General features: G+C 71.9%; 53 protein-coding genes, 1 tRNA gene, 1 pseudogene and 1 riboswitch (2 of these 56 cut by a window edge). Of the genes and pseudogenes, 26 read left to right on the top strand and 29 right to left on the bottom strand.

The genetic code is table 11. The features are described 5' to 3' along the window. Both B4915_RS01845 and B4915_RS01840 read left to right on the top strand, forming a co-directional pair. Positions 1–40, top strand: partial view of an AEC family transporter gene (locus B4915_RS01845; RefSeq protein WP_105804136.1) — the 3' end only. 983 nt of this gene lie to the left of the window's left edge; 40 of the gene's 1,023 nt are visible here — the last part of the coding sequence; its start codon lies off the left edge, out of view; the stop codon is at positions 38–40. Positions 41–139: 99 nt separating this feature from the next. Continuing rightward, complete coding sequence (locus B4915_RS01840) at positions 140–715, top strand: nitroreductase family protein (protein ID WP_105804135.1); 576 nt, start codon at positions 140–142, stop codon at positions 713–715. An 81-nt stretch (positions 716–796) separates the two neighbouring features. On the opposite strand, the gene B4915_RS01835 is transcribed toward B4915_RS01840, so the two are convergent. From B4915_RS01835 to B4915_RS01795, 8 genes are all read right to left on the bottom strand, one after another. Further along, positions 797–1,546 (bottom strand): uroporphyrinogen-III synthase, encoded by a 750-nt coding sequence (locus tag B4915_RS01835; RefSeq protein ID WP_245907294.1) that lies wholly within the window; start codon positions 1,544–1,546, stop codon positions 797–799. Positions 1,547–1,765: 219 nt separating this feature from the next. Then, positions 1,766–2,026 carry a hypothetical protein gene (locus tag B4915_RS01830; protein ID WP_105804133.1) on the bottom strand — a complete coding sequence of 87 codons (261 nt, stop codon included), beginning with the start codon at positions 2,024–2,026 and terminating at the stop codon, positions 1,766–1,768. Continuing rightward, positions 2,023–2,481, bottom strand: coding sequence for a phage holin family protein (locus tag B4915_RS01825; protein WP_105804132.1), 459 nt, complete (start codon positions 2,479–2,481; stop codon positions 2,023–2,025). The genes B4915_RS01830 and B4915_RS01825 overlap by 4 nt, the downstream gene beginning before the upstream one ends. Then, a complete protein-coding gene (locus tag B4915_RS14600) occupies positions 2,478–2,999 on the bottom strand; it encodes a YtxH domain-containing protein (protein ID WP_181158426.1) in 522 nt (173 codons plus the stop codon). The genes B4915_RS01825 and B4915_RS14600 overlap by 4 nt, the downstream gene beginning before the upstream one ends. A gap of 99 nt (positions 3,000–3,098) precedes the next feature. After that, on the bottom strand, positions 3,099–4,526 hold the full coding sequence (locus tag B4915_RS01810) for a hypothetical protein (protein WP_105804131.1): 1,428 nt from the start codon (positions 4,524–4,526) through the stop codon (positions 3,099–3,101). Continuing rightward, positions 4,519–5,868, bottom strand: a complete 1,350-nt coding sequence (locus B4915_RS01805) for a CPBP family intramembrane glutamic endopeptidase (protein WP_245907293.1) — start codon at positions 5,866–5,868, stop codon at positions 4,519–4,521. The genes B4915_RS01810 and B4915_RS01805 overlap by 8 nt, the downstream gene beginning before the upstream one ends. Positions 5,869–5,976: 108 nt before the next feature. Continuing rightward, the gene (locus B4915_RS01800) at positions 5,977–7,362 is read right to left on the bottom strand and encodes a glycine--tRNA ligase (RefSeq protein WP_105804130.1); all 1,386 of its coding nucleotides are present in this window, start codon (positions 7,360–7,362) and stop codon (positions 5,977–5,979) included. Positions 7,363–7,474: 112 nt separating this feature from the next. Beyond that, positions 7,475–8,410 (bottom strand): NAD(P)-dependent oxidoreductase, encoded by a 936-nt coding sequence (locus tag B4915_RS01795; protein ID WP_105804129.1) that lies wholly within the window; start codon positions 8,408–8,410, stop codon positions 7,475–7,477. Between the two features lie 85 nt (positions 8,411–8,495). Here B4915_RS01795 and B4915_RS01790 point away from each other — a divergent pair, with 85 nt between their 5' ends. Beyond that, a complete protein-coding gene (locus B4915_RS01790; RefSeq protein WP_105804128.1) occupies positions 8,496–8,696 on the top strand; it encodes a hypothetical protein in 201 nt (66 codons plus the stop codon). 221 nt (positions 8,697–8,917) lie between these two features. Here the strand turns inward: B4915_RS01790 and B4915_RS01785 are convergent, their stop codons facing one another. Next, a complete protein-coding gene (locus B4915_RS01785; protein ID WP_105804127.1) occupies positions 8,918–9,187 on the bottom strand; it encodes a hypothetical protein in 270 nt (89 codons plus the stop codon). A 242-nt stretch (positions 9,188–9,429) separates the two neighbouring features. Between B4915_RS01785 and B4915_RS01780 the strand changes: the two genes are divergently transcribed. Both B4915_RS01780 and B4915_RS01775 read left to right on the top strand, forming a co-directional pair. Next, positions 9,430–9,630 carry a hypothetical protein gene (locus B4915_RS01780; RefSeq protein WP_105804126.1) on the top strand — a complete coding sequence of 67 codons (201 nt, stop codon included), beginning with the start codon at positions 9,430–9,432 and terminating at the stop codon, positions 9,628–9,630. Positions 9,631–9,749: 119 nt separating this feature from the next. Beyond that, positions 9,750–11,345 carry an MFS transporter gene (locus tag B4915_RS01775; protein ID WP_105804125.1) on the top strand — a complete coding sequence of 532 codons (1,596 nt, stop codon included), beginning with the start codon at positions 9,750–9,752 and terminating at the stop codon, positions 11,343–11,345. Between the two features lie 47 nt (positions 11,346–11,392). On the opposite strand, the gene B4915_RS01770 is transcribed toward B4915_RS01775, so the two are convergent. Continuing rightward, a complete protein-coding gene (locus B4915_RS01770; RefSeq protein WP_105804124.1) occupies positions 11,393–11,785 on the bottom strand; it encodes a DoxX family protein in 393 nt (130 codons plus the stop codon). A gap of 156 nt (positions 11,786–11,941) precedes the next feature. On the opposite strand from B4915_RS01770, the gene bsh reads away from it, so the two are divergent. Beyond that, positions 11,942–12,907, top strand: coding sequence for a choloylglycine hydrolase (gene bsh, locus B4915_RS01765; protein WP_281258183.1), 966 nt, complete (start codon positions 11,942–11,944; stop codon positions 12,905–12,907). 150 nt (positions 12,908–13,057) lie between these two features. Here bsh and B4915_RS01760 read toward each other — a convergent pair. After that, positions 13,058–13,139, bottom strand: a tRNA-Tyr gene (locus B4915_RS01760). Positions 13,140–13,247: 108 nt separating this feature from the next. Here B4915_RS01760 and B4915_RS01755 point away from each other — a divergent pair. After that, on the top strand, positions 13,248–13,712 hold the full coding sequence (locus tag B4915_RS01755; protein WP_105804122.1) for a GNAT family N-acetyltransferase: 465 nt from the start codon (positions 13,248–13,250) through the stop codon (positions 13,710–13,712). A gap of 68 nt (positions 13,713–13,780) precedes the next feature. On the opposite strand, the gene B4915_RS01750 is transcribed toward B4915_RS01755, so the two are convergent. Next, positions 13,781–17,452, bottom strand: coding sequence for an aldehyde dehydrogenase family protein (locus tag B4915_RS01750; protein ID WP_105804121.1), 3,672 nt, complete (start codon positions 17,450–17,452; stop codon positions 13,781–13,783). A 185-nt stretch (positions 17,453–17,637) separates the two neighbouring features. Continuing rightward, positions 17,638–18,189 carry a YbhB/YbcL family Raf kinase inhibitor-like protein gene (locus B4915_RS01745; protein WP_105804120.1) on the bottom strand — a complete coding sequence of 184 codons (552 nt, stop codon included), beginning with the start codon at positions 18,187–18,189 and terminating at the stop codon, positions 17,638–17,640. Positions 18,190–18,351: 162 nt separating this feature from the next. Here B4915_RS01745 and B4915_RS01740 point away from each other — a divergent pair, with 162 nt between their 5' ends. From B4915_RS01740 to B4915_RS01725, 4 genes are all read left to right on the top strand, one after another. Beyond that, complete coding sequence (locus tag B4915_RS01740) at positions 18,352–19,185, top strand: FadR/GntR family transcriptional regulator (RefSeq protein WP_105804119.1); 834 nt, start codon at positions 18,352–18,354, stop codon at positions 19,183–19,185. A 53-nt stretch (positions 19,186–19,238) separates the two neighbouring features. Continuing rightward, the gene (locus tag B4915_RS01735) at positions 19,239–20,747 is read left to right on the top strand and encodes a carboxylesterase/lipase family protein (RefSeq protein WP_245907292.1); all 1,509 of its coding nucleotides are present in this window, start codon (positions 19,239–19,241) and stop codon (positions 20,745–20,747) included. Between the two features lie 9 nt (positions 20,748–20,756). Then, positions 20,757–21,707 (top strand): tRNA uridine(34) hydroxylase, encoded by a 951-nt coding sequence (locus tag B4915_RS01730; RefSeq protein WP_105804117.1) that lies wholly within the window; start codon positions 20,757–20,759, stop codon positions 21,705–21,707. A 204-nt stretch (positions 21,708–21,911) separates the two neighbouring features. Next, on the top strand, positions 21,912–22,697 hold the full coding sequence (locus tag B4915_RS01725; protein ID WP_105804116.1) for an RNA polymerase sigma factor: 786 nt from the start codon (positions 21,912–21,914) through the stop codon (positions 22,695–22,697). Between the two features lie 906 nt (positions 22,698–23,603). On the opposite strand, the gene B4915_RS01720 is transcribed toward B4915_RS01725, so the two are convergent. The 3 genes from B4915_RS01720 to B4915_RS01710 form a co-directional block, all read right to left on the bottom strand. After that, positions 23,604–27,122: a DUF7507 domain-containing protein gene (locus B4915_RS01720; RefSeq protein ID WP_181158425.1), complete on the bottom strand. Its 3,519-nt coding sequence runs from the start codon at positions 27,120–27,122 to the stop codon at positions 23,604–23,606. A 62-nt stretch (positions 27,123–27,184) separates the two neighbouring features. Next, positions 27,185–28,096 carry a class C sortase gene (locus tag B4915_RS01715; RefSeq protein ID WP_105804114.1) on the bottom strand — a complete coding sequence of 304 codons (912 nt, stop codon included), beginning with the start codon at positions 28,094–28,096 and terminating at the stop codon, positions 27,185–27,187. Next, the gene (locus tag B4915_RS01710) at positions 28,096–29,613 is read right to left on the bottom strand and encodes a SpaH/EbpB family LPXTG-anchored major pilin (protein ID WP_105804113.1); all 1,518 of its coding nucleotides are present in this window, start codon (positions 29,611–29,613) and stop codon (positions 28,096–28,098) included. The genes B4915_RS01715 and B4915_RS01710 overlap by 1 nt, the downstream gene beginning before the upstream one ends. Before the next feature lie 572 nt (positions 29,614–30,185). Here B4915_RS01710 and B4915_RS01705 point away from each other — a divergent pair. Continuing rightward, positions 30,186–32,042 carry a sigma-70 family RNA polymerase sigma factor gene (locus B4915_RS01705; protein ID WP_181158424.1) on the top strand — a complete coding sequence of 619 codons (1,857 nt, stop codon included), beginning with the start codon at positions 30,186–30,188 and terminating at the stop codon, positions 32,040–32,042. Here B4915_RS01705 and thiD read toward each other — a convergent pair. The 4 genes from thiD to B4915_RS01685 form a co-directional block, all read right to left on the bottom strand. Beyond that, a complete protein-coding gene (gene thiD / locus B4915_RS01700; RefSeq protein WP_105804111.1) occupies positions 31,967–32,956 on the bottom strand; it encodes a bifunctional hydroxymethylpyrimidine kinase/phosphomethylpyrimidine kinase in 990 nt (329 codons plus the stop codon). The two genes, B4915_RS01705 and thiD, sit on opposite strands and share 76 nt — an antisense overlap. Then, positions 32,953–33,624: a thiamine phosphate synthase gene (gene thiE / locus B4915_RS01695; RefSeq protein ID WP_245907291.1), complete on the bottom strand. Its 672-nt coding sequence runs from the start codon at positions 33,622–33,624 to the stop codon at positions 32,953–32,955. Before thiE ends, thiD begins: the two co-directional genes overlap by 4 nt. Beyond that, on the bottom strand, positions 33,621–34,538 hold the full coding sequence (thiM, locus tag B4915_RS01690) for a hydroxyethylthiazole kinase (protein WP_105804195.1): 918 nt from the start codon (positions 34,536–34,538) through the stop codon (positions 33,621–33,623). Before thiM ends, thiE begins: the two co-directional genes overlap by 4 nt. Then, positions 34,530–34,622: riboswitch (TPP riboswitch) on the bottom strand. Its footprint overlaps the gene before it by 9 nt. A 183-nt stretch (positions 34,623–34,805) precedes the next feature. Beyond that, positions 34,806–36,797, bottom strand: a complete 1,992-nt coding sequence (locus B4915_RS01685) for a M13 family metallopeptidase (protein WP_105804109.1) — start codon at positions 36,795–36,797, stop codon at positions 34,806–34,808. A gap of 69 nt (positions 36,798–36,866) precedes the next feature. On the opposite strand from B4915_RS01685, the gene B4915_RS01680 reads away from it, so the two are divergent. The 4 genes from B4915_RS01680 to B4915_RS01665 all read left to right on the top strand — a co-directional run bounded on the left by B4915_RS01680 (position 36,867) and on the right by B4915_RS01665 (position 41,055). Beyond that, positions 36,867–38,189 carry an MATE family efflux transporter gene (locus tag B4915_RS01680; protein ID WP_105804194.1) on the top strand — a complete coding sequence of 441 codons (1,323 nt, stop codon included), beginning with the start codon at positions 36,867–36,869 and terminating at the stop codon, positions 38,187–38,189. Between the two features lie 77 nt (positions 38,190–38,266). Further along, positions 38,267–39,601 carry an MFS transporter gene (locus B4915_RS15005; protein WP_281258180.1) on the top strand — a complete coding sequence of 445 codons (1,335 nt, stop codon included), beginning with the start codon at positions 38,267–38,269 and terminating at the stop codon, positions 39,599–39,601. A gap of 10 nt (positions 39,602–39,611) precedes the next feature. Continuing rightward, positions 39,612–40,304 carry an endonuclease NucS gene (gene nucS, locus B4915_RS01670; protein WP_105804107.1) on the top strand — a complete coding sequence of 231 codons (693 nt, stop codon included), beginning with the start codon at positions 39,612–39,614 and terminating at the stop codon, positions 40,302–40,304. 34 nt (positions 40,305–40,338) lie between these two features. Then, the gene (locus B4915_RS01665) at positions 40,339–41,055 is read left to right on the top strand and encodes a hypothetical protein (protein ID WP_105804106.1); all 717 of its coding nucleotides are present in this window, start codon (positions 40,339–40,341) and stop codon (positions 41,053–41,055) included. Between the two features lie 67 nt (positions 41,056–41,122). On the opposite strand, the gene B4915_RS01660 is transcribed toward B4915_RS01665, so the two are convergent. From B4915_RS01660 to B4915_RS14340, 4 genes are all read right to left on the bottom strand, one after another. Continuing rightward, positions 41,123–42,532, bottom strand: a complete 1,410-nt coding sequence (locus B4915_RS01660) for an SNIPE associated domain-containing protein (RefSeq protein WP_181158421.1) — start codon at positions 42,530–42,532, stop codon at positions 41,123–41,125. A 120-nt stretch (positions 42,533–42,652) separates the two neighbouring features. Next, positions 42,653–42,952 carry an SOS response-associated peptidase family protein gene (locus B4915_RS14835; protein WP_281258185.1) on the bottom strand — a complete coding sequence of 100 codons (300 nt, stop codon included), beginning with the start codon at positions 42,950–42,952 and terminating at the stop codon, positions 42,653–42,655. A gap of 69 nt (positions 42,953–43,021) precedes the next feature. Next, the gene (locus B4915_RS14830; protein ID WP_245907290.1) at positions 43,022–43,318 is read right to left on the bottom strand and encodes a hypothetical protein; all 297 of its coding nucleotides are present in this window, start codon (positions 43,316–43,318) and stop codon (positions 43,022–43,024) included. Positions 43,319–43,390: 72 nt separating this feature from the next. Next, positions 43,391–44,011 carry a hypothetical protein gene (locus B4915_RS14340; RefSeq protein ID WP_146119996.1) on the bottom strand — a complete coding sequence of 207 codons (621 nt, stop codon included), beginning with the start codon at positions 44,009–44,011 and terminating at the stop codon, positions 43,391–43,393. A gap of 54 nt (positions 44,012–44,065) precedes the next feature. On the opposite strand from B4915_RS14340, the gene B4915_RS01650 reads away from it, so the two are divergent. Further along, a complete protein-coding gene (locus tag B4915_RS01650; RefSeq protein ID WP_105804104.1) occupies positions 44,066–44,272 on the top strand; it encodes a hypothetical protein in 207 nt (68 codons plus the stop codon). Positions 44,273–44,466: 194 nt separating this feature from the next. Here the strand turns inward: B4915_RS01650 and B4915_RS01645 are convergent, their stop codons facing one another. The 3 genes from B4915_RS01645 to B4915_RS01635 all read right to left on the bottom strand — a co-directional run bounded on the left by B4915_RS01645 (position 44,467) and on the right by B4915_RS01635 (position 46,610). Next, a complete protein-coding gene (locus tag B4915_RS01645; protein WP_146119995.1) occupies positions 44,467–44,781 on the bottom strand; it encodes a helix-turn-helix domain-containing protein in 315 nt (104 codons plus the stop codon). Positions 44,782–45,156: 375 nt separating this feature from the next. Beyond that, a complete protein-coding gene (locus tag B4915_RS01640; RefSeq protein WP_105804102.1) occupies positions 45,157–45,963 on the bottom strand; it encodes a tyrosine-protein phosphatase in 807 nt (268 codons plus the stop codon). A gap of 74 nt (positions 45,964–46,037) precedes the next feature. Beyond that, a complete protein-coding gene (locus B4915_RS01635; RefSeq protein WP_105804101.1) occupies positions 46,038–46,610 on the bottom strand; it encodes a TetR family transcriptional regulator in 573 nt (190 codons plus the stop codon). A gap of 340 nt (positions 46,611–46,950) precedes the next feature. On the opposite strand from B4915_RS01635, the pseudogene B4915_RS14825 reads away from it, so the two are divergent. The 4 genes and pseudogenes from B4915_RS14825 to B4915_RS01615 form a co-directional block, all read left to right on the top strand. Continuing rightward, positions 46,951–47,295: pseudogene (locus B4915_RS14825) on the top strand (biotin transporter BioY); the annotation flags it as partial. Positions 47,296–47,440: 145 nt separating this feature from the next. Beyond that, positions 47,441–48,145: an energy-coupling factor ABC transporter ATP-binding protein gene (locus tag B4915_RS01625; RefSeq protein WP_245907289.1), complete on the top strand. Its 705-nt coding sequence runs from the start codon at positions 47,441–47,443 to the stop codon at positions 48,143–48,145. After that, positions 48,142–48,756, top strand: a complete 615-nt coding sequence (locus tag B4915_RS01620; protein WP_105804099.1) for an energy-coupling factor transporter transmembrane component T family protein — start codon at positions 48,142–48,144, stop codon at positions 48,754–48,756. The genes B4915_RS01625 and B4915_RS01620 overlap by 4 nt, the downstream gene beginning before the upstream one ends. A 65-nt stretch (positions 48,757–48,821) precedes the next feature. Beyond that, complete coding sequence (locus B4915_RS01615) at positions 48,822–49,349, top strand: SseB family protein (protein WP_105804098.1); 528 nt, start codon at positions 48,822–48,824, stop codon at positions 49,347–49,349. Positions 49,350–49,481: 132 nt separating this feature from the next. Here the strand turns inward: B4915_RS01615 and B4915_RS01610 are convergent, their stop codons facing one another. Beyond that, on the bottom strand, positions 49,482–50,051 hold the full coding sequence (locus tag B4915_RS01610; protein WP_105804097.1) for a DUF308 domain-containing protein: 570 nt from the start codon (positions 50,049–50,051) through the stop codon (positions 49,482–49,484). A 205-nt stretch (positions 50,052–50,256) separates the two neighbouring features. Further along, positions 50,257–50,661, bottom strand: a complete 405-nt coding sequence (locus tag B4915_RS01605; RefSeq protein WP_105804096.1) for an acyl-CoA thioesterase — start codon at positions 50,659–50,661, stop codon at positions 50,257–50,259. Positions 50,662–50,713: 52 nt separating this feature from the next. Between B4915_RS01605 and B4915_RS01600 the strand changes: the two genes are divergently transcribed. From B4915_RS01600 to B4915_RS01580, 5 genes are all read left to right on the top strand, one after another. Further along, positions 50,714–50,929 carry an SCO4848 family membrane protein gene (locus B4915_RS01600; RefSeq protein ID WP_105804095.1) on the top strand — a complete coding sequence of 72 codons (216 nt, stop codon included), beginning with the start codon at positions 50,714–50,716 and terminating at the stop codon, positions 50,927–50,929. Between the two features lie 7 nt (positions 50,930–50,936). Continuing rightward, positions 50,937–51,890, top strand: coding sequence for a LysR family transcriptional regulator (locus B4915_RS01595; protein WP_105804094.1), 954 nt, complete (start codon positions 50,937–50,939; stop codon positions 51,888–51,890). A 146-nt stretch (positions 51,891–52,036) separates the two neighbouring features. Beyond that, positions 52,037–53,425, top strand: coding sequence for an MFS transporter (locus B4915_RS01590; protein ID WP_105804093.1), 1,389 nt, complete (start codon positions 52,037–52,039; stop codon positions 53,423–53,425). Beyond that, positions 53,422–54,687, top strand: coding sequence for a M20 family metallo-hydrolase (locus B4915_RS01585; protein ID WP_105804092.1), 1,266 nt, complete (start codon positions 53,422–53,424; stop codon positions 54,685–54,687). The genes B4915_RS01590 and B4915_RS01585 overlap by 4 nt, the downstream gene beginning before the upstream one ends. Beyond that, positions 54,684–56,172, top strand: the 5' portion of a protein-coding gene (locus tag B4915_RS01580) for an amidase (protein ID WP_105804193.1). The gene runs 74 nt beyond the window's last position; 1,489 of the gene's 1,563 nt are visible here — the first part of the coding sequence; the start codon lies at positions 54,684–54,686; its stop codon lies beyond the right edge, outside the window. The genes B4915_RS01585 and B4915_RS01580 overlap by 4 nt, the downstream gene beginning before the upstream one ends.

The following is a 56,172-nucleotide window of genomic DNA, read 5'->3' as shown; positions in this document are numbered from 1 at the left end:
CCTCCCCGTCATCGCGGTGATCGCCTGGCTGCTCGGCTAGGGCAGCAGCGCGCCGTCATCTTCCGCGGAGCTGGAATAGCGCGAGGGCACGGTGCGTTCCACCGGGGCGACAGACACTTCCCCCGTCCCGAGGAGCACCGTGAGCACCCGAACCGCCCAGACCAGCGCCCCCGTACTCGACGCCCTCGCCGAGCGGTGGAGCCCGCGCGCCTTCGACACGGAGCATCGCTTCCCCGAGGGGGCGCTGCGCGGCATGCTGGAGGCGGCTCGCTGGGCGCCCAGCGCCAGCAACACGCAGCCCCGGCGCTTCATCGTGGGCCGGCGCGGCAGCGAGCACTTCGCCCGGATCGAGCGGGCGCTCGTCGGCTTCAACCGCCAGTGGGCGGGAGCGGCGGCCGCGCTGATCGTGAACGTCGCGGAGGTGGTCGACGCCGAGGGCCAGGAGCGCCCCTGGGCCGAGTACGATCTCGGGCAGGCGGTGGCTCATCTGACCGTGCAGGCGCAGGCTGAGGGCTACCACACGCACCAGATGGGCGGCTTCGATCGCGAGGCGATCAGGGAGGCCTTCGGCCTCGAGGAGCGTCTGCGTCCGGTGTCGGTCACCGCGATCGGTGCACTGGGCGCGCTCGATCAGCTGCCGGAGCCGCTGCGCGAGCGGGAGACGGCGCCGCGCGAGCGACGCGCCCTCGACGAGCTCATCCTCGCGCGGGACTGAGCCCGCGAGCCAGCCGGCAGCTGTCAGCCCGGCGAGCCGCAGCCGGTTGTGGACCCGGCGCGGAACGCCCTCCGGAGCGGCTCAGTCGAGCATGTCGCTCTGATCGATGACCGACTCCACGGTCTCGATCAGGGCGCGCTTCTGCGGGTGCAGGGGGTGCGAAGGCTCATCCGCCTCCACCGGAAGCCCCAGCACCGCCGCCGCCTCGACGGCGTTGTCCCCCACGCACGCGACGAGCGTGTCGGCGGGAAGCCGGGGAAACTGCTCCGCGACCTGCTCCGCGATCTTCGCTGAGGCCACGAGGAGCGCGTTGATCCGCCCCGAGTCGATGTCCTCCCGGATGTGCACCGATGCCGGCACGCCGACCGTGCGGAAGGCGAGCACCTGCGTCACGTCGTGCCCGCGGCCGATGAGGCCCTGAGTGAGCACCGGCACGGCGACGTCCGAGCGCAGGGTGAGCACCCGCAGGCGCTCGCCTCGGTCGATCTCCTCCCACTCCTCGAGGAGCGCGTGCGTGCTGTTCTCCCGCTCGGGGGTGCGGGTGACGTGGTAGCCGGCGTCCCGGAAGGCGACCGCCGTCGCCTCGCCGACGACCGCGACGCGGGTCTCGGGCGGGATGACCGCGTTGTGGTGGGTGAGCACATCGGCGACGGTCGAGCTGGTGGCGGTCATCCAGTCGAAATGGCCGGCTTCGAGTTGCTTCAGCGCTTCGACCAGCTTCTCTTCCTCGCTGGTGTGCGCGAAGTCGACGAGCGGTGCGATGACCGTGTGGGCTCCCTGCCGGCGGAGCGCCTTCGAGACCAGGTCGCCCCAGGTTCCTCCCCTGGGCACCAGGACACGCAGACCACTGAGTGGTTTCGCCTCAGCCGACATACACCCCACTCACTCGTCACCAACAGAAGAGGCCATACGATCAGTCATTCGCGGACCTGGTGCATGGCCGACAGCGGGAAACCGCTGGTCCCTATTCTGACCCCGCGGCACGCAGGAAGCAAAACGAGGACCACGGCCGCCGCGAACGCAATCGAAATGTGACCTCGCCATGCGCGCTCAGCGAAGCCGCCGCGCGATCAGGCTCGCAACGCCCCAGACGGCGAGCCCCGCGGCCGCCGCGACGCCGGTGACTCCGGCCGCGAAGGCGAGCGGATTCCGGCGCTTCTCCTCGGCGATGCGGAGCCTCGCCTCGGCGAGCGCGTCATCGACGCGCTGCGCATAGTTGAGCCGGTCCTTGAGCTGCCCCAGCGTGTCGTACAGTTCGGCCCTCGCGGATGCAGCGGCCGCCACACCCTGCCGTCGCTCTTCTGCGCTCATCGCCAGTTCCCCTCTTCGCCGACCCGCGGCATCCTGGCGGGACGCGGAGCCGGAGGCTCCGCGTTCACCCGCACCTCGCCCATCGCGCTGAGGTCGCCGCCCACTCGTTCCAGGGTCTCCTCGGGCACCGGATTGCCGCGCTTGATGAGCGCGATCCCCCCGAGGATCGACACCGCCGCGAGCAGCAGCAGAGCGGCGGCGACGACCAGGGCGGCAAGCCACCAGGGCCATACGAGCGCGAGGGCCGCGATTGCGGCGATGACGAGCGCTTCGAGCATGAAGAACAGGAAGAAGAGGGCGATGACGATCGCTCCGGCACCGATGCCGGCCCGCTTCGCCTTCGCGATGACCTCCCGCTTCGCATTCTCGTACTCGATCTTCGCGAGGGAGACGATCTGCTGCGGCAGACGCGCCAGCAGCTCGAATGTGCCGGCCTGGTCCTTCCGGCGGCTCACGAGTCACCGTCCGCGTCGGACGGCTTCCCGGACCCGGCGCGGTCGCCCTCGGCGGTGGAGCCGTTCGCGGTCCCAGTGGCCTGCTTCGCGCCGGAGGACGCCTGCTTCGAGCCGGAGGACGCCTGCTTCGAGCCGGAGGACGCCTGCTTCGAGCCTCCCGGCGTCTGATCCGAGCCGGACGACGCCTCCTCCGAGGCCGCCGCCGACGTGCCCCGCGCCCCGAAGTCGGAGGGCTTCGGCGCCGTCCGGGCGCCTGCGGCGCCGCGCGATCCCGAGCCGCTCGAGTCGCTGAACAGCGCGCTCATCGCACCCTTCCCGGCCCGGGCCAGCACCGCCTTGACCTCGTCGAGGCGGGTCTGCGCCACGCCCTGCACCAGTTCGACGCCCTTCTGGACGGGTTCCGTGCTCCAGAGCTTCTGGGCTCCCTGCTTGATCTGCTCATAGCGCTCGCGACCCGCGCGTGTGCCCAGCACGTATCCGACCGCCGCGCCGACAACGAATGCGACCTTGCCCTTCATGATTTGCCTCCCGCCGATGGCGTTCCGTGGTCTTCGCCTAGCCTACTCCGCTGGTCTCCACCCTCGCATTCCACTCCAGCCATATAGGGGGGCTTGCGACTAGCCGGAGATTCCGGTAAGCCTGCGGCGCAGCTGCACCGTCTCGGACCGCGCGGCGGCGAGCGCCTGCGCGAGATCGCCGCCGTGCAGCTCGGATCCGACGAGCACGACGCTCGGTTCCTCGGCGTGCAGCTCCCGCAGGGCGGAAAGCATGGCATCGCGCTGCCCGATCGACCCGTGCGCGGCGGTGCTGACCCCCTGCTGCGGCGCCCGCTCGCCGGCGGCGTCGGCGCCGCGGGGCTCACGCGCCCGGAGCCCCGCGGCGGCGAGGACGGCCTGGAGCCGCTCGCGGGCGGCCGCGGGGCTCGGCGCCGTCGCCTCGGCGGGCAGCACCGGGCCCGCGAGCCGGGCCGACCATCCTTCTGCGTCCCGCTCGAGGCGCAGCGACCAGCGCTCTCCCTCCGGGGACTCGATCGTCTCGACCGCGTCGAGGTCGCCGGGCTCCGCAGGCAGGGCCGGAGCCTCGATCGGGATCCTCCCGGACACGCGCAGCCTGCGCTGGGCGAGCACCGCGGGGAGCTGCGCGAGCCCGGGGACGGCGATCGACGCCGCGGAGGCCCCTATCACGAGCGCCCGCGCACGCATCGCCTCCGCCGGATGCGCGACGGCTTCCGGCGCGCTGCCTGCCGGGTACTCGGCTCCGGACGGCGTCTCCCCGGTGAGCTCCCACTCGCCCTGCTCCGAACGGTGCGCGACACCGGCCGTGCACGGCGCGAAGCCGACGTCGTAGAGCGCGAGACGCTGCAGCAGCGCCTCCCGCAGCTCCAGCCAGCCCCCGGCGGGCGCAACCCGGGTTTCACGTGCAACATCACGATCCGCGAGCGCGAGCACGGCGCCCGAGAGCGAGCCGACGCGGGTGAGGGCCTCATTCAGTCCCGGCGCGGCGATCGGCACCTCCACCGCGTCCGCGTCGGCGCCGAAGCGCTCACGCACGAGCGGCTCCACCAGCCGGTCGAGGGCGACCTTCCCCATCCTGCTGCGCACGAGCGCGCCGAGGGAGTGGGTCTTGCCGATCGTGAGCACCGGCTTGAGGCGATCCAGGTAGGCGCGCAGCGCCGCCCCGGCCCCCAGGAGCGCAATGGCGCGCGTCGAAACCGGCACGGCCGGGATACCGAGCACGGAGGGCTCCGACTGGGGCGCCCACTCACCGCGCGGCCCGCGCAGCAGCACGGGGCGGGGCACCCGCTCCACGGCTCGCACCGTCTCGTGAGCGACGGCGCCGGGCGCGAGGGGTGCGGCGAGATGGGTGAGCAGTTCACGCAGAGCGCCATCGGGATCGGGCACGCCGCGCGGGTCGAGCGCGGTCCACGCCGCCTCCGCCGCCTCGGGAGCCGATGTCAGCACCCGCACCGAGAGGCCCACCTCGGCGAGATCGAGCGCGGCGACGAGCTCGGGCAGCCCGTCGCCGAGCACGCAGACGTCAACCATGCCGCTGCTCCTCTTCGGGGCGCCCCGTGCCCGAGGGGCGCTCCGCAACGTCGGGAGAGTCCCCAGCATCGGGAGAGCCCGCCTCGGCGGGCACCTCCGCGCCTGGCTGGGCCGCCGGTGCACCGGGCTGGGGCGCCGGTGCCGGGTGCGAGCCGGGCATCGCCTGCGGAAGCTCCGCCATCGACGGGGGCTGCGTCGGAGCCGCCGCGGGGACCGGCACCTGCATCAAGTCGATCCGCGTTCGGCCGTAGCCGTGGCGCCGGAACGTCCGCAGCGTCAGCCAGATGAAGACCGCGTAGCCCGCGAGCGCGCCGAGCAGCGTGCCGGGCCCGCCGCTCTCCTCCACCTGCGCCGTCTCGCCCCCGAAGGCGAAGGTCATGAAGCCGAATGCGATGAGGTTGTTGATGACGTGAATCGCGATCGCCGCCTCGAGGCCGCCGGTGCGCCACGTCAGCCACGCTGCGACGACCCCGAGCAGGCCGACCGAGAGCAGTCCCCAGACGTCGTAGATGTGCAGCAGGGCGAAGCCGAGCGACGGGATCAGGATCCCGAACCACGGACTCCTCAGCCAGGAGCCGATGACCTGCATGAAGAGCCCGCGGAACACCACCTCCTCGGCGGTGGCCTGCAGCGGGACGAGCAGCACGACGATCACGAGCGAGGTCCACGCTGCGGCCCAGTCGAAGCCCTGATCCGGGGCCGGAGCCGTTTCCGAGAGCGACGCCGGGTCCCCGGCAAGGCTCAGCGCCATCCCGAACGCGATGCCCACCACGTTCATCACCACGACCGCGAGCAGCGCCGCCACGGAGAGCCGGCCCAGCAGACCCCAGCGGATGCGGGCCGCCACCGACCAGATGCGGCCGACCGGGCGCATGCCGAGCGACAGCATCGCGAGGATCACGGCGGGCATCATGATGATGATGGACACGAGGCTCAGCAGCACCGAGATCGGGACCTGGGTGTCGAGCATCTCGCCCGAGCCCGTCATGACCCCCTCGAGGTAGTCCGGGCTGAGCGCGAGCAACGGAATGAATGCGAGGCTCACGATCACCGTGAAGACGCCGAAGTAGACCCCCGAGAGCAGCAGGAGCAGCAGCGGCTTCCACCAGCGGTAGCCCGCGACGCCGCGGAGCAGCCGGTGATACTCGAGCGGTTCGGTCTCCACAGTCTGCAGCGCCATCGCGGGCTGCGCCCAGGCCCAGTTCGCGGGTGCGCCCGCCCCGGGCACCCCGTGCCCGCCAGCGGCTCCCTGCCCGGGCGACGCCGGTCCGGGCATCTGGCCGGGCATCGGGGACGCTGCGGGCTGGGGAGGCTCGTGCTGCTCGGATCCGGTGCTCGTCATGGGATCCATCCTCTCATCACCCTCCGACACGGGGCCGGACGGCGAAGGGCACCGCAGCGGCCGCAGCGCGCACCCCGCAGCCCGCGGAAGCGACGCTTCCGCGTACGGTCACGCGCCCCTGAGCCGCTCGGCGAGGAAGGCGTGCAGCTCGGCGCGCGGCACGCGCACCTGCTCCATCGTGTCGCGCTCGCGCACCGTCACCGCGTCGTCGTCGAGCGAATCGAAGTCGACGGTGACGCAGAACGGCGTGCCGATCTCGTCCTGCCGGCGGTACCGGCGGCCGATCGCACCCGAGTCGTCGAAGTCGACGTTCCAGTCCTCGCGCAGCTCCTGGGCGATGGAGCGGGCGAGCGGCGAGAGCTTCTCGTTGCGGCTCAGCGGCAGCACGGCAGCCTTCACCGGCGCGAGACGCGGGTCGAGGGCGAGCAGGGTGCGGGTGTCGGTGCCGCCCTTCGCGTTCGGCACCTCCTCCTCGCGGTAGGCGTCGACGAGGAACGCCATCAGCGAGCGGGTCAGCCCCGCCGCGGGCTCGATGACGTATGGCGTGTAGCGCTCGTTCTTCGCCTGGTCGAAGAAGCTGAGGTCCTTGCCCGAGTGCTTCGAGTGGGTGGAGAGGTCGAAGTCGGTGCGGTTCGCGATGCCCTCGAGCTCGCCCCACTCGCCGCCCGCGAATCCGAAGCGGTATTCGATGTCGGCGGTGCGCTTCGAGTAGTGCGAGAGCTTCTCCTGCGGGTGCTCGTAGAAGCGCAGGTTCTCGGGGTCGATGCCGAGGTCGACGTACCACGCCATCCGCTCGTTCATCCAGTACTCCTGCCACTCCTCATCCGTTCCGGGCTCGACGAAGAACTCCATCTCCATCTGCTCGAACTCGCGGGTGCGGAAGATGAAGTTGCCGGGCGTGATCTCGTTGCGGAAGCTCTTGCCGATCTGGCCGATCCCGAACGGGGGCTTCATGCGCGCCGACTGCAGCACGTTCGCGAAGTTCACGAAGATGCCCTGCGCGGTCTCGGGCCGCAGGTAGTGCATGCCGGCCTCGTCGTCGACCGGGCCGAGGTAGGTCTTCAGCAGGCCCGAGAAGGCGCGCGGCTCGGTCCACTGGCCGCGGGTGCCGCAGTTCGTGCAGACGATCTCGGCGAGGCCGCCCTCGGGCGCGCGGCCCTTCTTCTCCTCGAAGGCCTCGATCAGGTGATCCTCACGGAAGCGCTTGTGGCACTGCAGGCACTCCACGAGCGGGTCGCTGAAGACCTCGACGTGCCCCGAGGCCTCCCAGACCTGCTTCGGCAGGATGACGCTGGAGTCGATGCCGACGACGTCCTCGCGCCGCTGCACCATCGCCTTCCACCACTGGCGCTTGATGTTCTCCTTCAGCGCGGTGCCGAGGGGGCCGTAGTCCCAGGCCGAGCGCGATCCGCCGTAGATCTCACCCGCCTGGAAGACGAAGCCGCGGTGGCGGGCGAGGGCGATGACCTTGTCGAGGCGGGACTGTTCAGCCATGTTCGAGTTTCACTCCAAGGGGCGAGCGGGGATCTTGGGATCGCGCGCGGGCCGAGGCGGGGATCCGGATCCCGCACGCATACCCGTCCAGTCTAGGGCCGCCCCCGGTCCGTCAGCCGCCCAGCACGAGGTTCTCGGGCCCCTCACCCGAGCGCATCCGCTCGATCTGCCTGCGGATCAGGGCGGCCATGCGCGGCAGCATCGCGCTGGAGTCGCCGCCGACGTGCGGGGTGACCAGCAGATTCGGGCAGTCCCACAGCTCGTGCTCAGCGGGCAGCGGCTCGGGATCGGTGACGTCGAGGGCCGCGCGCAGACGGCCCGCGCGCAGCTCTGCGACGAGCGCGGCGGTGTCCACGACGGGGCCGCGCGCGACGTTCACGACGAGCGCATCATCGGGCAGTGCCGCGAGCGCCGCGGCGCCGAGGAGGCCGCGCGTCTCCTCCGTGAGCGGAACGGCGAGGATCACGACCTCGGCCTCGGCGAGCCGGGCGTGCAGCTCCTCGAAGCCGTGCACCTGCACCGGTTCCCCAGCGAGGTTCCGTTCCTCGCGCGCCGTGCGCGCCAGCCGGGTGATCCGCGTCTCGAACCCCGAGAGCCGCGCCTCGATCGCTTTCGACACCCCGCCGTAGCCCACGAGCAGCACGCGGCGGTCCGCGAGGCTCGGATAGGAGCGCAGATCCCAGCGGTGCGCGTCGCCGTCGCGCACGAAGCCGGGGATGCCCCGCTGCGCCGCCAGCGCGAGCGCCAGTGCGAGCTCCGCCGTCGAGGTCTCGTGCACGGTCGCGGCGTTCGCGAGCGGCACTCCGGCAGGCAGATGCCGGGGCACATTGTCGTATCCGATCGACTGCCACTGCACGAGCCGCACCCGCACCTCCGCGAGGCGGGCCAGGCGGCGGGCGCCTCCCCAGTACGGCGGAACGACGATGTCGAGGCGCTCACGCGGGGCATCCGAGTCGAGATCCCAGGTCACGAACTCGACGCCCTCGACGTCGCCGATCGCCTCGCGGAGCCCGGGATCGGTGGGCAGGGATACCGTCAGAGCGCTCATGCCCCGAGTGTATCCGTGCGTGCGGACGAGCGGCGTGCACCCGGCGACTGGCCTCTTGCCGCGGATCCGGTGTAGCGTTGCCGCCATGGACACTTCGGGATTTCAGCGTCTTCCGCATGCCGTGCAGCAGCTCGTGCTCGACGGGCTCGACAACGAGGTTCAGGCCGGACTCGAGCGCCTCGAGGAGAGCAAGAAGGCCGGCTCGCTCGGTGCCGAGCAGACCGCCTCGCTCGAGGGCGACATCCGTCGCGCAGCAGAGCTGCGGGGCCGCTTCTCCCCGGCCTGAGGCCGCAGGAGGTACGCCGTCGCAACTCTGAGGACGGCGCAGGAACGCTGTCGCAGGCCTGATGACGGCGCACGCGCAGGGAAACTGCGACCCGAGCCGCGAACACCGCTTTCGCGGCCGCGTCACGAACGCGCCGCGTCGCACGCCGGACACGGAGCAGCCCCCGCCACACCGAACTCTCGGGGCGGCGGGGGCCGGCCGGCGCGAGCGCCGAAGGCGGGCTACTGCTCTTCGGTGCTGCCCGGAATCGGCGCCTTCTTCTCGCCGGACTCGGTGTCGCGGATGAGCCCGGGATCCTCCATGCCGTAGCGGGGGTTCTTCTCCTCGCCCTCCCCCGAGTAGTCCTCCGTGGAACCGTCGAGCACGGGGTGGTCGAGGGTGTGGCCCTCGGCGGGCGTCGACACGGTGCCCTCGCCGTTGCTGGCCTCCGTCTGCGAGGCCGGGTGGGGCTCGTGGGCGTCGTGCGTCTCATTCGTCTCGCGGTCGGACATGACTTCCTCCTCAGGTCGTTGCGCCCAGGATAGCGTCGCCGCAGCCGCCCGCGCGAGGCCGGAGCCCCGAGGCGGGAGGGCCTTGACTCGACGCGATCCGATGGTGCCGCGCGCTGCCCGCCCCGTGCATCCCGCCACCTGGGGCCTCCCCCAGCAGCGGCCGAGAGCTTGCCCGCGCGACTTGACCGGCCTCCTGCCGGCGTGGGAGCCTGCAGTTCCATTCGAACAGGAGGGGGTACGCCATGGGTTTCCTGGATGACGCGAAGGAGACCGCCGAAGCGGCGGCGAAGAAGGTCGGCCGGGCCGTCGAGGACGGCATCGACCGGGCCAAGGACAAGGTCGACGAACTGAAGGCCGAGGGCGAGGTCAAGAAGGCCGAGGCCGAGCGCGACGCCGTCAAGGCGCGCAACGACGCGAAGGAAGGCCTCCGCGAGGACCAGTAGGGCCCGCGCCCCAGCGGGGACCGACGCGCGAGGCCCGGCTGGGTGCGGAACCCGCCGGGCCTCGCCGCGTTTCCGGAGCGCCCCATCCGTTCCCGCGGCAGGGGAGTACGATGCGGAACATGGGCAATGCAGATGACCGCTTCACGCGGCTCCGCTGGTGGGGGCTCGCCGCGATATCGTTCGCCGTCGCGATCATCATCATGGACGCGACGATCGTGTCGGTCGCGACGCCCGACATCATCACCTCCCTGGGCCTCAGCACCACGCAGGTGCAGTGGGTGCAGGAGGTCTACACGCTCGTGTTCGCCTCCCTGCTCCTGGTCTGGGGCACGACGAGCGACCGGATCGGGCGTCGCCGGCTGCTCCTCACGGGCCTCGTGATCTTCATCGGCGCGAGCGTGCTGTGCGCGTTCTCGCCGACGGGGCCCCTGCTCATCGGCGCGCGGGCCGTCCAGGGCCTCGGCGGCTCCATGATCCTGCCGACCACCCTCGCGCTCGTCAACGCGAACTTCCGCGGCAAGGAGCGCGGGATCGCGTTCGCGGTGTGGGGCGCGACGATCGGCTCGATGGCAGCCGTGGGGCCCGTGCTCGGGGGCTGGCTCACCTCGGCGTTCTCCTGGCACTGGGCGTTCTGGATCAACGTGCCGATCGGCGTGCTCGTCATCGCCGGGCTGCTGGTGTGCGTTCCGGAGTCGCGCACCGAGGGCGCCGGCCGCTTCACTGACTGGGTCGGCGCCCTCGCCTCCGTCCTCGGCTTCGGACTGCTCGTGTTCGCCCTCATCGAGGGCCGCAGCTATGGGTGGTGGACCGCCACGGAGGCCGCCCCCGTGAGCCTGGGCGGCCTGAGCGTGATCCCGGTGATGCTCGCCCTGGGTGTCCTCGTGCTCGGCGCGCTGCTGCTGCGCGAACGGGCCCGCGTCGCCGCCGGCCGCTCCGTGCTGCTGGACGTGTCGCTCTTCCGCATCCGCTCCTTCCGCAACGGCAATGTAACGGCGCTCACCGTGTCCCTCGGGGAGTTCGGGCTGATCCTGTCGCTCCCGCTCTGGTTCCAGTACGCGCGCGACATGGACGCCCTGCACGCCGGGCTCGCGCTGCTGCCGCTGGCGGTCGGCTCCTTCGTGGCGAGCGGCGCGATCCAGCCGCTCTCCCGGCACCTCACGGCGGTGCAGCTCGTGCGGCTCGGGCTCGTCCTGGAGATCGGGGCGCTCGTGGCTCTCGCGCTGCTGATCCGACCGGACGGCTCGCTGTGGGTGACGGGGGTCACGCTGTTCGTCTACGGTGCGGGCGTCGGCTTCGCGACGGCGCAGCTGACGCAGCTGATCCTCGCCGATGTTCCGATGGAGAAGTCGGGTCAGGCCTCGTCGACGCAGTCGACGGCGCGGCAGGTGGGCTCGGCCCTGGGCATCGCGATCCTCGGCACCGCGCTGTTCTCCACCCTGCGTCTGGGGACTGAGGCGCGGCTCTCGGAGCAGATCGCCGCCGACCCCGGCGTCGAGAAGCTCGTGAGCGGTGTTTCCGACTCCGCCGGTGCGCTCATCGCGCAGCTCGCGGCCTCCCCCGCGACCGCGGAGATCGCGACCGCGGCGCGCGAGGCCCTCACGCAGGGCGTCTCGGTGGCCGCGTGGGTGGGGACCGGCGCGCTGCTGATCGGCCTGCTCACGACCCTCCGGCTGGGCGGCTCGGAACCCGCTGCCGCCCGGCCCCCGCGGGACTGAGCCGCGAGCCGCGACGCGCGGGGCCTGCGTCTCGAAAGCTCCGTCGCTCAGCGACGGGTCGAGCAGAGCGCGGCAGCCACGAGCACCGGCTGGAAGAAGAGCCGCACGAGCCGCTTGCGGTCCGTGTCGAGCCCGAAACCGTCCCGGCGATGGACGTACTGGGCGAGATTGCCGGGAAACACGGCGACGAAGAACGCGGCGGCGAGGACGCCGATCCGGCGCGCACGACGTCCCTGGGCGACGGCGAGCGCCGTTCCGAGCGCGACCTCTGCGATACCCGAGGCGACGACGGTGGTGTCGGGGTCGAGCGGCACGAAGTCGGGCACCTGAGCCCGGAACTCGGTGCGCGCCCACGTGAGGTGCGCAGTCCCGGCGAAGACCAGACCGGCCCCGAGGAGCCCCTTCGCGACCAGCCGCCCCCGTCTTCCGCGTTCCCTCATGACTTCACCCTACGCCTCCGGGCGCAGCGAGGGCACCCCGCGCGCCCGGCCTGATCCGCACGCGGCATCCCTGGACATATTAAGAATCTCGACCAATAATTGGGAGCGGGAACACCACGCAGAGGGTCAAGGGGGACAGGGACGATGTGCACAGGCTTGAGCTTCACCACGCACGACCACTACTTCGGGAGGAACCTGGACCTGGAGTTCTCGTACCACGAGACGGTGACGGTGACGCCGCGTCGCTTCCCCTTCGACTTCCGCATGCAGCCGAGCTCGAAGGAGCACTACGCCATGATCGGCATGGCGACCGTGGCGGACGGCTACCCCCTCTACTACGACGCGAGCAACGAGGCGGGCTTGAGCATGGCGGGGCTCAACTTCCCCGACAACGCAGACTACAAGCCCGTCGACCCGGAGCGGACGAACATCGCGCCGTTCGAGTTCATTCCGTGGATCCTGGGCTCCTGCGCTTCGGTCGAGGAGGCCGAGCGGGCGCTGGAGAGCGTGAACCTCGCCGACATCCCCTTCAGCGAGGAGTACCCGCAGTCGCCGCTCCACTGGATCATCGCCGACCGGGAGCGGAGCCTCACCGTGGAGAGCGTGCGGGAGGGCCTCAAGGTGTACCAGAACCCGTACGGGGTGCTCACCAACAACCCCACCTTCGACATCCAGAGCTTCTCGCTCAACGACTACATGCACCTGTCGCCCCGGCAGCCGCGCAACTCCTTCGCCGAGTCGCTCTCATTCGACGCGTACAGCCGCGGCATGGGGGCGATCGGCCTGCCGGGGGACCTCTCGTCGAAGTCGCGGTTCGTCCGGGCGGTCTTCACGAAGATGAACTCCGTGTGCGGGGAGTCCGAGTCGGAGTCGCTGAGCCAGTTCTTCCAGATCCTGGGGTCCGTCGCACAGCAGCGTGGCTGCGTGCTCGTCGAGGACGACGACAAGTACGAGATCACCATCTACTCCTCCTGCTGCAACACCGATCGCGGGATCTACTACTACCGGACATACGAGAACAGCCAGCTCAGCGCCGTCGACATGCACCGGGAGGACCTCGACTCGGACGCGCTCGTCACCTACCCCCTCGTCACGGGACAGCAGATCAACTTCCAGAACTGAGCCGCGGGCCGGCCCGCCCGTCCGCTCGCTCGGGGTGCAACGCGGTGCGCGCGCCTGCCGCTGGCGCCGCCCTCGGCGCCAGTCAGGGGTTCTCGATGAGCTCGCACCCGGCACGAAAGAGGCCCGCTCCGAAGGAGCGAGCCTCTGCAGTGGCGGGTGAGGGATTCGAACCCCCGTAGGCAGTGCCAGCTGATTTACAGTCAGCCCCCTTTGGCCGCTCGGGTAACCCGCCGTCGGTCGCGCGAACACGACCGAGAGATCACATTACCAGTGTCGCGCGGCCGAAGGGAAATCGGGATCGGGGCGGCGGGGTCGGGGCGGGGCGTGAAAGAATCGCCTGATGACCCAGCTTCCTGCCGGCCTGCGCTTGTGCCGCGCGCACGACATCGGCGAGATCCCCACGACCACCTTCTACCGCATCGCGCAGCTGCGTCAGCAGGTGTTCGGCGTCGAGCAGGAGTGCGCCTACCTGGACCTCGACGGCCGCGATCTCGAAGCGGGCTGCGCGCAGCTGTGGGCCGAGGACGCAGAGGGCGCGGTGGTCGCAACGATGCGGGTACTCGACGAGCAGGGCCGGGAGCCCGGCATGCACAGCATCGGCCGCGTCGCCACGGCCACCGCCTGGCGCGGGCGGGGCGTGGCGGCCGCGCTGCTGGAGGCCGCGATCGCAGAGTGCGGCGACGGGCCGATCCTGATCCATGCGCAGGCCCACCTCGCGGAGTGGTACGGCCGCTTCGGCTTCGTGGTCTGCGGCGCGGAGTTCCTGGAGGACGGGATCCCGCACCTGCCGATGCGCATCCGCTAGTCTCGCCGTCGCCGCCCCCGGCCCCGGCCCTGGACCGCGCCGGCCCCGCACCCGCCCGGGGCGGGCGCCTACCCCAGCTCGAGTTCGGGGTCCACGAGCCCGTGCCGGTGCGCACGCGCCGACACGGCCTGCTCGCGCAGCAGGGTGAGCAGCTCCACCGGCCCCGCCATCGTCACGGGCTCCGCCCAGAGCGCGGTGCGGTCGAGTCCGCCGAGCCACTCCGCCGTGCGCACGGGGTCACCGCCGATGAGCCGTACGCGGGAGGCGGTCGCGCCGTCGGCGCCCACGGGACCGGCCACCGCGAGCCGCTGCACCCAGTCGTCGTCGCGCTCGAGCGAGCGTTCGATCCCGAGCCGGTCGAGCAGCGCGCTCAACTCGGCGGGCAGCACTTCCCCGGTGGAGACGGTGACCGGCGCGCGCACCAGCAGCGCCGCCGCAAGGACCCGCACGAGGGAGGCCATCCGCGCCCCCTCGGCGAGCCGCAGCTGCGTGGGCACCGGGCGGTAGCGGATCAGATTGCGCTCGATCCCGAGCCCCGCGGTGTCGCGTTCTGCGGCGAAGACGGTGCGCCACGCGAGCGCGTCGGAGAGTGCGGCGCGGCGCACCTCGTCGAAGGACTCGTAGTCGAGGAGGGGCTGGGCGGCTTCGACGAGCATCCGCACTTCGGGCTCCAGCCCGCGCAGGTGGAGGGTCTCGCTGCGGGTGCCCGGCCGGGGCAGCCACGAACCCAGCGGAAGCAGCCGGTTCGGGCCGCCGCTCATGGCGGCCATCCCCATCGAGGCGTCGTTCCAGCCGCCACCGGGCTGGCGCTCGATGCGGGCCGCCGTGGTCGGGCGGTTGATCGAGACGGAGGCCGCCTCGATGCCGCCCAGCCAGGCAAGGATCTCCTCGGGGTCGTGCGACTGCAGTCCCGCGGCGACCCCGCTGCCGGGGGCGTTCTGCAGGGCGAGCGCCTCGCCGAGGGTGTGCACGTGGGCGACGCCGAGCACCGGCACGCCGCGGGCGTCGTCCCAGAAGCGCGAGCGGGCGGGCACGCCGAGCCGCACGCCAGGACTCCACAGCAGCCCCTCCTCGTCGAGGCGGCGCGGTTCGACCAGCCACTCCTCCCCGCGCCCGAGTTCGGTCAGCGCCCGCCGACCGGCCTCGTCGGGCGGGGCGGGCAGCGGTCCGACGTCGAAGGACAGCGGATCCGCGGGCCCGGGGCGGGCGGTGTCGCCGGGGCGCAGCGCTCGCACCGCGTCGGCGAGCGCGTCCCGCAGGCGGCGTGAGCGGGCCGCGCCCCCGAGCAGCACGAGGGCGTGGGCGGCGCGCGGATCCGAGCCGGCGCCGCGGAACGCCGATGCGACGACATCGGTGACGGCGCGGTCGACCTCCGCCGAGGAGGTGACGAGGATGGACCCGCGCGCGTGGAAGCGTCCCTCGACGCGCAGATCGGGCCGGCGCCGCGCAAGCTCGCGGGCGGCGGCCCGTTCGCCGAGCACCACCGCGCGGTCCACCTCGGGGTGGGCCGCGAGCTCGGCGAGCGTGCGGCCGATGCTCACGGCTTCCAGGCGCACCGCTCCGGCCGTCAGCCCGGCCGCCTCCCACTCTTCGAGCAGCGCTTCGGCGGAGCGGCGCAGCCGTTCCGGCACCGCCCAGAGCGCCCCGCTGCCGGCTGCGAGCGCCGAGAGCACCGCCTCCGCCTGCTCCGAGAGCGGCGCCCGGGCGTCCGCGGCCACCAGGGTGAGGCGCTGGGGGACGAAGGCGGCGCCGCGCACGGCGGCGAGCCCCTCCGCGAGCTGCCCGGTGTAGCGGGCGGCGTCCACGATGTCGTTGATCTCGGCGTCGAGTTCGCCGATCGGGGCGCCCGTGTCGGCGGCGAGGGCCGGCAGGAGCCGATCGCGCGCGGCGACGACGCCGAGAGCGGCCCGGCGCAGGCGGGCGGCTCGGGCGTGGTGCGGCAGATCCGTCCAGCGGAGGGCGGCTTCGCGCGCCTCGTGGGCGGCGTGCCCGGGATCGAGGTCCGCCGGCGACAGGGCCACGGTCTCGTTGATCGCGTCGCGCTGGGCGACCGCGGCTGCGGCCTCCGCGAGCAGCTCCCGCGCCCAGTCCCGGTTCGCGGAGAGGCTGCCGTCGGTCTCGGGCTCGTTCGCGAAGCCGGAGGGGGAGACGACCGGGATGGGGATGGCGGGGTTGATCTCCTCGATGGCCAGTTCGCCGGTGGCGTCGCGCGTGAGGCCGAGGACCGCCGCGGTGAGCCCGCCCGTGTCGTGTCGCGACGGCTCGTCGGGGGCACGGTAGAAGAGCGCGCTGTCGCGCTCGCTCGGATCCCACTCCCGCGCACGCAGCTGGGTGCGATGCGAGGCGGGGGCCGGCTCGGCGGCGAGCGCGACGGCTTCACGGAAGAGGACGCGGTCGGCCCGCAGTTCGGGCTGCCCCTCCAGGTCCGGGTCGCGCACGAGGGCGGTGAGCCGCCCGAGCGCGGAGTCGGGGTCGGCGGCTTCCGCGAGAAGACCGACGAGGGGTTCGACCGCCCCGGCGAACTCCCGGGGTGCCACGACGGGGATGGCCACCCGCACCTCGGAGACGAAGCCGGCGAGGCTTTCGGCGAGGCCGGGGGCGACGCCGGCGCGCAACTGCACGGAGCACAGAGCGGCGACGTCGAGGTGCTCGGCGAGGGCGGACACGGCGCCCAGCACGAGCGGATCCTCCGTCGCGATCACGGGTCGCAGCACGGCCGCCCGGCCGGGATGGAGCGCGAGCTCGGTGAGGCGCAGCAGCTGCGCGACCGTGTCACGGCGCCCCTCGATGACGGGCACGGGCAGGCCGCTCTGCAGGGACGCGATGCGCTCCGCCCCGGCGACGCCGGAGACCCCGATCACGATCTCGGGCGGGGCGCCGCCGTCGGCGACGCGCCGCTGCGCCCAGCGGCTCAGCCGATCGTAGTGCTCGCGCGACTCGGGCAGCTCCGCCATGAGCCGCACGGCGACGCGGGCCCGGTCGAGTTCTGCGTCGATGAGGGCGCGCACGGCCAGCTCGGGCAGGAGTCTCGCCCAGCGCACGCTCCGCGCCTCCAGGTGCACGGTGGTGTCGTGCGCGATCGCCGCCTCGAGCACGGGCCGCAGGGCTCGCGCGGCACGGGCCACGTCGTCCTCCGCGGACCAGTCGCTCCCGCCGGGGGCGATGCGGGCGGGGTCGACGACGAGGTGCGTGACGGTGGGGACGGCGGCGAGCGCGGCGAGGCGCTCCGCCTCCGCTGCTGCGGCGTCGGGGCCGTGGACGGTCTCGCCGAGCGGCACGGTGACGGGGACCAGGCCGGCGTCGGAGTGACGACGCAGTGCGTCGGTGAGCCGGCTCAGCCGCGCCGGGGAAGCTGGTGGCAGCCTGGCGGCGACCACCAGCTTCGCGACCCGCTCGCGCAGCCATCGACGCGCGACGGGCACCACCGCCCACGGCAGCCCGAGCGACGCGGCGCCGCCCGCGCGCACCGCCAGCCGGTCGCGGGCGGGCAGCGAGCGGGGGACGTCCTGCGCGGCGCCGTGGAGGCCGAGGGCGGAGGTCATCGCGTCCTCGGTCTCGCCGATGAGCTTGAGCAGGCGGCGGGCGAACTCGAGCGATTCGGGGTCGCCGCCGAGCAGGTCCCGTCCGCGCGTGTCGAGCGCGCCCGGGTGCTCGCGCAGGGCGGCGACGAGCGCGGCGGTCCGGCTCTCGGCCCGGTCGGCGACGACGGCCCACACCTCGCCCGGAGTTTCAGCAGCCATGTTCCCCACTGTAGGCGGAGGCGAGGCGGATCATGCTCCCCCGCGCCGCGTCCGACGGAGCTCTGAGGACGCTCGCCCCCGGCCGTCGCGGGCCGCAGGGACACGCCCCCGCCCCCGCCCCGCCGCCACTCGCAGCCAGCGAGGAGCAGGAGGGTTGGGAGGGGGATTGGGTGGAAGGTGGGAGGCTAGGCTGCGCCGCCGAACTCCCCCGTCGCGACGATGACGGCACGGGCGATGACCGCGTCCCGCATCATGAAGCCGAGCACGGCGGGCGTGGCCTGCGGGTCGACATCGATGTGCTCGACGTCGAGCGCGGGGACCACGAACCAGTAGTGGTGCACGCCGGTGCCCTCGGGCGGTGCGGCGCCGGTGAAGGCGGGCTCCCGCATCTCGTTGGGGAGCATGACGGCGCCCTCCGGCAGCAGTCCGCCGCCGAGCGAGCCGGCGTCCGCCGGCAGCTCCGTGACGCCCACCGGGATGTTGGCGACGGCCCAGTGCCAGAAGCCGGAGCCGGTGGGCGCATCGGGGTCGAAGCAGGTGAGCGCGAAGCTCTTCGTCTCCGCCGGGAAGCCCGACCAGCTCAGCTGCGGCGAACGGTTCGATCCCCCCGCGTCGGCCGCGTACACCTCGGCCGGCAGGGGCTCTCCGTCCTGGATCTCGTCGCTGTGGAGGGCGAAGGCGGGCACCTCGCGCATGCCCGCGTAGGGGTTGATCGGTCCTCGGCTCGGCTGCGTCATGGCTCTCCCTCGTGTGTCGATGTCCACGGCGTCCGCGCGATGGGCCCCGCGGTCGGTGCCCCCAGCTTAGGCCTCCGGCACTCCCCGCTCCAGGGGGCGGTCGGCGGCGCTCGATATACTCGTGTTCTCAGACGATGGGGCCTCGATCGGAGCGGAGTGAGCATGGCGATGACCACGGGATCCGAGCGTGCTCGCGCAACGCTCGCCTACCTGCGGCGCAAGATCACGACCGGCGAGTGGCCCGTGGGCAGCCGGATCCCGATCGAGCCGGAGCTCGCGGAGCAGACGGGCGTGGGCCGCTCCACGGTGCGGGAGGCGGTGCGCTCCCTCGCGAGCGTGGGCATGCTCGAGACGCTGCCCGGGCGGGGCACCTTCGTGCGATCGGCCGCGCCGACGAGCACGCTGCTGAATGAGTTCCTCGCCGACTTCACCCTCGAGGAGATCCTCAGCTACCGGCGGGCACTGGAGATCGAGGCCGCGCAGCAGGCGACGATCCATCGCACGGAGGAGGATCTCGCCGCGCTCGAGCGGGCCGCCGCCGAAGAGGTGGGCTGCACGCGCTGCCCGGTGCTGGGCCTTGCCACGGGCGGGGAGGACAGCGCCTTCGACAGCAAGTTCCACCGCCTCATCTTCGACTCGGCCAAGAACCGGCTGCTGGCGTCGCTCTACGCGGGGATCAACGACCAGCTGCGCACGCCCGAGCATCGCGGACGCCTCGCGAACGTGGCGACCGGCTCTGAGATGGAGCGCGACCACGCGCGCGTGCTCGACGCGATCCGCCGCCGCGACTTCATCGACGCGGTGCACGCGATGGCCGAGCACGTGGACCACGACGTCGTCATCGTCACCGACCAGCATCAGGTGATCCCCCCGCTCACCCGGACGCCCGAGCAGCAGCTGCGCATCGATCAGGTGCGGGAGGCCGCGGATGTGCGCGAGGCGAGCGGGGCGCGGGAGGCCGAGCTGCGGGAGGCCGAGGGAAGGGCCCGGGCCTGAGCCGCGCGGCGGAGGCTGAGGGGGGCCCGATCGTCGAGACCCCCTCCGGCGCGGTGCGCGGGACGTGGGAGCGCGCTGATCCGGGCGCTGCCGGCTCCGGGGCCGCCGTCGAGACCGAGGGACGCGGCAGGATCGCGGTGTTCCGCGGCATTCCCTACGCCGAGCCGCCGGTGGGGTCGCTGCGCTTCGCCCGGCCACAGCCCCGGGCGGCCTGGACGGGCGTGCGCGAGGCGCGGGCGTTCGGGCCGACCCCGCAGCGCGGCGAGACGGGGATGACGCTGATCCCGGAGCACAGCGTGCCGGGCGACGACACGCTGAGCGTCAACGTGTGGACGCCGGATCCCGATCCCGCGGCCGCGTTGCCGGTGCTCGTGTGGATTCACGGCGGCGGCTACATCTCGGGGTCTCCGGCGAGTCCCTGGTACGACGGGCGGGCCTTCGCCCGGGACGGCGTGGTGCTCGTCACGGTCTCCTACCGGCTCGGCTTCGCGGGCTTCGGCTGGGTGGAGGACGCGACGCCGAATCGCGGGGTGCTCGACTGGGTATGCGCGCTGCGGTGGGTGCGGGACCACATCGCGGCCTTCGGGGGCGACCCCTCGCGGGTGACGATCGCCGGCCAGTCGGCGGGCGGCGGGGCCGTGCTCACCCTGCTCGGGGTGCCGGACGCGGCCGGGCTGTTCTCCGGCGGATATGCGATCTCGCCCGCGGTGGCGGACCCCTCTGCCGCGGCCGCCAGGCGGAGGGCGCTGCGACTGGCCCGCCTGGCCGGGGTGACCGCCGACGCCGCTGGCTTCGCCTCGGTCCCCGAGTCGAAGCTGCTCGCCCTGCAGCCCCGCATCACCTCACCCGCCGCCCCGCACCTGCTGCACGATGTGCACGCCATCGTGCGTGCGGGCCTGCTGCTCGGGCCCGTCGCGGACGGGGACGTGGTGCCCGTCGACACCCTCGCGGCGCTCACTGAGGGACCGAGCGCCGGGGTGCCGCTCGTGCTCGGCACGGCGGACGACGAGCTGACGGGGCTGTTCCGCCCGGGCGGGCTGCTCGACCGGGCTCCCCGGCGTGTGCTGCTGCGCGCGCTGGGCGCCTCACGGGAGGCGGCGGAGGCCTGGCTGCGGACGCGCCGCGCCGCGGAGTGCACCGGAAGCGCGGAGCTGCTGGGGCGCTACCTCAGCGACGCGGTGTTCCGCTCCTGGGTGCCGCGTGCGGCCGAGGCCCGTGCGGTCTCGGCCGTGGCTGGGCCCACCTGGAGCTACCGTTTCGCCTGGCATCCCGACGATCCGCCGCGGGCGGGGCACTGCGGCGACGTGCCGTTCGTCTTCGACCGCCTCGACGCGGCCGGCGTGGAGCGGGTGGCGGGACCGCAGCCCCCGCAGGCGCTCGCCGACGCGATCCACGGGGCGGTGGTCGCCTTCGCCCGCGACCGCGACCCCGGCTGGCCGGCCGACACCGCGGGCAGCGGGCCGAGCCGCATCTTCGACCTGCCGGTCCGGGACGAGCCGGGCGCCTACGACGACGCACGCACCCTGCTCGCCGCGCCGCCGGCCCAGCACGAGCCCGCGTAGCATGGTCGGGTGAGCGAGCCCAAGATCCTGCTGTACTACGCCTTCGCGCCGATCCCGGATCCCGAGGCGGTGCGGCTGTGGCAGCGGGAGCTGTGCGAGTCGCTGGGGCTGCGGGGCCGGATCATCGTCTCGCCGCACGGGATCAACGGCACCGTGGGGGGCGAGCTCGACGCGTGCAAGCGGTATCTACGGCGCACGCGCGAGTACGGCCCCTTCGCCCGTCTCGACGCGAAGTGGAGCGACGGCAGCGGTTTCGTCGCGAGCGCGCCCGAGCGCCTGCACGGCGTCGACCGCTCGGCGCCGTGGGCGCGCATCGCCGACTTCCCGAAGCTCAGCGTGAAGGTGCGGGAGGAGCTCGTCGCCTTCGGGATCCCCGAGGAGCTGCGCGTCGACGCCGACGGGGTCGTGGGCGGCGGCGAGCACCTCTCGCCGGAGGCGGTGCACCGGCTGGTCGAGGAGCGCGGCGAGGAGGTCGTGTTCTTCGACGGGCGCAACGCCTGGGAAGCGGAGATCGGCCGCTTCCGCGGGGCGGTGGTGCCCGAGACCCGCACCACCCACGATTTCATCGCGCAGATCGACGCCGGAGCCTTCGATGAGCTGAAGGAGCGGCCGGTCGTCACCTACTGCACGGGCGGGATCCGCTGCGAGATCCTCTCGGCGGCGATGCGGGATCGCGGATTCACGGAGGTGTACCAGCTCGACGGCGGGATCGTGCGCTACGGCGAGGCCTTCGGCAACGAGGGGCTGTGGGAGGGGTCGCTCGCCGTGTTCGACGGGCGCGAGACGATGGACTTCGCTCCCGGGGCCGCGGTGCTGGGCCGCTGCGCCGTCTGCGGCACCGCCACGAAGCGGCTCGCGAACTGCGCCGAGCCCTCGTGCCGGAGCCGCTTCGTCGCCTGCGACGCCCACGCGGGCGCGGCCTGCGCCCTCCACCGGCCGGTCGCGGCGACGCCCCGCTGAGCCACGGGCGCAGCGCCCGGAGCCGTTCCCGCGCTCCGCGCCCGCGCTCCGCAGCCTCCGCGCGGAAACCGCCGGAGCATCCCCGCGGAGCCGCATTCCGCGCAGCCGTGACGGCATTCGGCGCATCGCGATTCCGCCGCGCACCGTCCTTTTCTAGCGTGCTCTCAGACCACAGGGGTCGGGGAACAGCTGGGGAGCACGGTTATGCCGAAACGGGGACGTTCGTGGTGCGATCACACGGAGGAGGAACTGCTGGCCGCGGCGCGGCGGGCCGAGCGCGGCGCGTACGCGGAACTGTGGCGGCGTCACGTCGGCGCCGCCATCGCCGCGGTGCGCACGCTCGCTCGCGACGCCGCGGAAGACATGGTGGCGGAGGCCTTCGCACAGCTGTGGAGCCAGCTGCTCGCGGGCGGAGGCCCGCGGCAGTACTTCCGCGCGTACCTGATCGCGGTCTCCCGCAACCTCACCGCCCGCCACTTCCAGCAGCGCCGTCACGAGGTCTCCGGCCTCGACGGTGAGCAGCTCGACGCGCTGACCGGAGCGCGAGCCGCCGGAGCCGACGAAGCGCTGCTGCGGGCCGAGGAGCAGCGGCTGCTGCGCGCCGCGTTCGACGCGATGCCGGAGCGCTGGCGGACGGTGCTGCGCTTGCAGCTCGTGGAGGGGCACTCGCGCGGAGAGATCGCCCGGCAGCTCTCGCTCGAGCCGAACGCGGTATCGGCGCTCGGCCGGCGGGCGCGGGCGGGCCTGCGCAGCGCGTGGCTCGCCGAGGGGGCGGGCGTCTCAGGACACGTGATCCCGGCGCCGCACCGCGTTCCGGGCGCGTTCGAGCGCGTCGACGGAGCCGAAGCCGGTGAGCTCGGCGATCCTCGCTCGGCGCAACTCCGGCTGCTCCCGCGCGATGCGCGCGGCAGCGGCGGCGCGCACGCGGCGGATCGTCCCGGACACGGTGGTCCCCTCGGCCTGGAAGGCGAGCTGGACCGTACGGGATGAGACCTTCAGCCGTTCCGCGAGGCGCGCGCTGTTGAGGGCACGATCGGGGTATTCGTCGAGGATCAGCTCCACGGCGGTGCTGAAAAGCGACGGGGATCTGCGTTCCGGGAGGCCGACGATGAGTCGCACGGTGGAGCGGGCGATCTCCTCCGCCGCCGACTCCAGCGGAGAGAAGTCGTCGATGTCCGTGAGCGACAGGGCGCAGAGGTTCGCCGCGAAGGCATACATGGGGGCCAGCAGCGCGCTCGGCAGCGGAGTCGGCGAGACGGATGCCTCCCCGGCGTCGAGCACCCCCCGGACGAAGCGCGCGGGCACGCTGAAGTAGACGACCTCCGTCCGCGGACGGGTGGCCGTGATCTCCACGGGGGTGTCCCCCGGGAGCACGAGGTAGGCGCCCGGTTCGCGGCGCACCACGGGCGCTCCGTCCGGGAACTCGAGGCCGCCGTCGCGCACGAGCAGCACGAGGGCGCGGCCGATCGAGAGGCGGTCCCGTCTCCAGACGATCGTGAGCGGCGGCACCACGGCGTGCACGAAGGTGAACTCGGGGAAGTGCGCGATGCGCGCGCGCAGTGCGTGCGCGGCCTCGATGCGGGAGATCTCGATGCCGGCGGTGTAGAGGTACTCCTGCAGGTGGGGGTTGTGCGGGATGTCCTGCAGACCGTGGAACTGCACGTCGAGACGGTGGAAAGGACGCTCCGAGAACAGACGGTTCCGCCGCTCGAAGCGGTCCGTCCGCGACACTTCTGCTCCCGGCATCACAGCCTCCCCTCCGCTCGGCCACCCTCAGCGTAGCGAAGGGGCCGCGGCAGGGCCATTCGCGGCCGCGCACCCGCTGCCGCAGGGTCTGCCCCTGCCGCTGCCGATGCGTCTGGCCGCGCGCGGCGACAGCCGGCCGCTCTGCCCGGGTCAGCGAGCGCCCGCGCGGCGTCGCCGGCGCTGCCACAGCACACCGCCGGCCGCGAGCACGCTCAGCAGTCCCGTCCCGACCCAGAAGCCGAGGGTGCCCACCCCGCCGGTGAGCGGCAGCTCCGGTCCCTCCTGCAGGACGTTCTCGATGGGCTGCTCCAGGGCGGTCTCGCCGAGCACCTCGACGAAGCGGGGCGTCGCGTCGAGCTGGTAGCCGGCGGGCGCCCGCGTCTCGACGAGACGGTAGCGGCCGTCGTCGAGCGGGTCGATGCGGAATGCGCCCGCGGCGGGATCGACATCGGGTCCGTCGCACGCTGCGGCGGAGTCGGCCACGCAATCGGTCACCGGGACCGGGTCGCCGACGGGCTCGTCGTTCTCGTCGACGGGGGTGAGCTCCCACTCGGAGCCGGCGAGACGCTCGGTGTCGGGCGTACCCGCCGCGACCTTCTCCCAGGACAGCGAGGAGGGCTGCACGATCACGACCGCCGGATCGCAGTCCTCCTCGGCGGGAACCGAGGGGGCGGTCTCGTCATCGGGGTCGACGGGCTGCGGCACCACGCAGGCGGTGTTGACCAGGTTGCCGGCGGGCGTTCCCGCAGCGACCGGCACCTGGTACTCGACCACGAGCTGGTTCTCCTCGCCGGGTTGCAGCTCCGGGATCACGGCCTTGCCGTCGACGACGGTGAGGCCCTCCGGCAGCGGGTCGAGCTTCGCGAGATCCACCCGGTCGTCGGTGACGACGACGTTCTGCAGCGGCTGGTCGCCGGTGTTCGTGATGACGAGACGATAGGGCAGGGTGTCGCCGGTGTGGACGCTCGGTGCGTCGTCGATGTCGTTGGCGTCGTGCCACTCCTGCTCAGCGTCAGCGACGTACTTCTTGATCGTCACCGAGTTCACGGCGCCGATCTCGAAGGCTCCGGAGGTGCGCATGCGCAGCTCCTGGCGGGAGGCGCGCGACTCGGCGCGGTTGACGTAGCGGTCGCCGTGGGTGGCGCCCTCGGTGACGACGGCGACGACGAACTCCTGGGTGGAGCCACCGGCGAGCGCCGGACCGATCACGCGCACGGCCGTGGCCTCGGCGGTGAAGTCGGTCGACCAGCCGACGGTGTTGCCGCTGACGTTGCCGGCCGAGCCGTTCGAGGCGTGGGCGGGATCGTCGACGAGCGTCGCCGGATCGGCCGTCGTGTAGTAGACGGTCGCGTTCGCAGCCGCCTGCACCGGGCCGCTCAGCCGGTAGCCGCCGGTGAAGGAGGTGCCTCGGCCGTCACCGTTGTAGGGCAGGACGTCGATGGTGTCCGTGAAGGCCGAGCTGCGGGTGTCCGTCGAGGTGAGTCGCACGGTCCACGAGTCCTCGGCGGCTCCGCCGTTGTGCGGCACCTTGCTGGCCGCCGCGGTCTTGGTGAGCAGCACGAGGCCGCCGTCGCGGATGCGCACCGTGTCCGTCGCCGTCGCGGTCGAGCCGCTGATGTTCGCCGTCACCTCGTTCGTGAAGGCCGACCCCGGTTCGGCGTCCGCGGGCAGGCGCACGCTGTACGTCATGACGTAGTCGGTGTTCGTCTGAACGTTCGCGAGATTCCAGGTGAGCTTCTGCCCGCTCTGGCTGGACGGCGCCGTCGAGGCGCTGCCCGGCACATAACTGGTGCCCGCGGGCAGGGTGTCCGTGAGGGTGTAGTTCGGAACCGTCACGTTCGAGCCCGCCTCGGCACGATAGGTCACGGTGTACTGCACGGTGGCTCCCGGAACCGAGTAGTCCTGGTCCGCGACCTTGGTGACCCGCGGGTTCGCCGCGATCACGCGCATGATGTCACGCCCGGACGAGGTGAAGGGGTACCGGGTGCCCGGGGTCAATGTGCCCGTCGCCGGCACGTCGCTCGGATTGGTGGACCGGGTCGGGTTCTGCCAGCTCGTGCCGCCGTTCCGGTTGTAGGACATCCAGGTCCAGATGTCCTGGCCCACGGGCACATTGCTCTTGATCCGGCTGTGCACGTACAGCATGGCCAGGCTCTCGGTGACGTTCGCTCCTGCGGCGGCGGTGATCTCTGCGCGGACGGCACGGATCGAGGCGGGATTGCTCGGCTTGGTGGTGGTCCAGCCGCTCCCGTCGCAGGTGAAGGTGTTCGGGTTGTAGCTGGTGCTGTTGGGGTTGAGGTTGTTGTTCACGCCCGTGCCGGTGTAGTACCAGTAGGTGATGCCCGGGTAGGGCGTGACGACCCCTTCTTCGAGACTTCCCACGACCGCATCCACGAAGTCGACGTACTTGGAGTCCATGATGACGCAGAGTCCGGCGGAGGGCTCCCCAGGCGCCGGAGGCAGGACGCCGGCATTCGCGAGAATCGTGTCGCCGGCCATCGCCCGGGAGGTATCCGTCCACTGCGTTCCCGGCAGCTGCGGCCGCAGGCCGCTGAAGCGCCAGCCGCCCGTGAAGATACCGCGCGTGACGGCGCGGCTCGTCGAGTTGTTGTTCGTCAGGTCGTTCGAAGTCGCGCCGTCGACCGAGACATAGGGGCCGGTCGGCTTCGCGTCGATGGTGAGGGTGGTGGTGCCCTTCCACGTCCACTGGACGTTCACTTCACCGGCGGCGACCACGTCCCAGTCGGTGGGCAACGGCGCTCCGCCGGAGTCCTCCGTCGGCAGGAGCGTCTTCGAGTAGTCGATGCCCGTGAGGGTGAGCCGCATGGTGTTCGTGCCGGTCGGCTCCAGCTTGCACTGGGTGACGAACGGCGCGCGTCGCGGGGGGCTCGAATCAGCATCGGACCGCGGATGCCCGGCGAAGTAGCCGGGTATCACGTCACAGCCGTCCGCGTGCGGGAGCAGGACCTCCCCGCCGGAGGCGGTGAACGTGAGGTCGTAGGTGATCGTCTGGGGTCCCGGCTCGCCGCCGGGTGCGTGCCGCAGCGACCACGGGAAGTTCGCCTTCTGCTGGGTTCCCTCGTTCAGGGTTCCCGTGCCGCCGTCCCACTTCATATCCATGGCGAACACGTTCTTGATGGGGATCTCAGGCAGCTGCGCCGTGACGCCGCCGATCTCGGCGCCCACGCTCACCCGATCACCGCTGTTGCCGACCGCGCGGATCCCCGCGAGGAGCAGCTCGGCACTCCCCTGATCGCGCGTGCCGAGATTGCAGCGCAGGGAGCTGCCGTCGGCCGAGATCTGGGAGGCGGGGTCGACGCCCTCGACGAGGCAGGCCTCCGGCAGCACGGTGAACACGCCGTGCTGCACCGTGAAGTTCACGGTCACATTGTCGACGGGCGCGTTGCCGGGTGCGGGTGCGTCGTCATTGATGTTGTAGCGCCACACCGAGACGATGTTGTCGCCGGTCTTCACCGGGTTCGGGGTGCCCGCCTGCCACTCGCCCTCGATCTCGTAGACCGTGGCCGCCGTGGCCGGGGCGGTCTGCGCCCAGCCCAGCCCCCCGGCCAGGGCGAGTGCGACGGCTCCGGCCCCGATCCGGCGCCATCCCTTGCGTGCGGGTGCGGCGCCGCGCGCTCGTCTCCCGCCGCTCGTCCTGCTGAACAACATCCTCATCCGTCTCTCCGCTCCGTTCCCACGTTCCTGGCGTCCCTGCTCTTCGATCTCTCGGCTCATGTGCCGCTTCCCCTCCGATGTCCCGCCCGCGCGTCGGCGGCGCCCTGCCACACCACGTAGCCGGCGACCAGTGCCAGCCCGGCCGAGCCGTACACCAGCCACCACGGGAAGCCCGGCACGGTGGGCGCAGCGCCCGCCGAGAGGAGGTCCCGTTCGGGCGTGGGGGTGATCCGCTCGCCCGTCACGATGATCCGGTGGGTGTTGATGCCCAGCGGGGTGCAGGTGATCAGGGTCACGAGGTCCTCCCCCGGCTCCGCACGAAGGGTGTCCGTCTGCTCCGGCGCGATCACCCGCGTCTCGCGGACGCGGTAGGTGAGCACCTCGCCGAAGACCTCGACGGTGAAGGTGTCTCCCAGCTGCACCCGGTCGAGGTTGCTGAACATCGTCGCGTTCGCGAGGCCCCGGTGCGCGGTGATGACCGAGCGGGTGCCGGGACCGCCGACCGGGAGGTGCGACCCCTCCAGGTGACCGGCGCCGAGGTCGAGCACCGCGTCGCTCGTGCCGTGGTAGATCGGCAGGTCGACGTCGATGCTCGGGATCTTGACCCTGGCCATGGTGCCCTCGGCGTTCGCGCGCAGCATGCGCTGGTAGTCGGGCGACGCGTCCGCGAGGGAGCCGTCCCCGACGGGCACCGAGGCGTTGCGGCCGAGGACGACCCCCGCGCTCAGCGCCTCGTTGTAGCGGCGGGCCTCGGCGAGCTGCTGCTCGGCCGAGGGCCGCACCGTTGCCAGATCGGAGGTGTAGCCGCGCACCACCTGCGACTGGTTGTAGGCCGACAGCCAGGCCGCGCTCATGGGGTAGAGCCCGGCCACGAGCCCGCCGATCGCGAGCAGCGCGATGCACACGGTGAGGGCGCTGGGCCTCCACCGTCGGCGCGTGCGCCGCACCGCGCTGCTCGCGAGGAGCATCAGCGCTCGACCGAGCCGCGTCGGCGGTTCATCAGGACGAGGCCGAGTGCGATGGCGATCGCCGCCACCCCGCCCGCGATCAGGAGCACCTGGCCGGCCGCACCGGTCAGGGGCAGCTCGGGCACCTCCTGCTGCGTGTTGATGATCTCGACGTTGTCGGAGACGGCGGTCTGGCCCGCCTGCACCGCGACGCCCGTGAAGGGCTCCGCCGGGAGTACGTAGCCCGCGGGGGCCGCGACCTCCTTCAGCACGTAGCAGCGCTGCTCCGCATCCACGGGGGCCTGCACGCTGTCACTGACGAAGAGGCCCGAGACCGAGATCACGCCGGTGCCGGCCGAGGTGAAGCGGGTCTCGCCCTGCACGGAGATCGGATCGCCGGCGGCCTCGGCCTGCGAGCAGTCGGCGGCGTAGGGGTCGGCGGCGTTGTAGACCTCGAAGACCGCACCGTTCAGGCGGCCCTCGGTGCCGCTCGTGCCGTCGGCCCGCTTCTGCACCTCGAGGGCGCCCCAGTGCGTGCGCACCTCGTTCGAGGGGAGCGGCGGCGTGACGTCGGGATCGAAGCCGGGGTTGTTGGTCCACAGCTCGGCCCGGTTGGGGATCGTCCCGTCACCGGGGGCGTTCACCACACCGGCGAACACGACCTGGATCTTCTTGCCGATCTGTGCGCCCGGGCCCTCGTTGAGCCATGCGACGCCCGCGGCGGTGAAGTTCATCGTGATCTGCTGACCCTCGATGGTGACCTCGTAGAAGGAGGGGTCGAGTGCGGCGCCGTCGACCGTCACGGCGATGTCGGCCGCAGCGACCGGCGTGAGACGGGTGTCGAGCGTGTCACGGATCGCGAAGGCGGTCCACTTCTGTGCCATCGTCGGCACGGGCACGGTCACGGGGAAGCGCACGGTGGAGCCGAGCCCGGTGTTCTGCTGGGGCTCGACGGACTTGACGATCTCGCCCTCGCCGTTCTTGGGGTAGGCGTGCACGTCGTACACCCAGCCGTTCTCGTGCGGCATGGGGATGGCCAGGATGAAGGGGATCGCACGGTCGACGATCTTCGGCGGGGCCGAGGTCTCGCAGACCTGGTAGACGCCGACGGGGAGGGCGGCGGTCGCGGTGCCCGCCGCGTCGGTCGCGGGAAGCGCCTGGGGGGTGCCGAGGGTGAAGCCCGCGGGGGCGGTGCACGCGTCTCCCGGGGTGAGGTCCTTCAGCTGGTCCCAGTTGCCGGGGACGGTGAGGTCGATGGGCTCGCCGTTCTGCAGCAGCGGGTAGACGGTGAAGACCACGTCGGCGACCGGGTCCGAGAAGTCGCCGTCGGCCGGGGTCTCACTGACGTCGCCCTCGGTGCCGCCGTCCTGGTGCAGGTACTTGTGCACCGTGAGCGAGCCCTGGCGGTCGGCGTCGATGTTGCCGTAGTCGTTGGGCGCCGCATGCGCGGCGGTCCCCACCCCGGTGAGGGCGAGCAGGCCTGCGGCAGCCACCCCGATCGCGGCCGCGAAGCGGCGCTGCTTATTACGTTCAGCCACGTGAACGTCTCCTTTCCCGAACCACCGCAGCTCGCGGGATTCACTCCTGGCATACGGAGGTCCGGGATCGGCCTCCGCTTGACACGTGCCGGCGCTGCGGGAAAAGTGACACCCGGCCGGCTTCCGTTATCGAACTGTGATACATCTGCCGCGCGCCGGCTTGACTCGCTCGCGCGGCACCCTGACTCGCACCCCTGGACCGCGTCACCGGATATCGGTCGCGACGTGGACGCCCGGCAGCAGCGCCGCACGCCCGAGTGGGTGCCGGGCGGGCACGGGGAGTGCGCCCGCCCGGCGCGGGCGCCGGGGAGCGGCGACCGCCAGGGGTGAGAAGGCGGCCACGCGCCTCGCGGCGGTGGCGGGGAGTGCCTTCCCGCCTCATATGTGCGGGGGACGGGAGAAAAGTGACGCGAGATCCTCGTTTTTTCCGTGAAGCTGAAGAATCCCTGGGAATTGCCCGCGCTGCGCGCTCCGGCCCGTCACATTTTCCTCCCCCTGCGCACATGTTCTCGGGCGGCGCCCGCGGTGAGCGCCCGCAGCGTCGCACACAGCGCAGGGAGGCAGGGAGCGGCATGAGCTCTGGGGATCGGGAAACGGCGGACGGTGGGCGGAGCACCCCGGCACCGTTCGACGCGCCCGCGCACGCATCGCACGATCACGGGCGAACAGCGCCGGACGGCACGCCCCCGGCACCCGACGCCGACGACGAAGCCGAACTGCTGCTGGCCGCCCGATCCGGGGACCGTGCCGCATTCGCTGAACTCTGGCGACGCCACGCCGCCGTGGCCGAGCGGGTGGTGCGCCCCTTCGCACGCTCCGACGCCGAGGACGTCGTCTCCGAAGCCTTCGAATCCCTCTGGGAACAGCTGCAGCGGGGCGTCGGCCCGCAGCAGGCGTTCCGCCCCTATCTGCTGCGCGTCGCCCGCAACATCGCGGCACGGCGCTACCGTGAACAGCAGTGGCAGCTCACCAACGTCGAGCTCGACGGGGAGCCCACCGCCGCGAGCGACGAGCCCGTGCTCAGAGCCGAAGAACACTCCGAGATCGTCGCCGCGTTCCGCGCGCTTCCCGAGCGCTGGCAGCGGGTGCTGTGGCTCAGCGAGGTCGACGACGCGCCACGGGCACGCGTGGCCGAGCAGCTCGAGCTCAGCCCCAACGCCGTCTCGGTGACACTGCGCCGAGCGCGTGAGGGGCTCCGGCTCTCATGGCTGCGCCACAAACTGCCGCCCGCAGACGTCGCGAGCCATCCGGAGGTGGCCGAGGCCCTTCCGCGCTACGTGCGCGGATCCCTGCCCCGGCCGCGGGCGCGCACCCTCGACGCGCACCTGCGGGACTGCCCGGAGTGCACGGCCCTGCGCGACGAACTGCGACGCGAGGACCGCAGGCTCGGCGGACGGCGCGGCCTGCTCGTACTGCTCGCCGCGGCGCTGCCGCTCAGCCCCGGCCTGCTGCCGATCCCCGGCGGCGCCACGGCCGCCCACGCCGCCGTCGGCTTGCGCCCGCTGCGCGCCACAGCCCTGCTCGGCGGTGCCGCCGCGGCGAGCGTCGGCATCGCCGCACTGATCGTGTCACTCGCCTTCCCCGACCCCCTGCCGGGCTCCGCCCCGGGCCCGTCCTCCGTCTCGGAGCCGGCCCGTCCCGCACCCGGCGGCGCAGGCCCCGGATCAGCCCGGGCGGCGGAGCCAAGCCCCGCGACGGACGCTCCCGCCGACGGCGACGGGTCTCCCTCGGCCCTTCCGCACGGCGCGGGGCCCTCGCAGGACAGCGGGGCACCGGGCTCGGACGCCCAGCCGGGCAATGACGGCACCCCCGCGACGGAGGAGCCGGATCCCGATCCCGGTCCCGAGCCGGGTCCCGATCCCGAGCCGGACCCCGATCCCGGATCGCCCCCCGCCACGCTCACGGTGCAGGCCCGGGACACGCGCGGCGGCTCGGTGGCGCCACGGCTCGTCGGCACCGCCGAACCCGGCTCGGCCGTCGCCGTGACCCTCGGGGAACACCGTCTCGACGTCCACGCCGACACCGGAGGCGCGTGGCAGGCGGACCTCGCGAGCCTCCCCCTCCCCGTCGGCGCGCACACGGCCGTGGTGAGCCAGGCGGCGCTCCCGGGGGAGCCTCCGCAGCGGGTCTCCTTCTCGCTCTCGGCGCCCGAGGCGGAGCTGAGCGCCTGGCCCGAAGACCCCGGTGCGCCGGGGGTGTTTCCGCCCTTCGTGGTCGGCTTCAGCGGCATTCCCGGCGCCTCCGTCTGCGCACGGCCGTCCACCCGGCTGTGGACGCCCATCGAACTCGACGCCGAGGGACGGGCGAGCACCCCCCTGTTCTACGCTTGGCCCTTCCGGAGCTTCGGCTTCGGCTACTGCGACGGCGACCGCCTGGGGCCCGCATCGAGCCTGCCGACCGTGACCTCCGCGGCCGCGCCCGCCGGCTGATCGTCCCGCCGCCCGGCACCGCCGTCCCCGCGCACCGCGCGGTTCTGCTGCGCTTCGGGCGCCGTGTGAAGTCCGCCGCGCGCCCAGAGCCCCGCGAAGTGGTGCACCGGTCCGCTGCCGCCGCCGACGTCGAGGGTGTCCGCGGCGGCGAGGCTCTCACGCAGCCACGCCTTCGTCTCACGCGCCGCGCGCACCCAGTCCCCGCCGTGACGCGCCACCCGGGTTGCGATGCCCGCAGAGAGGGAGCAACCGGTGCCGTGCGTGTTCCGTGTCGCGATCCGCACCCCGGGGAACTCGATCGTGTCGCCCTCGGGGGTGACGAGTGCATCCGGCGTGCGCTCCCCCGGCAGGTGGCCCGCCTTCGCGAGCACCCGGACGCCGTGGGCGGAAGCCACCAGGCGAGCCTGCTCCAGCGCGGCCTCCCAGGTGTCCGCGGGCCCGGCGGCGCCGGCGCCCGCCGCGCCCGCGAGGACGGCGAGCTCGGGGAGGTTCGGCGTGATCAGCCCGGCCTGCGGGATCAGCCCGCGCAGCGCCGTGACCGCCTCGGGGTCGAGCAGCGCGTCACCGCTCGCCGCGATCATCACCGGGTCGAGCACCACGAGCGGGGGACGCACCCGGCGCAGCCACGCGGCGACGGCCCCGATCACCTCGGCGTTCGCGAGCATCCCGATCTTCACGGCGTCGATGCGCACATCATCGGAGACGGCGTCGAGCTGGGCGGTGAGGAACGGGATCGGCGGCACGTGCACCGCGCGCACGCCCCGGGTGTTCTGCGCGACGAGCGCGGTCACCACGGCCATGCCATAACCGCCGCCCGCGGCGATCGCCTTCAGATCGGCCTGGATGCCGGCTCCCCCGGTCGGGTCGGTGCCGGCGACGGACAGGACGTTGACGATGCGCTGCTGCCGGCTCATCGGCCGGCTCCGTTCGCGTGGCCGGCACCCGCGTTCCGCCAGGCCGCGAGCAGTTCGCGGGCCGCACGCTCGGGATCCTGCGCCGCGCACACCGCCGAGACCACCGCGAGGCCCGCCGCCCCCGCTCTGCGGAGGGCTCCGGCGTCCGCCGCACGGACTCCGCCGATCGCCACGCACGGCACGGGCGCGGCGGCTGCGAAGCGCGCGAAGCCGGCGACGCCGATGGCCGGCGGATGATCGCGCTTGGTGCTGGTGGGCCGGATCACGCCGACACCCAGGTAGTCGACGGTGCCTCGCGGCAGTGCGGCGAGCGCCGCCAGGTGGGCCGGCGTGTGAGCAGTGAGCCCGACCACGGCGGCAGGGCCGAGTGCGTCCCGGGCGCGCACCACGTCGACGTCGCCCTGCCCCAGGTGCACGCCGTCGACGGGGATGCCGCGCTCGCGCGCCGCGAGCACGACGTCGAGGCGGTCGTTGATGACGAACGCGGCCCGGCCGTCGATGGCGCCGGCGATCTGCTCGGCCTGCCGCAGCAGCTCGCCGGCACCGGCCCGCTTGTCGCGCAGCTGCACGGTTCCGGCGCCCCCGTCGACGGCGCGCCGCACGGTCTCGCCGACCCCGCGGATGCCGCACAGTGCGCGGTCGGTCACCAGCATGACTTCGAGCCTCACGCCCGCCCCTCCCCCGCGGTCCGCGCCGCGGCGACGCGCAGCCGCGCCCCGGCGCTCACCTCGTCCGGTGAGAGCGCGCCCAGCGCGTCGATGAAGCGAACGGCGAAGCTCCCGGGCCCCGCGGCTCCCTCGGCCGCCCGCTCGGCGGCGAGGCCGTAGACGAGGTGCGCGGCGACCACCGCTTCGAGCGCCGGGCGGTCGCCGCGCACGCCGAGGAACGCCGCGCACACCGCCCCGAGCGCGCAACCCCCGCCGGTGACCCGGGTCAGCAGCGGGTGACCGTTCTCCACACGCACGATCGACGCACCGTCCGTGATGAGGTCCGCGGGCCCGGAGACGGCGACGACGGCGTCATGCGCGAGCGCGAGCGTCAGCGCGGCCTCGCGCGCCGCATCGGGCCCGTCCGCGGAGTCCACGCCGCGGCCCCCTCCGCCGCGGCCGGCGAGTGCGAGGATCTCGGAGGCGTTGCCGCGGACGGCCGCGGGGCCAGCCGCCAGGAGCTCAGCCGCGAGGGCGGTGCGCACCGGCAGCGCGCCGACGGCGACCGGGTCGAGCACCCACGGCGTTCCGGCCCGGGCGGCTCCGGCGACGGCCTCCCGCATGGCGCGGCGCTGCTCGGGCGCCGGGGTGCCGAGGTTGAGCAGCACGCCGTCGGCAATACCCGCGAACACGCCGGCCTCACCCGCGATGTCCACCATCGCCGGGGAGGCACCGAGCGCGAGCAGCGCGTTCGCGGTGAAACCCGTCACCACGCTGTTCGTGATGCTGTGCGTCAGCGGCTCGCGCAGCCGCAGCTCCGCGAGCCGTGCGGCCGCCGCTGCGGCGAGGGCCGCTGCGGGCGGGCCTGACGGTGGCTCAGCGGTGCCGGAGACCCGGCCGGCTTCCTCGGGCGTGCGGAAATCAGGGTCGCTCACGAGCAACATCCCTTCGCTAGTACGAACTAGATCAGGTTCGACGGGTGTGATCTCAGCCGCTGGGCGGCACCCCGTGTCACTGCCCGCGAGTCTAGCCCAGGCTCCGCACGCCCGGCACGCGCCCGGCACCGACCGGCACCGGCCGGCCAGCGCACGCCCGCCGCGTCACGGCATCGACGAGCACCGGAATACGCGCTGCCCCCGCATCCGGAGGGGTGCGGGGGCAGTGCGCGAGGCTGGATCGCGCCGGCGGAGCGGCTGGCGGGTCTACCAGATGCTCACGCGCTCCTCGGGGGCGAGCCAGAGGCCGTCGCCGGGCTTCGTGGCGTAGGCCTCGTGGAAGGGGGCGAGGTTGCGCACGATCTGGTTGCAGCGGAACTCGTTGGGCGAGTGGGGGTCGATGGTGAGCAGCCGCACGGTCTCCTCGGGACGCGACTTCTGCTGCCAGGCCTGCGCCCAGGCGAGGAAGAAGCGCTCGGCGCCCGTCAGCCCGTCGATGACGGGCGGTTCGGCGCCGTGGAGGGAGCGCAGGTAGGCCTTCCAGGCGATCTCCAGCCCGCTGAGGTCGCCGATGTTCTCGCCGATGGTGAGCTCGCCGTTGACGGTCTGGCCCTCGGCGCCCTCCGGCGAGAGCGCGTTGTACTGGCCGATGAGCGCCTTCGTGCGCGCTTCGAAGGCCTCCCGGTCGGCCTCGGTCCACCAGTCGGTGAGCTTGCCGTCGCCGTCGTAGCGGGAGCCCTGATCGTCGAAGCCGTGGCCGATCTCGTGACCGATGACCGCTCCGATCGCGCCGAAGTTCGCGGCGGCGTCCCACGAGGCGTCGAAGAAGGGCGGCTGCAGAATCGCCGCAGGGAAGACGATCTCGTTGAAGCCGGGGTTGTAGTAGGCGTTGACGGTCTGCGGCGTCATGAACCACTCGTCGCGGTCGATGGGCTTGCCCACCTTGCCCAGTTCGCGTGCGAATTCGAACTCGGCGACGCGGCGCGAGTTCCCCAGCAGATCGCCGGCGTCGGCGGCGAGCGCCGAGTAGTCGCGCCACTTCACCGGGTAGCCGATCTTGGGCGTGAAGCGGTCGAGCTTGTCGAGCGCGCGGGCGCGGGTCTCGGGGCCCATCCAGTCGAGCTGGCGGATGGAGTCGCGGTAGGCCTCGATGAGGTGCCCGACGAGCTCGTCCATGGCGCTCTTGGAGCGCTCGTCGAAGTGCCGCTCGACGTAGAGCCGGCCCACGGCCTCGCCCATCGCCCCCTCCACGAAGGAGACGCCGCGGCGCCAGCGCTCGCGCTGCTCGGGAGCGCCGGTGAGCGCGGTGCCGTAGAAGTCGAAGTTGGCGCGCGAGATCTCCTGCGAGAGCAGCGCCGCGGATCCGCGCACGATCGACCAGGCGAGCCACGCCCGCCAGCTCTCCAGCTCGTCCTCGACGAGCAGCTCCGAGAGGCCGGCGAGCGCTTCGGGCTGGGCGGCGACGACCTCGGCGAAGGCCTCCTGCGGGGCGCCCATGGCGGCGAGGTAGGCGGGCCAGTCGAGCCCGGGGGTGATCTCGCGCAGGCCCTCGAAGGTGCGCAGATTGTAGAGCTTCTGGATGTCGCGGCTGGCGACCTTGTCCCAGTGCGCGGCGGCGATGCGGCGCTCGAGATCGTAGGCGAGCGCCGAGAGGTGCTCGGCCTCGCCCTCGGCGATGCCGGCGAGCCGCAGCATGCGGGCGATGTGGGCGCGGTACTGCTCGCGGATCCCCGCGAACTGCTCCTCACGGTAGTAGGACTCGTCGGGCAGCCCGATCCCGCCCTGCATGACGAAGACGATGTAGCGCGAGGGATCGCCGGGGTCGTTGTCGACGAACATGCCGAAGAAGCCTCCGAGGCCCTGGCGTTCGAGTTCGCCGACCAGCGCGATCAATTCGGGAACCGAGGCGACACGGAGCGCCCGGTCGAGATCGCCCGCGATGGGGCTCGCGCCGAGCGCGTCGGCCCGCTCCACGTCCATGAAACTCGCGTAGAGCGCGGCGACCTTGTCGGCCTCACGATCCGCGCCCCCCTCGATGAGCCCGGGAGCGGGCGCGCTGGTGCCGGTGATGATGTCGCGCACGGCCTCCTCGGCGTTCTCGGCGAGCACCGCGAAGGAGCCGTATCGGGCCTTGTCGGCCGGGATCTCCGTGCGCGCGATCCACTTGCCGTTGACGTGGCGGAAGAGGTCGTCCTGCGGCCGGATCGCGGGGTCGAGTTCTGCGAGGTCGATGCCTGAGCTGAGCACTGCGCTGGTCATGCCCCCACCCTAGTGTCCCGTCCCGGCTTCCCGCCGCGAATGTCCCGGGTCACCGGTAGCGTGATGCGCATGCAGGAACGCAGGAGAGTCGACCGCAGCATTGCGCACCTCGCGGTGCCGGCGCTCGGCGCGCTCATCGCGGAGCCGCTGTTCCTCGTGGTCGACTCGGCCCTCGTGGGGCACCTCGGCGCGGCGCCGCTCGCGGGCCTCGCGGTCGCGGCGGCGATCCTGCAGACCGCGGTGGGGCTGATGATCTTCCTCGCCTACTCGACCACGCCGCTCGTGGCGCGCCGCCGCGGGGCGGGCGATCTGCGCGGAGCGGTGCAGGCCGGGGTCGACGGCCTGTGGCTGGCGCTCGGGATCGGGATCGCAGTGGGCGCGCTGCTGTGGGCGGTGAGCGGGCCGCTCGTGGCGTCGTTCGGCGTCGACGCCGCGACGGCGGGGCAGGCGCTCGCCTACCTGAGCGTCTCCTGCCTCGGGATCCCGGCCATGCTGCTGGTGTTCGCCGCGAGCGGCCTGCTGCGCGGACTGCTCGACACGCGCACCCCGCTCGCGGTCGCCGTGCTCGGCTTCACCGCGAATGCGCTGCTCAACTGGTGGTTCATCTACGGGCTCGGCTGGGGCATCGCGGGCAGCGCCTGGGGCACGGTGGTGGCGCAGTGGGGCATGGTCCTCGTGTACGCGGCGGTGATCGCGCGGCACGTGCGCCGGGCCGGTTCGAGCCTGCTTCCCCGGCGCGACGGCGTGCTGTACGCGAGCCGCAGCGGCGGCTGGCTGTTCGTGCGCACGGTCGGGCTGCGTGCGGCGCTGCTGGCGACCGTGTTCGCCGCGACGAGCCACGGCACGGTGGCCACGGCGGGATACCAGGTGGTGTTCACGGTCTTCTCGACGGCGGCGTTCGCGCTCGACGCGCTCGCCATCGCCGCCCAGGCGCTGGTGGGCGAGGCACTGGGTCGCCGCGATCCCGAGGGGGTCCGGCTGATCGTGCGGCGCACCGTGTTCTGGGGCGTGAGCTGCGGGGCGGTGTTCGGCCTGCTGCTGGCGGCCGGGAGCCCCGTGATCGGCCGGGTGTTCACGAGCGATGCCGGGGTGCTCGCGATCCTGCCGCCTGCGCTCCTGGTGCTCGGGATCTCGCTGCCGCTCGGTGGCCTCGTGTTCGTGCTCGACGGGGTGCTCATGGGTGGTGGGGACGCGCGGTACCTGGCCTGGACGAGCCTGGTGAACCTCGCCGTCTACGTGCCGGCGCTGTGGGCGCTCACGGTGCTCGTGCCGAGCGGCACCGCGGCACTCGTCGCGCTCACGGCGGGGTTCACCATCGTGTTCATGCTGGCGCGCGCGGTCACCCTGGGGCTGCGCGCCCGCGGCGAGCGCTGGATGGTGCTGGGGGCGTGAGGGCGCCGAGCGAAGGAGCGCTTCCGGCTGGCGCCACTGCGCTCCGGGCAGCCCGGCGTGGCCTCTAGACTCGATCCGTGCAACGAGTGTCCTCGGCGGAGCGCGTCCAGGCCGGGCGCTGGGTGGGTGCCGTCACCGTCATCTTCGTGGTGGTGGGCCTGGGCTTCGGCACCTGGCTGAGCCGCATCCCCGCGATCCGCGATGAGCTGGGCGCCACGCCCAGCGAGATGAGCGTCTACGGTCTCTGCCTCGCGGTCGGCAGCGTCGCCGGCCTCGCGATCTCGGGCCGGCTCATCGAGCGCTTCGGGCCGCGGCGCACGCTCGCCGTCTTCGCCGTCCTGGCGGCGCTGGCTCTCCCGGCGGCGGCGGCGATCATCCTGGCCGGGGCGCTGCCTGCGGGTCTCGCGGTGCTCTTCGGCTACGGCTTCGCATTCAGCGTCTGCGATGTCGCGATGAATGTGAGCGGCGCGAACGCGGAGCGGGCGCTGGGCCGCCCCCGGATGCCGCTGATGCACGGCGGCTACAGTCTCGGCGCGGTCGCCGCGACGGGGATCGGCGCTGCCGCGGAGGCGGCGGGGGTGCCCGTGCCGCTGCACTTCCTCGCCGTCATGGTGGGCGGGGCGGTCGTGCTCCTCGCCCTGCTACCGGCCCTCCCGCGCGACGAGCGAGCGGCGCGGATCGCGGCCGAGCGACGGCGGGGTGCTCCGGCAAGCGGCTGCGGTGCATCCGGGACGGACGAGGGGGCGAGCGCAGGTGCGGCCGGAGGCCCGGGGGCACCGGAGGCACCGGAGGGCGAGGTTCCGGCGTCCGCGGCGGCTGCGGGTGCCGGCCCGGCCCGAGCCTCTACCCCGTGGCGGGATCCCCGTATCGTCGTCATCGGCGTGATGACGCTCTCCTTCGGCCTGTTCGAGGGTACGGCGAGCGACTGGCTGCCGCTCGCACTCGTCGACGGGCACGGCGTGAGCAACCAGCTCGGAGCGGCGATGCTCAGCGTGTTCTTCGCCGCGGTGATGCTGGTGCGGCTTATCGGCTCGCCGCTCATCTTGCGCTTCGGCCGCAGCGGGGTGCTGCGGGCTTCGGCGGCGCTCGCGATGGCCGGGGTCGTGGTGACGATCCTGGCGCCGGGCACGCCGCTGGTGATCGTGGGCGTGGTGCTGTGGGGCGTGGGCACGAGCCTGGGCTGGCCGACGGGCATCTCGGCGGCGGCGGACCGCGTGGAGACGGCCGCCCGCGATGTGGCGGCGGTCTCGGCTCTGGGCTACGGCAGCATGCTGCTCGGGCCGATGGCGTTCGGCTTTCTCGGCGAGCACGTGGGCCTGCTCACCGCGTTCTGGGCGCTGCTGCCCTTCGGTGTCTACGTGGTCTTCGCGGCGGCCTCCGCCCGGCAGCGAAGCGCGGGCGCGGGACACTAGACTACGGCGAGTGCGAATCGTTGTTGCTGACTGCTCCGTCGACTATGCGGGTCGCCTCTCGGCGCACCTGCCACGGGCCCGCCGGGTGCTCATGCTCAAGAGCGACGGCAGCGTCCTCGTGCACTCGGACGGCGGCTCCTACAAGCCGCTGAACTGGATGAGCCCGCCGTGCACGCTCACGGCGGTGGAGCTCGACGAGGAGCAGACGGCGGCGGGCATCGTCGAGGCGTGGCAGGTCACCCATCAGAAGACGGCGGACAAGCTCGTCGTGTCGCTGTACGAGATCCTGCACGACTCCTCCCATGAGCTCGGCGTCGATCCGGGGCTCATCAAGGACGGCGTCGAGGCGCACCTGCAGGAGCTGCTCGCCGATCAGATCGAGCTGGTCGGCGAGGGGCACACCCTGGTGCGCCGTGAGTACATGACGGCGATCGGCCCGGTGGACATCCTCGCGAGGGACGCCTCGGGCGCCTCGGTCGCCATCGAGATCAAGCGACGCGGCGGGATCGACGGCGTGGAGCAGCTCACGCGCTATCTCGAGCTGATGAACCGGGATCCGAAGCTCGCGCCGGTGAGCGGCGTGTTCGCGGCGCAGGAGATCAAGCCACAGGCGCGCACCCTCGCCGAGGACCGGGGGATCCGGTGCCTCCTCCTCGACTACGACGCGATGCGCGGCATGGAGGACCAGAACACCCTGTTCTGAAAAACTACATACGGGGACTAAGGCGCAGTTTGAATTGGAGTCGAAGACTCTGGGAACGACTACGGCTGCCGCTAACTTCGAGGCGCGGCTATCTGCTGGGCGTCAGCAGATCTACGACACTGCGCTGGCTCTTACCGGGAGCGCTGACGAAGCGCAGAAACTCACGGACAAGATCCTTGCGATGCCGGATCAGAAGGACATTGACGTGCTCCTTCGAGGCGCGCAGGACGCGGAAAACGCGCTCAACAACCTCGCCCGATACCGGGAGACCACTATCGGGATCCGGTACGAAGGCGAAAAGGGCGTGCACATGCGCGCGAACGGGGGCACGATTGGCTACGCCAGTGGCGGGACGATCGGTCTGGCGGCCGGCGGTCTCGTGCCCGGTATCGGAGGCGGTATCGCCTCTGGGACGGTGTTCGGACGCGGCACGGGAACGTCCGACTCGGTGCTCGTGCGCCTCTCACGCGGTGAAGAAGTGATCCGTGCCTCTGAAGCCAGAAAGCACCGGGGGCTACTGAAGCAGATCAACGCGGGCATGTACTCGCCGGGCCTGCAGGCGAGTAACTTCGCACCGTCCGCACCGCAAACCATTGTGGTCGAACGGACTGTGGTGGAACACGTGCCGGCGAGCATCACCGTGAAGGACGCCAACAACGCCCTGATCGGGACGATGGCGGTCGTCGCTGACGGTCGTATCGACGTCTCACTCCAGCAGCAGGCACGAGCGAACCGACGCGCAGGACTCTAAACAACGAAGTGTCACACCCCAGTGCCCCTCCCCAGCTAAGGCTGCGGGAGGGGCACTCTTCGCGTTTCTAGACGGCGATTGCTTCAGCGGTAAGAGCGGCGCGGATGCTCTGGCTCTCCCTGAACTCTTCAGCGTCAGGGTCGACGGTGAACTCGAGCACTTCTACTTGGTGCTGTTTGAGAACTTCGAGCACTTCTTCCGGAGTGATCTGGAAGTATTCGCGTCGGTAGTTGACCTGGTTGATGCGGTGGTGTGAGAACTCCTTGTGGAGCATGTTCTCGACCGATACTGCGTCGTCGGCGAAGAAGAGCGCGTGCACGTCGAATCGGAACGGAACGGACGCGTCCCCGAGCTCTCGGACACGGTCCATTGGGTCGAGTCGACGCGTCATACCGATCTTGACGACATCGGGGCCGAACGAGCCGATGTTCGAGATGACGTACACGTAGCCGGCCCGGATATTCGCGGCCCGGTAATCGACGTCATGGATAGCGCGGTCGACGTCCTCGATCTTCGCGAGTAGCCGCTCGACACCTTCCTCGTCGCCCTTGGCGCGCAGCGTGGCGAGCGTAGCTTGGTAGTGCGCTTTCTCCTTCTCGAGGCGCTCCTGCTCCTTCTTCAGCTCGAGCTCTGCCTTGCGTTGTTCGCGCAGTTCGGCTCGATGCTCGCGTTCGAGTTCCTTCTCACGCTGCACAGCCTTCAGGTGACGATGCGCGAGTTCGATCTCCTGCAGGCGAAGGTGATGGAAGTGATCGGTGATCTGCAGCTGGATCATCGCACCGTTCTTCGCGATCTGCTCGGCCGCACGACTGAGGCGGGCTTGAGCGGTTGCGAGGTTGCCGGCTTTGGTGGTCTTGATCGCATTCTCCGCTTCCGCATTGTAGGCGCGCAGCATGAGCTTCGCGAGCGCGTTCGAGAACCGGGTGCCCTGTGCTACTGAGTTGTTGAACGTGAAACCCTCCACTGAGGTGGTCGCGTACTTGTTGCGGATCGCGCTCTTGATCTTCATGCGCACCGCCTCAAGCTCGGTGGCGAGCTGCGTGGACGACTCGGCCGGATGCTCGTAGTCGAACAGTCCCACTTCCTGGAAGCCGCGCGAAGTGGTAAGCGACACCACCTCTTCCCTAAGGGCCTCGACCTCTGTTTGCACGCTGTCGCGCTCCTGCTTCAGACGAGCAACTTCCTGGTCAATCTCGGCATGGCGCTTAGTGAGGCCTTCAAGGCGTTCTTGCCGCCACTGCGTGAAGTCCTCGAACTTTCGCAGGCCGTGCCGATTGATGATGCTCTCCAGGGTGTGGATGCTCTGCTGCATCTGCCCGATCATGGCGCGAGCGTCTCGCTTGGAGATCCGCGTGGGATCGATGCTCGAGAAGTCGGTGTGCTCGTGCTCGGTCCACTCGCTGCCGTCCCACCATCGAACCATGCCGGGCTTATTCGCGTCAGGGTTTGGGTACCAGCCCGCAGGGGTCTCAGTCATGACGCGATCCTGCCAGAGGGGCATTCCGAGATCACTCACGATTTAGAAACCGTGTCCAATTAGTTACGCACTTGCCCCCTGTGGTGTCCTTCGGGATGCTGCAGGGGGCTTTTCGTCGCTTCAGGACGGTGTGGAGTCGACAGACGTCGAGGGAACCTCTGTGGTCAATGCTCGTGAGATCTCGTCGCTCGCATGCTGCACCTCAGCGACCAGCGTCTCGTCGCCGGCGCGTCCAGGGTCGAGCCATTCGTCGTGCTGATCGCGCGGGAGTACGAGAGGCATGCGGGGCCAGTACTCGGCGGCTTCACTGCCCTCTGGTGCGTCGCGGGTGACCATCGAGTAGGTGACGAACTCCGTGCCGTCGTCCAGTTCGACGGTCGAGGTGACGGCCGCGATCCCGAACTGCTCGCCACTAGGCAGCGTGAAGCGGCCCTTCTTCTCGACATACCAGGATGCGGGGAGCAGTGCGCGGTGCTGGAACGGCTTCTTCTACGACCGCAACAGCTTATCGTCGCGGCTGTTGAACGCCGAGAACTTCACCGGCCCGGACCCGTCGAGCCATATCCACCACCACGCGAACTCCAACCGCCGCTCACCGCCAGCGTCAGCGCGGATAATGGGGTTCAGGTTCCGGGACTTCGCGCCCGTGATCGCAGCACGCCCACCCAGCTCACGAGCCCACTCGGCGATTGCGCGTTCGTTCTCGCGTTGGTCGAGAGGCCGCAGCGGGCTACTAGGCTCCTCCCCATCGCGGAGATAGCCGCCGAGACCGTAGCTGTTGCACATATGGTCAGGCTACGCCGCGTCGGCCGCCGCCGTCCCCGAACGGCCAGGGCGAGAGCAGTCACAGCGATGGTTCTACGAGCAGGGCAGCCCACCGCCGTCAGTTTCCGAGTACGCACCGCCGGCAATGGGCTTCAGCCCTGGATAAGTCACAGACCCGTTTGCGACCATCCGGAAGTGGTTGTATGGCGAGGCCTTCTTGCAGGCGTACTCGACCTGCTTCTGCTCGAGCTTCTTCACTCCAGCGTTCGCGCTGTTGAAGGGTCCGGCAACTTTGCCCCAGCCAAACATCGTCTTGATGTAGAGAGTCGTGCTCAACGAGAGTGCGGTGACGTTCGTGTTGCATGTGATCGATGGCTTACCTCCGATCGTCCCGTACTTGTGGATGCTGCCAGAGGTGCGCTTCCAAATCCGACCGGTGTCTTGCGTGCATAGTGGGGTTACTGCTTTTGCCTGAACTCTTGGCGATCCCGGAGCCTCGAACACCAGCGGACCTTCGTTCAGGTTCTGCATGTCAGAGGTGAGCTCGTCCATCTGCTCGTCGGTCAGGACATCAGGAAGCTCTTGGACTGCGGCGGTCATTGTGGGAGGTCCTACCCGCTCGAGGTCTGACGCCATCGCCGAGGCGGGGAGACCAATCACGAGGCCGCCGACAAGGAGGCTAGCAATTGAAACTAATATTGATTTCTTACTCACCTTGCGAGTGTATTGTTCAGACGTGCCTGCTAGTCAATCAAGGAGTCACGCCCAATGAACGCCATCCCCAATCGTGCCCAGGACGGCGTTTGGATTGTCGTGTCTGACTACGAAAACGAGAGCAGGATCGTCGCGTTGTGCAACAGCGCGGAAGAAGCTGACGACTTCTGCGAACAGCACAAGGACACCCTGGAGGACCTGGCCTTCACGTTCTTTCCTTTCGGATATCGCTTCGGCGGCGGTTCGCGACGCCAGCAGTAGTCCCCGAGCCGCTGTGCGGCGCACTGCCACTGAGGGGTTCCCTGACCCCAGCCAGACGCGTAGCCTGGCCCCATGTGCGGGAGAGTCATCCGCTGAGCCGTCCTGTCAGCACTCAGGAAGCACGCTGATGAGCAAGCCGAAATCAGACGTCGGCCTACTCTCTAATCTCCCTCGAGCCCGAGCACCTGCGCGCGTTACGCGGACACCTCCGACGGAATGAACGCGTTCAAGCGGTCCTGCTTGCGGGGCTTCAGCTCGCCTGCATGGACGAGGTTAAAGATGGTCTTGGCCTTCAGGCCGAGGAACTCCGCAACCTGCTTCGTCGTCCAGGTAGGCTCGTATTCCCCAAAGTTCTGTGAGTGGATCTGCCCAGTGCAGTGCGCGCAGCACTGTGGTCTCTCGAGAGCGTGAACGAGGTGTGCAGTATTGTCCATCCGGATGCCTTGAAGTCGTGCCGCGGCTTCCTCACGAACGATCTTTCGAATAGCTGCAGTAGCGGCGCCTTCCATGCCTCGATTCTGTCGCTGTGTCACAGAACGTGGGACGCGGTTATCCACCAATGCCAGTGGTGTGCGCAGAAGCTCCTTGACGGTGCTCTTCGCGGTTGGAAGAACGCCGCCAGCGCGCGCGGAACAGCGCAGCATCGCGTTGTCAGCGCGATGCTGCGCTCGGGTAGGTCGGATTTGAAATCGCACCAAGATCGGCAGCAAAGGGTCGGACCTGAGATCGGACCCTTGTTGTCCGCAGCGAGTCCGCAGAAGTGTCAGTTTTGGCCAGCACTCCCCTATCGCCACCAATCACTACTTCCGCATGATTCCGGGCCAGACGGGCACTCACCATCGATACCAATCACCCATCGATCTAACACCCTGTTCTGAACCGGATCAGGCGGCGAGGAGGGCCGCACGGAGTTTCTCCGTTTCGTCCTGGGTGAGTCCGCCGGCACGCAGATAGCCAGGGGCGCCGCTGTACTGCGCCTCGACCCAGTCGAGTGCGGACGCCATCGCCGCCTCGGGCGCGCGCGTCGCGAGCGTCTCGAGCCGCGGCGTGAGTGGCACGCCCAGCGAGGTGACGAGGGCCGTGAGCTCCGCACCGAAGGGACCGGCCAGCTTCTCGTCGGTGACGGCGTAGTCGGCGAGGATGTCCTCTCGCGAGACGCCCGCGAGCGAGAGCAGCAGGGCGCTCGCCAACCCCGTGCGGTCCTTCCCCGCGGTGCAGTGGACGAGCACGCCGGGCGACTCCTCGGTGGCGGCCGCGACGACGATCCGGGCGAGCTCCGCGAACTGCCTCCCGCTCGCCTCGAGCATGGAGCGGTACAGCTCCTCCAGCGTGGGGAGGCGGCTCATCACCTGGTCGATCAGCGCCGGTGTGAGGGCTCGAGGCGCCTCGTCGTTCGTGGGCAGCAGGCTCTGCACGAGCCCGTCCATCGCACCGCCCAGGATCGGCAGCGGGGTGAACGCGGGGCCGCCCGCAGCGGGGAGCACATCGGCGGCGCGCCGGCGCTCGGCCTCCGTCCGCAGATCGACGACGTGGCCGATCCCGAGCTCCGTGAGCCCCCGCTGCCCCTCGGGGGTGAGCGCCGTCAGCGCGTCCGCCCGGAAGAGCACCGGGGCGACCGTCCCGCCGCCCGCCGCGAGGCCGCCCAGAGCCCGCGCGTTGTAGGTCACCGGTATCGACCCCGTGATGTCCATGCCGCCCCCTCGCCCGTCTCGCCCCACGGTATCGCACCGCAGGGCCGTTCCCTGCGAGGCCGGGGCGGCGGGGATCAGCGCAGGCCGGCGAGGATGATGTCGAGGCCGCGGCCGAAGGAGGCTTCCAGCTCCGCCTCCGCGACGGCCGCGGGCGTCGCCGTCTGGCCTGCTGCAGCGGCGACGGCAGGGCCACCGGCCGGAGGCCCGGCGGCGAAGGCGGCGAGCGCGCCGAGGGCGGCCGCCTGCAGGTGGGTCTGGGTCGACTGCGCGTGCCCGAAGGTGTAGAGCAGGAGGGTGCGCGCCCCGTCGGCGCCGACGAGCGCGGCGAGGCGCTCCTCGATCTCCGAGGCGCCGAGGCGGAAGGCCGCGGCCGTCGCGACCACGTCGGCGCCGTCGCGTACCGCCAGCATGGCGTCCCGCAGCGCGACGCAGAAGCGGCGCGGATCACCCTCCGCCGCGCCCGCGCCCGCGACGATGCGGTCCGCCATGAGCGCCAGCAGCGTCTGCTTGTCGGGCACGTGGTGGTAGAGCGCGCTCGGCTGCACCCCGAGCTCCGCGGCGACGCGGCGCATCGAGCACCCCTCGAGGCCCTGCGCCTCCAGCACGCGCAGGGCCGCTGAGACGACATCGGCGAGGGAGTTGCGCATGCTCCCAGCCTAACGCTAACCTGCGGCCGCCCCCCCATACCCCCACCCCCGGCATCCGCGGGGCGCGGACGGGGGGGGGGGGGGCCGCCCCGGGGGCCCCCCCCCCCCCCCCCCCCCCCCCCCCCCGCCCCCCCCCCCCCCCGCCCCCGCCGGCACGGCACTGCCCGCGAGCACCGCCGTCGACGCCGAACCGGCGGGGCGACGCCCCGCCCGGCGCGGCAGCGTCGCCACCGACATCGCGCTCATCGCCGCCTTCGCCGCGCTGATCGCCGTCTGCGCCCTGCTGCCCGCGATCAGCGTCGGCGGCGCCGTGCCGATCACGCTGCAGACCTTCGCGGTGATGCTCGCCGGGGCCGTACTCGGCGCCCGCCGCGGCTTCCTCGCTGTGCTCCTCTACCTCGCCGTCGGCGCCATCGGGCTGCCCGTCTTCTCCGGGGGCGCGGCGGGCCTCGCCCCCTTCGCGGGACCCACGGCCGGTTACCTGCTCGGCTTCCCGCTCGCGGCGCTCGCCACCGGATTCATCGTGGAGCGCCTGCCGCGGCGCAAGATCGCGAGCAGCGTCCCGCTGATCTTCGCCGCCGGCCTCCTTTCCAGCCTCGTGTTCATCCACCCGCTCGGGATCCTCGGCATGTCCTGGCGCGCCGATCTCACCATCGGCCAGGCCTTCCTCGCGGATCTGGCCTTCCTGCCTGGCGATATCGTGAAGAATCTGCTCATGGCCCTCGTGGCCACCGCCGTGCACCGCGCCTTTCCCGCGCTGCTGCCGCCCCGGCGCCGCCCCCCGCGCCGCCCCGGCGGCAGGCCCGCGGATCGAACTGCGCAACGCCGGCGTGACCGCCCCCTCCGCCACGGGCGCGGTCACGATCCTGCACCCCACCACGCTCACGCTCACGGAGCGGCGCATCTCGATCATCGGTGGCAACGGCTCGGGCAAATCGACCCTGGCACGCCTCATCAACGGGCTCGTGGAGCCGAGCACGGGGAGCGTGCGGATCACGGTCGGGCCGGCCGGGAGCGCGGGGGAACCGGATCGCGCTCTCGACACCCGCCGCGACGGACCGGCCGTGCGCAGAAGCGTCGGCTTCGTCTTCACCGACCCGAGCGCCCAGCTCATCATGCCGACCGCGGCGGAGGACGTCGCCCTCTCGCTGCGGCGCACGCACCCGGGCAAGCGCGAGCGCCGCGCCGCCGCGGTGGCGGTCCTCGAACGCTTCGGGATCGCGGGCCTCGCCGAGCAGAGCGTGCACTCGCTCTCGGGCGGCCAGAAGCAGCTGCTCGCGATCGCCGCGGTGCTCGCCGCGGATCCCGCGATCCTCGTCGCCGATGAGCCCACCACGCTGCTCGATCTGCGGAACGCGAGGCGCATCGGGGAGCTGCTGATGGCACTGCCGCAGCAGCTCGTGCTGGTCACGCACGAGCTGGAGCTTGCCGCGCAGGCCGACCGCAGCCTCGTGGTGGACGGTGGGCGCGTGGTGTTCGACGGGGACCCGCGGGACGCCGTGGCCCACTATCGTGCACTCGCGGAGCGGCCGTGAGCGCCCCGTCGCCGCTCGGGGCATACCGCCCCGGCACGGGACCGCTGCACCGGGCGGCCCCGGGTGTGAAGCTGCTCGGCCTCTTCACGCTCGCGATCGCGGTGGTGTGGACGCGCGGCGCGGCGTTCACCGCGCTGTGGCTCGGGATCGCGGTCGCCCTGGCCCTGCTCGCCGGGCTACGCGGCCGCGACTTCTGGCGGGTCACGCGCGGCTTCGCCCTCGTCGCGGTGCCGCTCTTCGCCTTCCAGGCCTGGCAGCAGGGCTGGGAGCGCGGCTTCGAGGTGGTGGGCGACCTCTTCGCGCTGATCCTCGCGGCGAGCGCCCTCACGGCGAGCACCTCGGTCGACGACATGCTCGACACGGTCGCCGGTGCCCTCGGCCCGCTGCGGCGTTTCGGGGTGCGCCCGGAGCGGGTGGCGCTCGCCTTCTCCCTCGTGATCCGCGCGATCCCGAGCACGCTGGAGATCGCCCGCGAGACGCAGGCCGCCGCCCGCGCCCGCGGCCTGGAACGAAGCCCGCGCGCCCGTGCCGTCCCGCTCGTGCTGCGCACCGTCGCCCACGCGCAGGCCACCGGGGAAGCGCTGGCCGCGCGAGGCGTGGGCGAGGAGTGAGCCTGCCGGGGAACGGGCCGACCGCCCGGCCGGGGCGGTCGCCGCGCACGCCCTAGGCTAGACGCATGGCACACGACGACGCACAGCGGCCCGAGGCCGGCACGGCGAGCGATCCCGCACCCGAGGAGACGGACGCGCAGGCGGCGGCGATCCCCCCCGAGGTGCACGCCGACTACGCGAACGAGACCGCGCGCGCGGCCCTCGACGCCTTCCGGGCGACACCCGACTACGAGCACCTCGCCGCCTTTCTGAGCTCGCTGCGCGAGGGGTACCTCGTGGTCGACGTCTCCGGCGCACCCTCGAAGCGCAAGGGGCCGAGGGTGCGCACGATCCGCTCGACGAGCGGGCAGCTCGTGCTGCCCCTGTTCACCTCGATGGACGAGCTCCGCGCGGTGGTTCCGGCGGAGCGACGCGGCGAGCTGCGCGGCGCGGTGATGCCCGCCCGCGGTGCGCTCGCGCTGATCGCCACCGACCGCTTCGTGGCGGCCGAGTTCGACAAGGCCTCGGCTTCGCTCGTGGTGCTGCGCAAGTACGTCTCCCTCGCAGCGGGCGAGGAGCCGATCACCGCGGAGGGGCTCGAAGCGCTGCGCTGAGGCGGATCGGGCCGGCCCGGGCGGAGCTGCGCGGGATCCCGGCGGAGCTGCGCGGGATCCTGGCGGACCGCCCGCGAGCACACGAAGGGGCCGGCTCCCCCCAGAGCCGACCCCGTTCGCGGAGGCCCGGTGCTACACCGAGGGCCTCAGTGTGAGGGCGCGCACCATCTGCACGACACCCATCACAACCATTGCGACGCCGAGCAGCAGCCACAGCGTGACCGCTCCCAGCAGCGGCAGCAGAATGAGGCTGAGACCGGCGATCACGCTGATCACCCCGTAGACGATGGTCCACACCTTGCTGTCGCTCTCGGAGACGACGGTGAAGGCCATGATCCCCTCGAGCACCCACAGGGCGCCGATGGTGATGGACAGGAAGAGCGCGATCACCGCGGCGGCCGCGCCGAGATTCAGCATCACCACGACGCCGCCGGCGAGATAGAGCAGGCCGAGCAGGATGTGTCCCACGCGGGCCCACCCGCCTCTGCTCCTGCTGAAGATCGAGGAGCCGATGTAGACGACGCCGGCGGCCAGGGCATAGGCGGCGGTGAGCGCCGCCACGATCTGCATGGTGATCTCGCCGGACTTCGCGGGGAACAGCAGGATCAGCATCCCGAGCACCACCGCGATGAGGCCGCCGACTCCGAGCGCCGTGCGGACGCCGTCACCGAATCGGCTCTGCGTGCCTGTCGCTTCCGTCATGGCCGGCCCTCCCCCGAATGCGATCCGTTCCAGGATACTTGGAACACATTCTTAATTATGCTCCATGCGGCACGCAAGCGCCACTCCCGTGACGCTCTGTGACACGGGCCGCACCCCGCCCGAGGTCACCGGGCGCGAATGCCCCTCCGCCCGCCGGGCCGGCGCCCGAGACCCCGGGAACCGCGCCGCTCGCCCGCCGCGGGGCTCAGCGCCGCTGCCGCAAACGCTCCGTACCCTCGGTGGCGTTCTCGCGGCCGTGGACGACGGGGCGGCCCGCATCGTCGACGGCGACGAAGACGATGCGCTCCAGGGTCAGCACCTCCTCACCCGTGACCGCGTTCTCCACGCGGCAGCCGAGTGTGATGGAGGTGCGGCCGAAGCCGACGACCCGGTACTCCAGCTCGAGCAGATCGCCGCGGTCGGCGCGGGCCGCGAAGTCGATGGCCGACATGTGGCGGGTGACCACGTCCTTCGTCCCGAGCTGGGCGACCGCCACGATCGCGGCCTCCTCGTCCACCCACTGCAGCAGGCGCCCCCCGAAGAGCGCGCCGTGCTGATTGAGATCCTCGGGCTTGACCCACTTGCGCACGACGTGACGGTACTCGCTCATACGGTCAGCCTACGCGGCGTCACGCCACGCGCCGCGCCCGTAGACTTACCGCATGATCGTGCTCGCGGGGATCCTGCTGCTGGTGAACGCCCTCTACAACGTCGTGGTCTGGCCGCGCTTCTGGACGCGGGTGAAGCTCGACCCGCGCGCCCGCGACGAGCAGGGCCGGCCGACCCGCTTCTACACCGTGCACGCGGTGCTCATCGGCATCGCGCTGCTGCTCGCGCTCGTCTCGGCGGTCGCCGGCGTCGTGCTGCTCCTCCCCTAGGCGGCGCATGAGGCCGGAGTTCACGCTCGTCCAGCTGCGCTACTTCGCCGCCGTCGCGCGACGAGAGCACATGACCGCCGCCGCCGCCGAGCTGAACGTGACGCAGTCGACGCTCTCCAGCGCCATCGCCCAGCTCGAGCGGGAGTTCGGGGTGCCGCTGTTCGAGCGCCTCCCGCGCCGCGGCCTGCGGCTCACCCCGGCCGGGCACACCCTGCTGGCTCGCAGCGCAGCCTTCCTGGAGGAGGCCGAGCTCATCTCGCGTTCGGTCCGCGAGGAGACGGAGCAGCTCACCGGGGAGCTCGTCGTCGGCATGTACTCTCCGCTGGCCCCCTTCCGCGCCCCCGTGCTGCTGCAGCACTTCGAGCGACTGCATCCGCACGTGAACCTCGTGTTCCTGGAGGGCGATCAGGGCTCCCTGCAGCAGGCGCTCCTCGACGGCCACTGCGAGCTCGCGCTGATGTACGACCTCGGAGTCGGCGAGCGCTTCAGCAGGCGGCTGATCGAGCAGATCCCGCCGCACGCGATCGTTCCCGCGGATCACCCGATCGCCCGCTCCCGCCGGCGCGAGATCAGCCTCCTGGAGCTCGCCGAGGAGCCGCTGATCCTGCTGAACCTGCCGCACACGCGCGAGTACTACCTGGGGCTCTTCAAGCAGCTGGGCGTCACGCCCCGCGTGCGCCACGTCTCTCTCGGCTACGAGACGGTGCGCTCCTTCGTCGCCCTCGGCCACGGCTACTCGCTCCTGAATCACTGGGTCGGGCACGGGATGACCTACGCCGGGGATCACGTGGTCCCCATTCGGCTCACCGATCCGCTGCCACCGACGGAGGCCTCGCTGGTGCGCCTCCGGGGGGCCCGGCCGACGCGGAGATCACTGGCCTTCGAGGAGGTGTGCCTCGCCCTCGCAGGCCGGGGCGAGGCATCGGAGGCCTCGCCGGACGCAACGAGAACGGGAGCCTGAACCCGGCTTCTCATCGACCGAGTCGATGGGAATGAGCGAGAGAAACCATTGGACCGCACCCGAGGCCGCGCCCAAAGATGGGGTCAGTCCTATCGAGGCCCGGCAATGCCGCCGGGTCCACGCCGCCGGACCCACAGGAGCACGCAATGACGCAGCACCCCCCACCGACCCGTATCGACTCCCCCACCGACCCCGTCGACATCCCCACCGGCCCGCTCCCCGTCGCCGAGCGACGTCGCCTCGACCGCGGCAAGCGCCGGGTGCTGCTCGCCGGAAGCGTCGGCCAGTTCATCGAGTTCTACGACTTCAGCCTCTACGGGCTCTCGGCGATCACGCTCTCCCGGCTGTTCTTCCCGGGCGAGAGCCCGGTGCTCGCCCTGCTCGCCACCTTCGCCACCTTCGGCGTGGCGTTCCTCATCCGTCCGCTCGGCGGCCTCTTCTTCGGCGCCCTCGGCGACCGCTACGGTCGCCGGCCGGTGCTCTACGTCACGCTGCTCACCATCGGCGCGGCCACCGCGGCGATCGGGCTGCTGCCCACCTACGCGCAGATCGGCATCTTCGCCCCCGCGCTGCTGGTGCTCTGCCGCCTGCTGCAGGGCTTCTCGGCCGGAGGCGAGTCCGTCGGCGCTCCCGCCTTCGTGTTCGAGCACGCGCCGAAGAACCGGCGGGGGCTGTGGCTGAACATCACGCTCGCGGCGACCGCCCTGCCCTCCGTCGTCGGCGGAACCCTCATCCTGCTGCTGTCCACGAGCATGAGCGCCGAGGCGTTCGAGGCCTGGGGCTGGCGCGTCCCGTTCCTCATCGCACTGCCGCTCGCGTTCTTCGGCCTCTGGATCCGCTCGCGCACCGAGGAGTCGGAGGCGTTCAAGCAGGTCCAGGCCAAGCACGCCGGCAAGGAGCACACGCCGATCCGCGACGCCTTCCGCGAGAACCGCGTGAAGATGCTGCAGGTCATCATGGTCATGGGCCTCACGGCGATGGGCTTCTACTTCCTCACGGGCTACTTCGTCTCCTACGTGCAGACGGCCGGTGAGCTCGGCCGCGAGCAGTCGCTGCTCATCAACGCCGCGGCGATGCTGCTGTACGCGCTGGTGCTCCCGATCGGCGGCGTCATCGGCGACCGCGTCGGCCGCAAGCCCATGCTCATCGCGGGCTCCCTCGTCATCGCAGTGCTGGCGATCCCCTCCTTCATGCTCGTGACCTCGGGGACGCTGGCGCTCGCGCTGCTCGGCCAGTTCGTGTTCGTCATCTGCATCTGCGTCTACGGTGGCGGCTGCTACACCTTCTTCGTCGAGATCTTCACCACCCGCACCCGCTTCACCTCCGCCGCCATCAGCTACAACGTCGGCTACGCCGTCTTCGGCGGGACCGCGCCGTTCATCGGCACCTGGCTGGTGGAGGCGACCGGGCTGAGCTTCAGCCCCGGCGTCTACGTGGCGCTCGCGGCGGCACTCGTCTTCCTCGTCCTCATCTGCACCCGTGTCCCCGAAACCCACCCGCTGAAGCGGCGAAGCACCCCAGGAGCCCCTGAATGAGCACCCCCGACTTCCTCACCGATTTCCACGAGGTCGCCCGCATCGGCGCCACCGAGAACGGCGGCGTCGATCGGCAGGCCGCGACCGAGGAGGACCGCCGCACCCGCGAGTGGTTCCGCGAGTTCGCGCAGCGGCGCGGCTGGGAGGTGCGGGTCGACGGGATCGGCAACCAGTTCGCCCTCGTCGAGTTCACACCGGGCGCGCCGCACATCCTCCTCGGATCGCATCTCGACTCGCAACCGCTCGGCGGACGCTTCGACGGCGCCTACGGCGTGATCGCGGGCCTCCACGCGGCGGACCGGATCGCCCGACGCGTCGCCGAGGGCGGCGAACGACCGGCGGTCAACCTCGCCGTCGTCAACTGGTTCAACGAGGAGGGCGGCCGCTTCGCCCCCTCCATCATGGGCAGTTCCGTCTTCGCCGGGCTCATGGACGAGCAGCTCATGCTCGAGGTCCGCGACCTCGCCGGGGTGCGTGTCCGCGATGCGCTCGAAGCCATCGGCTATCTCGGCAGCGACGCGCGCCCGCAGATCTGCGGTTACGCCGAGATCCACATCGAGCAGGGGCGGATCCTGGAGCGCGAGGCCACGCCCATCGGCGCCGTCGACTACAGCTGGTTCACGCAGAAGCTCGACATCGAGGTGCTCGGCGAGCAATCGCACACGGGAGCCACGGCCATGGCCGACCGGCATGACGCGCTCGTGGGCGCCGCGCAGGTCATCATGAAGGTGCACGAGGTCACCGGATGCTTCGAGCCCGAGACCCTCGTCTCCTCCGTCGGGCAGCTCACCCTCGAGCCGAACTCCCCCATCGTCGTGGCGCGGCGGGTGCACCTCGTCGCGGATCTGCGTGCCGCGGAGGAGCGCGTGGTGCGGGAGGCCCGGGCGCGGCTGCTCGACGACTTCGCCGGGATCGCGTCCGCGAGCGGCCTCACGATCAACGCCACGGACTTCGACGTGCGGGACAACCAGCACTACCCCGAGGACGGGCTGGCGCTCACGGAGCGCGTGGCCGCCGATCTGGGCCTCGGCGCGCGCCGGATCCGCACCATGGCGGGTCACGACTCGGTCGCGATGAACCGTATCGCGCCCACCGTGATGATGTTCATCCCCTCGGTCGACGGCGTGAGCCACTGCGAGCGGGAGTTCAGCCGCGACGAGGACATGCTGGCCGGCCTGGACGTGCTCACCGAGGTGGGGTGGCGCATGCTGCACGGCGCCCTCGCCTGCACGCCGAACGGCGGGGCGCCGGTCTCGCGATGAGCACGCGCACCCTCCCGCCCGAGTCCGTCGTTCCCGGCGCCTCGCGCACCGCCCCCGGAGACCCGTCGCCGTGCGCCGGTTCCGCAGCGCTGACCGCGCTCAGCGCCACCGACGCGCTCGCGGGCTTCGCCGCCGGCGATTTCTCCCCGAGCGAGCTCTTCGCCGCGACCGCGGAACGGATCGCGGCGGGCGCCGGGGACCGCGAGCACGGCGTCAACCCCTTCACGGAGCTGCTGCTCGACGAGGCGGCGGAGCGTGCCCGCGCGGCCGACGACGCCTACTGCGCGGCGCGACGCAGCGGCACTCCGGTGCCTCCGCTGCTGGGACTCCCGGTCGCGACGAAGGAGAAGCACGGGATCGCGGGCCGCCGTCTGGAGCAGGGCCTCGCCGCCTGCCGGGGCCAGCGCGCCGAGGCGGATCATCCCGTGGTGGAGCGGATCCTCGCGGCCGGCGGGATCATCCACGCCCGGACGACCTCGCCGGAGTTCTCCTGCGCGACCGTCACCCACTCCCCCGCCTGGGGCGTCACGCGCAACCCGTGGAACCTCGCCGCCTCGCCCGGCGGCTCTTCCGGCGGCGCGGGGGCGGCGCTGGCGGCAGGCATGGCGCAGCTCGCCACGGCCTCCGACATCGCCGGCAGCACCCGCATCCCCGCGGGATTCACCGGCACGGTCGGCTACAAGGCCCCCTACGGCCGGATCCCCGGCCTGCCGCCGCTCGCGGCCGACTGGTACCGCGGCGACGGACCGATGGGGCGCACCGTCGCCGACACGGCGCTGTTCGCGGCCGTGATGAGCGGACGTCACCCGGTCGACCACCGCTCCTGGGGAGCGCACGGGGAGCGGCCCGATCGCGGAGTGCCCCACGGCGCCGAGGCCGTGCGCGGATTGCGGATCGGCTACGACCCGACGCTGGGCGACTACCCGGTGGCCGCGAGCATCCGGGCGAACACCGACCGGGTCGCGCGCGCCCTCGAGGAGGCGGGTGCGGTGATCGTCCCCGTCAGCCTGCCCTGGACGAGCGAGCGCATCACCCGCGTCACCTTCGCCCACTTCGGCCACATCCTCGGGCCCGCGATGGCGGCGCTCACCGCCGGCACCGAGGATCGACTCGCCCCGTACACCCGCCGCTTCATCGCCGACGCGGCCGCCGCCGCGGCACGCACTCCGCTCACGGAGTCGCTGGCGCTCGACGCCGAGCTGCAGCGCGAGCTCGCCGAGGCGATGGCCGGGCTCGACGCCCTCATCACCCCCACGCAGGCCGTCGAGATGCTCGACGCGGACGGGGACTACCTCGACGGCATCGCGGTCCGCGCGGCGGACGGCCGGATCCGGCAGCTCTCGCACTACTGGGAGGCGCATCTGACGAGCCCCTTCAACGTGGCCAACCACTGCCCGGTGCTCTCCGTTCCGAGCGGGATGTCGGCCGTCGGAGTGCCCACCGGGGTGCAGGTGGTCGGCCAGCCGGGGGACGAGGCGACGGTGT

This window comes from Leucobacter massiliensis (genome assembly GCF_002982315.1).
Taxonomy (GTDB): Bacteria; Actinomycetota; Actinomycetes; order Actinomycetales; family Microbacteriaceae; genus Leucobacter; species Leucobacter massiliensis.
The sequence above is the reverse complement of the archived record's forward strand: the minus strand, read 5'-3'. Positions and strand labels throughout refer to the sequence as shown.

Coding starts and splice junctions, on each gene's coding strand:
- B4915_RS01830 (WP_105804133.1), bottom strand. CDS start 2,026: ATGAGCGCAGAAGAGCGACGGCAGGGTGTGGCGGCCGCTGCATCCGCG.
- B4915_RS14600 (WP_181158426.1), bottom strand. CDS start 2,999: ATGAAGGGCAAGGTCGCATTCGTTGTCGGCGCGGCGGTCGGATACGTG.
- B4915_RS01810 (WP_105804131.1), bottom strand. CDS start 4,526: ATGGTTGACGTCTGCGTGCTCGGCGACGGGCTGCCCGAGCTCGTCGCC.
- B4915_RS01805 (WP_245907293.1), bottom strand. CDS start 5,868: ATGACGAGCACCGGATCCGAGCAGCACGAGCCTCCCCAGCCCGCAGCG.
- B4915_RS01800 (WP_105804130.1), bottom strand. CDS start 7,362: ATGGCTGAACAGTCCCGCCTCGACAAGGTCATCGCCCTCGCCCGCCAC.
- B4915_RS01795 (WP_105804129.1), bottom strand. CDS start 8,410: ATGAGCGCTCTGACGGTATCCCTGCCCACCGATCCCGGGCTCCGCGAG.
- B4915_RS01790 (WP_105804128.1), top strand. CDS start 8,496: ATGGACACTTCGGGATTTCAGCGTCTTCCGCATGCCGTGCAGCAGCTC.
- B4915_RS01785 (WP_105804127.1), bottom strand. CDS start 9,187: ATGTCCGACCGCGAGACGAATGAGACGCACGACGCCCACGAGCCCCAC.
- B4915_RS01780 (WP_105804126.1), top strand. CDS start 9,430: ATGGGTTTCCTGGATGACGCGAAGGAGACCGCCGAAGCGGCGGCGAAG.
- B4915_RS01775 (WP_105804125.1), top strand. CDS start 9,750: ATGGGCAATGCAGATGACCGCTTCACGCGGCTCCGCTGGTGGGGGCTC.
- B4915_RS01770 (WP_105804124.1), bottom strand. CDS start 11,785: ATGAGGGAACGCGGAAGACGGGGGCGGCTGGTCGCGAAGGGGCTCCTC.
- B4915_RS01755 (WP_105804122.1), top strand. CDS start 13,248: ATGACCCAGCTTCCTGCCGGCCTGCGCTTGTGCCGCGCGCACGACATC.
- B4915_RS01750 (WP_105804121.1), bottom strand. CDS start 17,452: ATGGCTGCTGAAACTCCGGGCGAGGTGTGGGCCGTCGTCGCCGACCGG.
- B4915_RS01745 (WP_105804120.1), bottom strand. CDS start 18,189: ATGACGCAGCCGAGCCGAGGACCGATCAACCCCTACGCGGGCATGCGC.
- B4915_RS01740 (WP_105804119.1), top strand. CDS start 18,352: ATGGCGATGACCACGGGATCCGAGCGTGCTCGCGCAACGCTCGCCTAC.
- B4915_RS01725 (WP_105804116.1), top strand. CDS start 21,912: ATGCCGAAACGGGGACGTTCGTGGTGCGATCACACGGAGGAGGAACTG.
- B4915_RS01720 (WP_181158425.1), bottom strand. CDS start 27,122: ATGTTGTTCAGCAGGACGAGCGGCGGGAGACGAGCGCGCGGCGCCGCA.
- B4915_RS01715 (WP_105804114.1), bottom strand. CDS start 28,096: ATGCTCCTCGCGAGCAGCGCGGTGCGGCGCACGCGCCGACGGTGGAGG.
- B4915_RS01705 (WP_181158424.1), top strand. CDS start 30,186: ATGAGCTCTGGGGATCGGGAAACGGCGGACGGTGGGCGGAGCACCCCG.
- thiD (WP_105804111.1), bottom strand. CDS start 32,956: ATGAGCCGGCAGCAGCGCATCGTCAACGTCCTGTCCGTCGCCGGCACC.
- B4915_RS01685 (WP_105804109.1), bottom strand. CDS start 36,797: ATGACCAGCGCAGTGCTCAGCTCAGGCATCGACCTCGCAGAACTCGAC.
- B4915_RS01680 (WP_105804194.1), top strand. CDS start 36,867: ATGCAGGAACGCAGGAGAGTCGACCGCAGCATTGCGCACCTCGCGGTG.
- B4915_RS01660 (WP_181158421.1), bottom strand. CDS start 42,532: ATGACTGAGACCCCTGCGGGCTGGTACCCAAACCCTGACGCGAATAAG.
- B4915_RS14830 (WP_245907290.1), bottom strand. CDS start 43,318: ATGTGCAACAGCTACGGTCTCGGCGGCTATCTCCGCGATGGGGAGGAG.
- B4915_RS01650 (WP_105804104.1), top strand. CDS start 44,066: ATGAACGCCATCCCCAATCGTGCCCAGGACGGCGTTTGGATTGTCGTG.
- B4915_RS01645 (WP_146119995.1), bottom strand. CDS start 44,781: ATGGAAGGCGCCGCTACTGCAGCTATTCGAAAGATCGTTCGTGAGGAA.
- B4915_RS01640 (WP_105804102.1), bottom strand. CDS start 45,963: ATGGACATCACGGGGTCGATACCGGTGACCTACAACGCGCGGGCTCTG.
- B4915_RS01635 (WP_105804101.1), bottom strand. CDS start 46,610: ATGCGCAACTCCCTCGCCGATGTCGTCTCAGCGGCCCTGCGCGTGCTG.
- B4915_RS01615 (WP_105804098.1), top strand. CDS start 48,822: ATGGCACACGACGACGCACAGCGGCCCGAGGCCGGCACGGCGAGCGAT.
- B4915_RS01610 (WP_105804097.1), bottom strand. CDS start 50,051: ATGACGGAAGCGACAGGCACGCAGAGCCGATTCGGTGACGGCGTCCGC.
- B4915_RS01605 (WP_105804096.1), bottom strand. CDS start 50,661: ATGAGCGAGTACCGTCACGTCGTGCGCAAGTGGGTCAAGCCCGAGGAT.
- B4915_RS01600 (WP_105804095.1), top strand. CDS start 50,714: ATGATCGTGCTCGCGGGGATCCTGCTGCTGGTGAACGCCCTCTACAAC.
- B4915_RS01595 (WP_105804094.1), top strand. CDS start 50,937: ATGAGGCCGGAGTTCACGCTCGTCCAGCTGCGCTACTTCGCCGCCGTC.
- B4915_RS01590 (WP_105804093.1), top strand. CDS start 52,037: ATGACGCAGCACCCCCCACCGACCCGTATCGACTCCCCCACCGACCCC.
- B4915_RS01585 (WP_105804092.1), top strand. CDS start 53,422: ATGAGCACCCCCGACTTCCTCACCGATTTCCACGAGGTCGCCCGCATC.